Annotated in this window: 54 protein-coding genes and 2 pseudogenes (1 of these 56 cut by a window edge); 35 read left to right on the top strand and 21 right to left on the bottom strand. The window is 62.7% G+C overall.

Annotated elements, in window-relative coordinates; all coding sequences use genetic code 11:
• The 3 genes and pseudogenes from merA to OOT33_RS16885 form a co-directional block, all read left to right on the top strand.
• Window positions 1-1,139, top strand: partial view of a mercury(II) reductase gene (gene merA, locus OOT33_RS16875; RefSeq protein WP_004213247.1) — the 3' portion only. 280 nt of this gene lie to the left of the window's left edge; 1,139 of the gene's 1,419 nt are visible here — the last part of the coding sequence; the start codon falls outside the window, past its left edge; it ends in the stop codon at window positions 1,137-1,139.
• A gap of 91 nt (window positions 1,140-1,230) precedes the next feature.
• Complete coding sequence (locus OOT33_RS16880; RefSeq protein WP_307751066.1) at window positions 1,231-4,200, top strand: Tn3 family transposase; 2,970 nt, start codon at window positions 1,231-1,233, stop codon at window positions 4,198-4,200.
• Window positions 4,201-4,256: 56 nt separating this feature from the next.
• Window positions 4,257-4,655, top strand: a pseudogene (locus tag OOT33_RS16885) (Tn3 family transposase); the annotation flags it as partial.
• A 196-nt stretch (window positions 4,656-4,851) separates the two neighbouring features.
• On the opposite strand, the gene OOT33_RS16890 reads toward OOT33_RS16885, so the two are convergent.
• From OOT33_RS16890 to OOT33_RS16950, 13 genes are all read right to left on the bottom strand, one after another.
• Window positions 4,852-5,601, bottom strand: a complete 750-nt coding sequence (locus OOT33_RS16890) for an HAD-IIB family hydrolase (RefSeq protein WP_004212890.1) — start codon at window positions 5,599-5,601, stop codon at window positions 4,852-4,854.
• A complete protein-coding gene (locus OOT33_RS16895) occupies window positions 5,598-8,099 on the bottom strand; it encodes a heavy metal translocating P-type ATPase (protein WP_004212886.1) in 2,502 nt (833 codons plus the stop codon). Before OOT33_RS16895 ends, OOT33_RS16890 begins: the two co-directional genes overlap by 4 nt.
• Entirely contained in the window at window positions 8,096-8,704 is a 609-nt protein-coding gene (locus OOT33_RS16900; RefSeq protein WP_004212885.1) for a cation transporter, read from the bottom strand. Before OOT33_RS16900 ends, OOT33_RS16895 begins: the two co-directional genes overlap by 4 nt.
• Entirely contained in the window at window positions 8,701-9,387 is a 687-nt protein-coding gene (locus tag OOT33_RS16905; protein ID WP_004212882.1) for a ZIP family metal transporter, read from the bottom strand. The genes OOT33_RS16900 and OOT33_RS16905 overlap by 4 nt, the downstream gene beginning before the upstream one ends.
• 3 nt (window positions 9,388-9,390) lie before the next feature.
• Window positions 9,391-9,804 carry a hypothetical protein gene (locus OOT33_RS16910; RefSeq protein WP_004212881.1) on the bottom strand — a complete coding sequence of 138 codons (414 nt, stop codon included), beginning with the start codon at window positions 9,802-9,804 and terminating at the stop codon, window positions 9,391-9,393.
• A 47-nt stretch (window positions 9,805-9,851) separates the two neighbouring features.
• Window positions 9,852-10,229 (bottom strand): hypothetical protein, encoded by a 378-nt coding sequence (locus OOT33_RS16915; protein ID WP_009824022.1) that lies wholly within the window; start codon window positions 10,227-10,229, stop codon window positions 9,852-9,854.
• On the bottom strand, window positions 10,226-10,714 hold the full coding sequence (locus OOT33_RS16920) for an SRPBCC domain-containing protein (protein ID WP_013849881.1): 489 nt from the start codon (window positions 10,712-10,714) through the stop codon (window positions 10,226-10,228). Before OOT33_RS16920 ends, OOT33_RS16915 begins: the two co-directional genes overlap by 4 nt.
• A 53-nt stretch (window positions 10,715-10,767) precedes the next feature.
• The gene (locus tag OOT33_RS16925; protein WP_004212878.1) at window positions 10,768-14,013 is read right to left on the bottom strand and encodes an efflux RND transporter permease subunit; all 3,246 of its coding nucleotides are present in this window, start codon (window positions 14,011-14,013) and stop codon (window positions 10,768-10,770) included.
• Window positions 14,014-14,016: 3 nt separating this feature from the next.
• Window positions 14,017-15,195, bottom strand: a complete 1,179-nt coding sequence (locus tag OOT33_RS16930) for an efflux RND transporter periplasmic adaptor subunit (protein WP_004212877.1) — start codon at window positions 15,193-15,195, stop codon at window positions 14,017-14,019.
• Window positions 15,195-16,472: a TolC family protein gene (locus OOT33_RS16935; protein WP_037486870.1), complete on the bottom strand. Its 1,278-nt coding sequence runs from the start codon at window positions 16,470-16,472 to the stop codon at window positions 15,195-15,197. Before OOT33_RS16935 ends, OOT33_RS16930 begins: the two co-directional genes overlap by 1 nt.
• A gap of 60 nt (window positions 16,473-16,532) precedes the next feature.
• Complete coding sequence (locus tag OOT33_RS16940; protein WP_007406840.1) at window positions 16,533-16,829, bottom strand: hypothetical protein; 297 nt, start codon at window positions 16,827-16,829, stop codon at window positions 16,533-16,535.
• 73 nt (window positions 16,830-16,902) lie between these two features.
• Complete coding sequence (locus OOT33_RS16945; protein WP_004212871.1) at window positions 16,903-18,870, bottom strand: cytochrome c/FTR1 family iron permease; 1,968 nt, start codon at window positions 18,868-18,870, stop codon at window positions 16,903-16,905.
• Window positions 18,870-19,496, bottom strand: a complete 627-nt coding sequence (locus OOT33_RS16950; RefSeq protein ID WP_004212870.1) for a cation transporter — start codon at window positions 19,494-19,496, stop codon at window positions 18,870-18,872. The genes OOT33_RS16945 and OOT33_RS16950 overlap by 1 nt, the downstream gene beginning before the upstream one ends.
• A gap of 75 nt (window positions 19,497-19,571) precedes the next feature.
• Between OOT33_RS16950 and OOT33_RS16955 the strand changes: the two genes are divergently transcribed.
• A complete protein-coding gene (locus tag OOT33_RS16955; protein ID WP_007406847.1) occupies window positions 19,572-19,991 on the top strand; it encodes a helix-turn-helix domain-containing protein in 420 nt (139 codons plus the stop codon).
• Here OOT33_RS16955 and OOT33_RS16960 read toward each other — a convergent pair.
• Both OOT33_RS16960 and OOT33_RS16965 read right to left on the bottom strand, forming a co-directional pair.
• Window positions 19,985-21,187 (bottom strand): aspartyl protease family protein, encoded by a 1,203-nt coding sequence (locus tag OOT33_RS16960; RefSeq protein ID WP_013039112.1) that lies wholly within the window; start codon window positions 21,185-21,187, stop codon window positions 19,985-19,987. The two genes, OOT33_RS16955 and OOT33_RS16960, sit on opposite strands and share 7 nt — an antisense overlap.
• A 289-nt stretch (window positions 21,188-21,476) precedes the next feature.
• The gene (locus OOT33_RS16965; RefSeq protein ID WP_009824027.1) at window positions 21,477-22,049 is read right to left on the bottom strand and encodes a recombinase family protein; all 573 of its coding nucleotides are present in this window, start codon (window positions 22,047-22,049) and stop codon (window positions 21,477-21,479) included.
• A gap of 191 nt (window positions 22,050-22,240) precedes the next feature.
• Between OOT33_RS16965 and OOT33_RS16970 the strand changes: the two genes are divergently transcribed.
• A complete protein-coding gene (locus tag OOT33_RS16970) occupies window positions 22,241-23,641 on the top strand; it encodes a Mu transposase C-terminal domain-containing protein (protein WP_004212864.1) in 1,401 nt (466 codons plus the stop codon).
• Window positions 23,568-24,446 carry an AAA family ATPase gene (locus tag OOT33_RS16975; RefSeq protein WP_009824028.1) on the top strand — a complete coding sequence of 293 codons (879 nt, stop codon included), beginning with the start codon at window positions 23,568-23,570 and terminating at the stop codon, window positions 24,444-24,446. Before OOT33_RS16970 ends, OOT33_RS16975 begins: the two co-directional genes overlap by 74 nt.
• A 314-nt stretch (window positions 24,447-24,760) precedes the next feature.
• Here the strand turns inward: OOT33_RS16975 and OOT33_RS16980 are convergent, their stop codons facing one another.
• The gene (locus OOT33_RS16980; protein WP_046407195.1) at window positions 24,761-25,999 is read right to left on the bottom strand and encodes a site-specific integrase; all 1,239 of its coding nucleotides are present in this window, start codon (window positions 25,997-25,999) and stop codon (window positions 24,761-24,763) included.
• A gap of 149 nt (window positions 26,000-26,148) precedes the next feature.
• Between OOT33_RS16980 and OOT33_RS16985 the strand changes: the two genes are divergently transcribed.
• The 4 genes from OOT33_RS16985 to OOT33_RS17000 all read left to right on the top strand — a co-directional run bounded on the left by OOT33_RS16985 (window position 26,149) and on the right by OOT33_RS17000 (window position 31,069).
• Window positions 26,149-27,165, top strand: a complete 1,017-nt coding sequence (locus tag OOT33_RS16985; RefSeq protein ID WP_307751075.1) for a hypothetical protein — start codon at window positions 26,149-26,151, stop codon at window positions 27,163-27,165.
• Window positions 27,166-27,414: 249 nt separating this feature from the next.
• Window positions 27,415-28,608, top strand: coding sequence for an AAA family ATPase (locus tag OOT33_RS16990; RefSeq protein ID WP_307751076.1), 1,194 nt, complete (start codon window positions 27,415-27,417; stop codon window positions 28,606-28,608).
• Between the two features lie 75 nt (window positions 28,609-28,683).
• Window positions 28,684-29,763: a ParB/RepB/Spo0J family partition protein gene (locus OOT33_RS16995; protein WP_307751077.1), complete on the top strand. Its 1,080-nt coding sequence runs from the start codon at window positions 28,684-28,686 to the stop codon at window positions 29,761-29,763.
• Between the two features lie 49 nt (window positions 29,764-29,812).
• Entirely contained in the window at window positions 29,813-31,069 is a 1,257-nt protein-coding gene (locus tag OOT33_RS17000) for a replication initiator protein A (protein WP_307751079.1), read from the top strand.
• An 873-nt stretch (window positions 31,070-31,942) separates the two neighbouring features.
• Here OOT33_RS17000 and OOT33_RS17005 read toward each other — a convergent pair.
• A complete protein-coding gene (locus OOT33_RS17005; protein WP_307751080.1) occupies window positions 31,943-32,203 on the bottom strand; it encodes a hypothetical protein in 261 nt (86 codons plus the stop codon).
• A 93-nt stretch (window positions 32,204-32,296) separates the two neighbouring features.
• Between OOT33_RS17005 and OOT33_RS17010 the strand changes: the two genes are divergently transcribed.
• The 4 genes and pseudogenes from OOT33_RS17010 to OOT33_RS17025 all read left to right on the top strand — a co-directional run bounded on the left by OOT33_RS17010 (window position 32,297) and on the right by OOT33_RS17025 (window position 37,686).
• A complete protein-coding gene (locus OOT33_RS17010; RefSeq protein ID WP_307751081.1) occupies window positions 32,297-32,695 on the top strand; it encodes a toprim domain-containing protein in 399 nt (132 codons plus the stop codon).
• A gap of 68 nt (window positions 32,696-32,763) precedes the next feature.
• Window positions 32,764-36,974: pseudogene (locus OOT33_RS17015) on the top strand (strawberry notch-like NTP hydrolase domain-containing protein).
• Between the two features lie 82 nt (window positions 36,975-37,056).
• Complete coding sequence (locus OOT33_RS17020; RefSeq protein ID WP_307751082.1) at window positions 37,057-37,296, top strand: type II toxin-antitoxin system prevent-host-death family antitoxin; 240 nt, start codon at window positions 37,057-37,059, stop codon at window positions 37,294-37,296.
• 3 nt (window positions 37,297-37,299) lie between these two features.
• Window positions 37,300-37,686 carry a PIN domain-containing protein gene (locus tag OOT33_RS17025; RefSeq protein ID WP_307751083.1) on the top strand — a complete coding sequence of 129 codons (387 nt, stop codon included), beginning with the start codon at window positions 37,300-37,302 and terminating at the stop codon, window positions 37,684-37,686.
• 26 nt (window positions 37,687-37,712) lie between these two features.
• Here the strand turns inward: OOT33_RS17025 and OOT33_RS17030 are convergent, their stop codons facing one another.
• Window positions 37,713-38,171 carry an excisionase family DNA-binding protein gene (locus tag OOT33_RS17030; protein WP_307751084.1) on the bottom strand — a complete coding sequence of 153 codons (459 nt, stop codon included), beginning with the start codon at window positions 38,169-38,171 and terminating at the stop codon, window positions 37,713-37,715.
• Window positions 38,172-38,280: 109 nt separating this feature from the next.
• Here OOT33_RS17030 and OOT33_RS17035 point away from each other — a divergent pair, with 109 nt between their 5' ends.
• From OOT33_RS17035 to OOT33_RS17100, 14 genes are all read left to right on the top strand, one after another.
• Window positions 38,281-38,451 carry a DUF433 domain-containing protein gene (locus OOT33_RS17035; RefSeq protein WP_307751085.1) on the top strand — a complete coding sequence of 57 codons (171 nt, stop codon included), beginning with the start codon at window positions 38,281-38,283 and terminating at the stop codon, window positions 38,449-38,451.
• On the top strand, window positions 38,433-38,804 hold the full coding sequence (locus OOT33_RS17040; RefSeq protein ID WP_307751086.1) for a DUF5615 family PIN-like protein: 372 nt from the start codon (window positions 38,433-38,435) through the stop codon (window positions 38,802-38,804). The genes OOT33_RS17035 and OOT33_RS17040 overlap by 19 nt, the downstream gene beginning before the upstream one ends.
• 137 nt (window positions 38,805-38,941) lie before the next feature.
• Entirely contained in the window at window positions 38,942-39,247 is a 306-nt protein-coding gene (locus OOT33_RS17045) for a type II toxin-antitoxin system prevent-host-death family antitoxin (RefSeq protein ID WP_307751088.1), read from the top strand.
• Complete coding sequence (locus OOT33_RS17050; protein WP_307751090.1) at window positions 39,228-39,626, top strand: hypothetical protein; 399 nt, start codon at window positions 39,228-39,230, stop codon at window positions 39,624-39,626. Before OOT33_RS17045 ends, OOT33_RS17050 begins: the two co-directional genes overlap by 20 nt.
• Before the next feature lie 300 nt (window positions 39,627-39,926).
• Window positions 39,927-41,924, top strand: coding sequence for a ParB/RepB/Spo0J family partition protein (locus tag OOT33_RS17055; RefSeq protein WP_307751091.1), 1,998 nt, complete (start codon window positions 39,927-39,929; stop codon window positions 41,922-41,924).
• Window positions 41,925-41,998: 74 nt separating this feature from the next.
• The gene (locus OOT33_RS17060) at window positions 41,999-43,678 is read left to right on the top strand and encodes an ATP-binding protein (protein WP_307751092.1); all 1,680 of its coding nucleotides are present in this window, start codon (window positions 41,999-42,001) and stop codon (window positions 43,676-43,678) included.
• Entirely contained in the window at window positions 43,675-44,508 is an 834-nt protein-coding gene (locus OOT33_RS17065; RefSeq protein ID WP_307751093.1) for an ArdC-like ssDNA-binding domain-containing protein, read from the top strand. The genes OOT33_RS17060 and OOT33_RS17065 overlap by 4 nt, the downstream gene beginning before the upstream one ends.
• A gap of 116 nt (window positions 44,509-44,624) precedes the next feature.
• Window positions 44,625-45,857, top strand: coding sequence for a tyrosine-type recombinase/integrase (locus OOT33_RS17070; RefSeq protein WP_307749248.1), 1,233 nt, complete (start codon window positions 44,625-44,627; stop codon window positions 45,855-45,857).
• Window positions 45,854-47,218, top strand: coding sequence for a tyrosine-type recombinase/integrase (locus OOT33_RS17075; protein ID WP_307749247.1), 1,365 nt, complete (start codon window positions 45,854-45,856; stop codon window positions 47,216-47,218). The genes OOT33_RS17070 and OOT33_RS17075 overlap by 4 nt, the downstream gene beginning before the upstream one ends.
• Window positions 47,215-48,219: a tyrosine-type recombinase/integrase gene (locus tag OOT33_RS17080; RefSeq protein ID WP_307749246.1), complete on the top strand. Its 1,005-nt coding sequence runs from the start codon at window positions 47,215-47,217 to the stop codon at window positions 48,217-48,219. The genes OOT33_RS17075 and OOT33_RS17080 overlap by 4 nt, the downstream gene beginning before the upstream one ends.
• A 279-nt stretch (window positions 48,220-48,498) precedes the next feature.
• Window positions 48,499-49,155, top strand: a complete 657-nt coding sequence (locus tag OOT33_RS17085; protein WP_307751095.1) for a hypothetical protein — start codon at window positions 48,499-48,501, stop codon at window positions 49,153-49,155.
• 190 nt (window positions 49,156-49,345) lie between these two features.
• Complete coding sequence (locus OOT33_RS17090; RefSeq protein WP_307751097.1) at window positions 49,346-49,615, top strand: type II toxin-antitoxin system ParD family antitoxin; 270 nt, start codon at window positions 49,346-49,348, stop codon at window positions 49,613-49,615.
• The gene (locus OOT33_RS17095; RefSeq protein WP_307751099.1) at window positions 49,615-49,908 is read left to right on the top strand and encodes a type II toxin-antitoxin system RelE/ParE family toxin; all 294 of its coding nucleotides are present in this window, start codon (window positions 49,615-49,617) and stop codon (window positions 49,906-49,908) included. Before OOT33_RS17090 ends, OOT33_RS17095 begins: the two co-directional genes overlap by 1 nt.
• 251 nt (window positions 49,909-50,159) lie before the next feature.
• Window positions 50,160-50,396, top strand: coding sequence for a hypothetical protein (locus OOT33_RS17100; RefSeq protein WP_307751100.1), 237 nt, complete (start codon window positions 50,160-50,162; stop codon window positions 50,394-50,396).
• 22 nt (window positions 50,397-50,418) lie between these two features.
• On the opposite strand, the gene OOT33_RS17105 is transcribed toward OOT33_RS17100, so the two are convergent.
• Entirely contained in the window at window positions 50,419-50,907 is a 489-nt protein-coding gene (locus OOT33_RS17105) for a hypothetical protein (RefSeq protein WP_307751101.1), read from the bottom strand.
• 106 nt (window positions 50,908-51,013) lie between these two features.
• Here OOT33_RS17105 and OOT33_RS17110 point away from each other — a divergent pair, with 106 nt between their 5' ends.
• The 6 genes from OOT33_RS17110 to OOT33_RS17135 all read left to right on the top strand — a co-directional run bounded on the left by OOT33_RS17110 (window position 51,014) and on the right by OOT33_RS17135 (window position 54,160).
• Complete coding sequence (locus OOT33_RS17110; protein ID WP_307751102.1) at window positions 51,014-51,424, top strand: DUF3768 domain-containing protein; 411 nt, start codon at window positions 51,014-51,016, stop codon at window positions 51,422-51,424.
• A 4-nt stretch (window positions 51,425-51,428) separates the two neighbouring features.
• Window positions 51,429-51,764, top strand: coding sequence for a hypothetical protein (locus tag OOT33_RS17115; RefSeq protein ID WP_307751103.1), 336 nt, complete (start codon window positions 51,429-51,431; stop codon window positions 51,762-51,764).
• 16 nt (window positions 51,765-51,780) lie between these two features.
• Entirely contained in the window at window positions 51,781-52,455 is a 675-nt protein-coding gene (locus OOT33_RS17120; RefSeq protein WP_307751104.1) for a hypothetical protein, read from the top strand.
• A 139-nt stretch (window positions 52,456-52,594) separates the two neighbouring features.
• A complete protein-coding gene (locus OOT33_RS17125; protein WP_307751105.1) occupies window positions 52,595-53,125 on the top strand; it encodes a DUF736 family protein in 531 nt (176 codons plus the stop codon).
• Window positions 53,126-53,376: 251 nt separating this feature from the next.
• Entirely contained in the window at window positions 53,377-53,817 is a 441-nt protein-coding gene (locus tag OOT33_RS17130) for a hypothetical protein (protein WP_307751106.1), read from the top strand.
• A 10-nt stretch (window positions 53,818-53,827) separates the two neighbouring features.
• The gene (locus OOT33_RS17135) at window positions 53,828-54,160 is read left to right on the top strand and encodes a hypothetical protein (protein WP_307751107.1); all 333 of its coding nucleotides are present in this window, start codon (window positions 53,828-53,830) and stop codon (window positions 54,158-54,160) included.
• 102 nt (window positions 54,161-54,262) lie between these two features.
• Here the strand turns inward: OOT33_RS17135 and OOT33_RS17140 are convergent, their stop codons facing one another.
• Together OOT33_RS17140 and OOT33_RS17145 are read right to left on the bottom strand one after the other, a co-directional pair.
• A complete protein-coding gene (locus tag OOT33_RS17140) occupies window positions 54,263-55,489 on the bottom strand; it encodes a DUF1173 family protein (protein ID WP_307751108.1) in 1,227 nt (408 codons plus the stop codon).
• A 155-nt stretch (window positions 55,490-55,644) separates the two neighbouring features.
• A complete protein-coding gene (locus tag OOT33_RS17145; RefSeq protein WP_307751109.1) occupies window positions 55,645-55,833 on the bottom strand; it encodes a hypothetical protein in 189 nt (62 codons plus the stop codon).
• A 221-nt stretch (window positions 55,834-56,054) separates the two neighbouring features.
• On the opposite strand from OOT33_RS17145, the gene OOT33_RS17960 reads away from it, so the two are divergent.
• Window positions 56,055-56,363, top strand: a complete 309-nt coding sequence (locus OOT33_RS17960) for a hypothetical protein (RefSeq protein WP_373690597.1) — start codon at window positions 56,055-56,057, stop codon at window positions 56,361-56,363.
• The last annotated feature ends 149 nt before the right edge of the window (window positions 56,364-56,512 follow it).

The following is a 56,512-nucleotide window of genomic DNA, read 5'->3' on the forward strand; positions in this document are numbered from 1 at the left end:
CGTCGAAGGACGATCTTGTCACGACGCTGCGCCAAAAAAAATATGTCGATCTGCTGCCCGCCTATGACGGTGTGAGCTATATCGAGGGCAAGGCACGCTTTGCCGATGGTGCGCTGATTGTCGGCGATGCGCCCATGAAGGTCGGCAAGGTCATATTGGCGATGGGTGCGCACGCCGCCGTGCCGCCGATTCCGGGGATGGACAGCGTGCCCTACCTAACCAGCACATCGGCGCTGGCGCTGGATCGCTTGCCCAAATCGCTGCTGGTGATCGGTGGCGGGGTGATCGGGGTAGAACTGGGACAGATGTTTTCGCGTCTGGGCGTTGATGTCACCATCTGCTGCCGAAGCCGCCTGCTCCCCGAAATGGACCCGGAAGTGAGTGCCGCGCTGAAAAACTATTTGGAAGCCGAGGGCGTGCGGGTTTGCGCAGGTGTCGGCTATCAGCGTATCGCCCAAACACAGAGCGGGGTCGAATTGACCTGCGAGGGGCATTGTGACACCGTCGCGGCGGAACAGGTGCTCATCGCCACCGGACGCCGACCCAATAGCGACGGGCTTGGGCTGGAGGAGCGCGGCATAGTGCTTGCCCGTAATGGTGGAATCGTCGTCGATGACCACCTCGAAACGTCGGTTCCAGGCATTTACGCGGCGGGCGATGTAACGGGACGGGACCAGTTCGTCTACATGGCCGCCTATGGCGCAAAACTGGCCGCGCGCAACGCGGTGACGGGCAACCAATACCGCTACGACAATTCCTCCATGCCATCCGTCGTCTTCACCGACCCGCAAGTCGCCAGCGCCGGCCTCACTGAAACGACAGCACGGGCGCAAGGCCTGGACATCAAGGTTTCGCTGCTCCCGCTCGATGCTGTGCCAAGGGCACTGGCAGCGCGCGATACGCGGGGTCTCATCAAACTGATTGCCGACAAGGCGAACGACCGTTTGCTGGGCGGCCAGATCATGGCACCCGAAGGCGCGGATTCGATCCAGACACTGGTGCTGGCGATCAAACACGGCATGACCACCCTGGAATTGGGTGCAACGATATTTCCTTACCTGACCACTGTGGAAGGCCTCAAACTGGCGGCCCAAACGTTTGATAAGGATGTCGCCAAACTGTCTTGCTGCGCCGGGTGATTGCTCGGGGATCAACCGGCAACGAATGGCCTCCCTCCAGTGCAAGCCGCTTTGGTGTCAATTTTGTTATTCGCCTCAGCGGGAGAGCAAAATGGCACGACGCCGACTTCTGACCGGAGACGAGCGCCGGCGCCTGTTCGATCCTCCTGTCCAAGAAACCGCGATCATTGGGCATTATACCCTTTCTGCGGAAGATGTTGAATTGGTTGGGCGCCGCTATGGTCCAGCAAATCGCCTCGGTCTGGCTGCACAAATCGCTTTGATGCGACATCCCGGCTTTGGTCTGCAACCCGAGATCGGGCTTCCCGACGTCATTCTTCAGTACCTCGCGGCACAGTTATTCGTCGATCCTTCCTCCTTCTCTGCATATGGTCAGCGCGCGCAAACCCGTACCGATCATGCCGATCTCGTGGCGCGTTATCTTGGCATACGCCCGTTTCGACGCGGCGACCTGGCACTTGCCCTGAATCTTGCCGCGCAAGCCGCCGAGTATACAGACAGAGGTGAACCGATTGTTCGCGCCCTCATGGTTGGCCTGAAGGGTGAGCGGTTCATTCTTCCGTCAGGCGACACACTGGAACGCGCCGGTCTTGCTGGCCGGGCACGCGCACGCAAAGCTGCCGCAGCCGCAATCGTCGAAGGCCTCAGCTCTGCTGAACTGACACGGCTAGACGAACTCGTAATCAACAACCCGGATTTCGGCATGACACCGCTGGCGTGGTTGCGTAATTTCGAAGAAGCCCCGACTGCGGCCAATATCAATGGCTTGCTTGAGCGCCTGCGCTATGTTCGCGGCATAGGTATCCACCCGGTAGTTGGGGGCGCCATTCCGGAATTCCGCTTTGCCCAATTTGTCCGCGAGGGCGGCGTGGCACCGGCATTCCTGCTTTCGGATTACAGCGTCAATCGCAGGCGGGCGACGTTGACGGCCGCAGTGATCGACCTTGAGGCCAGACTTGCCGATGCCGCGATCCAAATGTTTGACCGACTTATCGGCGGCATGTTCACGCGCGCGCGGCGTGGGCGCGAGCGTCGCTACCAAGATAGTATTCAGTCGGTGGGGCAACTCATGCGGCTGTTTGGCGCCACGATTACAGCACTTGATGAGGCTGTCCAGAATGGCGGCGATCCGCTCGAATTGATTGACGAAGCGGTGGGCTGGCACCGGCTTGTTGCGGCAAAGGCCCAAGTAGATGCCCTTGCTGATCTTGCCGGCGAGGACGCACTGGTAACGGCAACCGAGCGTTACGCCACGCTACGGCGTTTCAGCCCGGCATTTCTGGACGCCTTCACCTTCAAGGCGTCTGGAACAGGGACGGCACTGATCAAAGCCATCGATGTCATTCGCGATGCGAACACACGAAAGTCGCGCGACCTTCCCGATGGCGTTCCACTGCCATTCCCCAATCGGCAGTGGAAGCGTCTCATCACCGAAAGCGGCCGTATCGACCGCCGACGTTATGAAATTGCGATCATGGCAACCTTGCGTGATCGTTTGCGCGCCGGTGATGTATGGATCGAGGGAACCCGCAACTATCAGCGCTTCGATGCCTATTTGCTGGGTCGGCGCGACGCCGCCAAAGTGGCGGATGTGCTTCCGTTCGATTCAAATGCTGCATCCTACCTCGCTGACCGGGCACGAAATCTTGACTGGCGGCTGCGCCGATTTGCCAAGCAGTTGAAAACAAACAAGCTTGAGGGAGTGTCGCTCGAACGAGACCGGCTCAAGCTTCAGCAAATGCCGCCTGTCACCCCACCGGAAGCTGAAGCCCTCGATCGCAAGCTCGATACCCTGCTTCCCCGCGTGCGCATCACCGAGCTGCTGCTTGAAGTCGCCGAACGCACTGGTTTTTTGAACGCATTCCGTGACCTGCGCTCAGGCAAGGAGCACGACAACCCCAGCACGGTACTCGCCGCAATTCTGGCTGATGGCACCAACCTCGGGCTGGAGCGGATGGCCAATGCCAGCGAAGGCGTCAGCTATGCCCAACTCGCATGGACCCACAACTGGTATCTTTCACCCGAGAACTATCAGGCCGCGCTGGCCATGATCATCTCAGCCCATCACGAATTACCCTTCGCGCGGCATTGGGGCGCTGGCACCAGTTCGTCGTCCGATGGCCAGTTCTTCCGGTCGGGGCGGAGCCGTTCAGGGGCGGCGGACGTCAATGCCAAATATGGCGCCGAACCTGGCGTGAAAATCTATTCTCACCTTTCCGATCACTTCGCATCATTCGGATCACGGATCATGTCCGCGACGGCAGGTGAAGCGCCTTACGTGCTCGACGGGCTTGTCCTGGGCGCCGGCAACCTTCCGTTGCATGAGCACTATACCGATACCGGCGGCGCCACCGATCATGTTTTCGCACTCTGCCACCTACTCGGGTTCCGCTTCGCGCCCCGGCTGCGCGATATTGGCGACCGCAAGCTGGGTTCGATCGCTGCGCCATCGACATACAAGGGCATCGAAAATCTGATGGGCCGCACCATCAAAACGGCAGCGATCGAGGCCGATTGGGATGACATCGTCAGGATTGTCGCCTCAATCAAGGATGGCACGGTGGCGCCGTCAGTAATCTTGCGAAAACTTGCCGCCTACAAACGCCAGAACAGGCTGGATTTTGCATTGGCTGAACTGGGCCGTATCGAGCGCACTTTGTTCACGCTCGATTGGCTTGAACAACCGGAACTGCGACGTGCCTGTCAGGCCGGTCTCAACAAAGGCGAGGCGAGGCACACGCTTGCCGCCGCCATCTATACCAACCGGCAGGGTCGGTTCACCGATCGCTCGCTGGAAAATCAGGAATTTCGCGCATCTGGGCTGAACCTGCTGATTGCGGCGATTTCCTACTGGAACACGGTCTATCTCGACCGGGCCGCCCAGCACCTCAACGCTGTCGGCACGACGTTCGATGCGGCACTGCTTGCGCGCCTTTCTCCGATGGGCTGGGCGCACATCAGTCTGACCGGCGATTACCTCTGGGAGCAGGCCAGGCGACTTCCAGCAGGTGAATTCCACCCACTCAACGAGCCAATGGCGCGGTTGAAGCGTGTAGCGTAGCCCATGTTCCGCTTATGTCCGAGAAATCGTTGTCTGGCGAACAAACCTTGAGGTGACGCCAGAATGAGCTGGCCCTCGCATTGCGAGAGGTGGGCCGCATCGAGCGAACCCTGTTCATGATCGACTGGATTCTTGATGCCGGCCTCCAGCGCCAGGCTCAGATCGGCCTCAACAAGGGTGAGGCCCACCACGCCCTAAAGCGCGCCATCAGCTTCCACCGCCGAGGTGAAATCCGGGATCGATCCGGCGAAGGCCAGCACTATCGCATCGCCGGAATGAACCTGCTCGCCGCCATCATCATATTCTGGAACACCATGAAGCTCGGCGAGGTCGTCAATACCCGGGCCGCCAGCGGTACCCATATCGCGCCTGATCTACTCGCCCACGTCTCGCCGTTGGGATGGGAACACATCAATCTAACCGGGGAATATCGCTGGCCCAAATCCTTAGCGTAGGATTCCGCCCCCTCCCGCAAACGCCCCCTACGATTGAGAAGCGCGGCGGAATCTCTTAGATTGATCGCTGGAGGCTTTGTTCGCGGAGACGCGCACATTGCCTTCTTTTCGTTTTAGGAAGCGCTGCCCTAAGCGACAGAAGCCAGAGCTTTGACAATGCGGCATTCCGTGATGGAGCCGACCATGTATCTTGATCCTATCGGTGCAGACACGCGATGATGGCGGTCACGACGGCGGTGGTTTCCGCGACGTCGCGCACCCTCACTGTGTCGAGGCCGATTTCAGCAGCGGGATAGTCATTCCCACCGGGGAATATCGCATCCCCAATGAACAGCATCCCGTCGAGCGGGACACCGCTCTCGGCACTCAGGCGCTTCAGGCCATAGCCCTTGTCGATCCCTGCTCTGGTCACGTCGATCGATGTCGTGCCACCGAGATTGATCGAGAGCTCCGGCAGCTTCGCGCGCAACGTGGCCTGCAACGCGGTCCTCTTCTTTCGGTCAGGATCCCACGCTTCCTTTTCCTTCAGCGGCGCTGCCTGCCCCAGGCCCGAAAAGGTGATCTGGCTGCCCCGGTCCTCGATCCGTTCGCCCCAGATACGTTCGTCGGCGAGACCGGCATCGGTCAGCGCCTGATCGAAGGCCGTGCGGATCTTCGCCTTCTCCGCGTCGTCGAACAGTTCGGCATAGACCGCGCGCCAAGCGCCATTGATGAACCGATAGAGTTTCGTGCCTGTGGTCGGCATCAACCAGAGACGGTCGAGCGCGACGCCGGCAGGAAGGCGCGAGGCGATCTGCTTTTCGAACTGCGGCCAGTCCCCGCCCGAGATCACCGCCACATCCGTGATGGCGAGCAATCGGGCGAGGATTGCGGCCATATCCTCCGATAACGGCCGCTTGCTCTCGGCAAGCGTGCCGTCGAGGTCGAAGGCGATCAGCCACTTCATGCCGCCTTCCCTGCCGGATCGCGGTAGGCGAGCAGCCTGAGCGCATTGATGACGACGAGCAGCGTCGATCCCTCATGAACCGCCACCGCTGGCCCAATGCCGAGGCCGAGGATGGTAGCAGGCACCAGGAAGGCGACGACACCCAGGCTGACGAAGACGTTCTGCCGGATGATTCCACGGGTATGGCGGCTAAGACCGACTGCGAATGGCAGGTGCGCCAGATCGTCGGCCATCAGCGCCACGTCGGCTGTCTCCAGCGCAACGTCCGACCCCGCCGCGCCCATCGCGATGCCGACCGTGGCGCTTGCCATCGCCGGCGCATCGTTCACGCCGTCGCCCACCATCGCGACCTTGTCTTCGCCGGCGAGCTTCTTGATCGCGGCAACCTTGTCTTCGGGCATGAGGTCGCCCCACGCTTCGTCGATCCCGACTTCGTCGGCGATCGCTTCGGCGACTTTCTGGTGATCGCCGGAGATCATTATCATCCGCGACACGCCCATCTCGTGCAGCCGACGCAACGCGGTCTTGGCAGCTTCGCGAGGCGTGTCCATCAGGCCGATCGCGCCCAGGTCGCGGTCCCCCTTGCGGACCACCATTGTCGTGCGGCCGTTCTCGCGCAGCTTCGCGATTGCGTCCTGCGCGCCCTGCCCCAGCGCCGGAATGCCCTCACTTCCGAACATCTCGGCCTTGCCGATCCACACCGTCTCGCCATCCACGCTCGCGGTGACGCCCCGACCGGTCAGGCTCTTGAGGTCGCCGGCAGTCGGCACGGCACGATCGTTCAGACGTTCGCGGCCGTCCTTGACGATCGCTTGGGCCAGGGGATGGTCGCTCAACGCTTCGACGGCGACAGCCAGCGCCAGCAACTCGCCTTCATCGGCGCCATCGACGGGCACGACATCAGTGATGCGCGGACGACCTTCGGTCAGCGTGCCCGTCTTGTCGAAAGCGATCGCTTTGAGCGACCCGAGGTTTTCGAGCGGTGCACCGCCCTTCACGAGCACGCCGCCCCGCGCTGCACGGGCAACGCCCGACAGGACCGCGCTCGGCGTTGCGATCGCGAGCGCGCACGGGCTTGCCGCCACCAGCACCGCCATCGCGCGATAGAAGCTGTCGCGGAACGGCTCGTCGACGACCACCCATGCGAACAGCAGGAGCACTGACAGGACCAGGACGGCGGGCACGAAGATCCGTTCGAACCGGTCGGTGAAGCGCTGCGTCGGCGACTTCTGCGTCTCCGCTTCGCTCACCATCTTCACGACCTTGGCAAGCGCGCTTTCATTGGAACGGCGTGTCACCTCGATCTCGATCGCGCCGCCGCCGTTGATCGTACCAGCAAAAACCCGGCTTTCCGCGTCGACTGCATCGGGCTTGGCGCGTGCCGCTGCGGCATCTGCGACCGGCACCTTGTCGACCGGGATGCTTTCACCCGTGACCGGGGCCTGGTTGATCGCGCTGGTGCCCTTGATGACGAAGCCGTCGGCAGGCAGGCGCTCGTTCGGGCGGACGATGGCAATGTCCCCGACGACCATCTGCTCGACCGGGATTTCGCTGGTCTGCCCGCCGCGTCGCACGGTCGCGGTTTCGGGCGCGAGCTTCGCCAGCGCCTCGATCGCCTTCTTGGCGCGGCCCATTGCATAATGCTCAAGCGCATGGCCGAGGCTGAACAGGAACAGCAGCAGCGCACCTTCGGCCCATGCGCCCAGCGCAGCGGCGCCGGCCGCAGCGACCAACATCAGCGTGTCGATCTCGAACTTCTTCATCCGGAGGTTGTCGATCGCCTCGCGCAGCGTGAAGAATCCGCCGAAGAAATAGGCTGCGATATAGCAGGCGGTCGGCAGCCATTCGGGCGCGCCAGCGACCAGCCTCTCGATCGCGTAGCCGATCCCCAGCAGCGCGCCACAGGCGAGCGCGAAGATCAGCTCGGTATTGGGGCCGAGAAATTCGGCGTGGCTATGGTCGTGGCCATCGCCGGGGCCGTGCTTCTCTTCGCCCGCGCCGTGGCCCCCGGGGCCGTGGTCGTGGCCGGCATGTTCATCGGCAGCGACCCGCTTGCCCACCCTCACCTTCAGCTTGCGAAGCGCAGCGCGCACCTCCTCTTCGGTGGTTTCGCGGCGATCATATTCGACCCGGACAGACCCGCTGGTGCTGGCGCTTGCCTGGACCACGCCGGGCAAGGCGCACAGCGCATCGCTGACCGTGCGCGCCCGACGTTCGTGGTTGATCCCCGTCACCTGCCAGATCGCATGGCCGTAGCGCTCGGTGATTTCGGCACCTGCGGCGCGCACCATTTCGCGCAACCGTGGCAGCGGCAGCTTGGCGGCATCGAAATGGATGCACAGCGCCGCTGGCGTGTTGCCGTCGAGACAGATCACATGCGCCCGCTCGACACCTTCGCGCTTTGACAGGGTTGATACGAGACGGTCCAGGCAGGCATCGGCCGCGTCAGGAAGGTCCGGCAACAACACTGGAATGTCGAGTTCGAGCTTGTCGTTCATGACGACCTCCTTTCGCTTTTCTTGGTTTCGGCGCGCGCGTCGCGCAGGATTTCGACACCGCCCTTGATGGCGATGATGGCGGTGGCGAAGCCGACCAGCAGGTCCGGCCAATTGGTACCCAACCACAGCACCAGCACGCCGGCGATCAGGATGCCGCCGTTGGAAATGAAGTCGTTGAAGCTGAAGGTGGTTGCGGCCCGGAGATTGACGTCCGGATCCTTGAGGCGCTGGAGCAGCCGCAGGCAGAGGTAATTCACGACGCCGGCGATCGCGGACATGACCATCATGGTAGGTCCGATGGGCTCGCTGCCCTGCACGTAGCGCCGTCCGACATCGATCAAGATGCCGCCCGCGAAGATCAGCAGCATGACGCCCGAAGCGACCGCGGCGCGTGTCTTCCATGTCTGGCCCCGGGTGAGCGCCACAAGGCTCAGCGCATACACAGCCGTATCGGACAGGTTGTCGACGCCGTTGGCGATCAGCGCGCTCGAGTCCGCGAAGAAGCCGGAAACGAAGAAGCCCGCAGCGATCGCCGCGTTCAGCAGCAGGACGATCCACAGTGTGCGGCGCTCCTGCCCGCCATTGTTGTCGTTGCCCGGGATCATCCCATCATCTCCTCAAGTGTCAGCAGGGCCAGGAAGCCGACGAAAAACATCGAGCTGATGAGCGGGGTGTCGGGTTTCTCGTGCGCCTCGACCAGCAACTCCTCCGTGACGAGGTAGAGCAGCGCCATCAGCCCGAAGCTGAGGAAGCCGGCGATCATCACCGGCGACAGCGCGGCGACCGGCACGGCAGCGAGCGCGCCGATCGGCAGCAGCAGGGCCAATGCCGAGACGATCACGATGATGCGCAAGCGCGAGCGATAGGTTTCCGCCAGCTCGTCGGTCAGCGTCAGTCCCAGAAATAACACTTCCAGAGTGAGCGCGATCGTCAGCAGGAGACCTGCCTTCTCGCCCGCCACGAAAGCGAGGCCGAGCACCAGGCCGTCGACCAGAATGTCGATGCCGATCGCGGCGAGTAGCGCCATCGGCCCCTTGAAGCGGGCCTCAAGAGCCTTGAGCCCCAGCATGGTCGCGACGCCCGCCGCCCCGCCGATCAACGTCGCGCTGGGCGATGCCTCATGCTTGACCTGCGGCAGGATTTCGGTCGCTGCCGCCGCGAACACGACGCCGGCAGCGAGATGCTGTAGGCCCGCCACGAGGCCAGGTTTCAACTTGGTGCGGCTCGCGACAATCGCGCCGAGCACGACCGCCAGCACAGGCGCAAGCGTATAGAGCAGTGCCTGCATTTCCTAGGACTCCTCCGGGGTTCGGTGGCAGACGCGGATCTTCCCGCGTCGCGTGAACGCGATCGATCCGCCCGCCACGACAGCCCGCGAATGGTCGCCGCGAAACTCGTCACCGGTTCGCTGCGCGCGCAGGATCTCGGTCCTGCCCTTCGGCAGCCAGGTGACGGCCATTTTCAAGCCGTCATCGATGAAGTCGACATCGGCGCGTGTGCCGTCGTCGCAGTACATGATGCGCTGCGCGATTAGTTTCGACGTCAGATGCTTTTCATGCGCCGGCTCGGTAGGCTGGGTCGGCGCTGGATTACACGCCCCTATAACCGCCCCGGAGACGAGAACGACGCCGAGGCGCGCGATCGCCAGACCGGCCCGATTCAGGCCGCACAAGGTTGTCACATTTGAAATCGACGTGTCAGACATCGGTCTCTTCCGACGAAGCGCCCTGTGGCGTTCGAAGGCAGGGCAGTTCATCGCGTGCCTTCCTGCTCGCAGATCCGGGTACGGCCATCGCCTTCCACGATGGTGAGCTGCGACCCCTTGAAGGTCGCGGTGGCTGTTTCGCCGACATATTGCAGGCCCTGCGCTGGCGCGGTCAGCATCATCGGCGGTCCCCCGTTGGAGCGCCGCAAATCGATCTGCAGGCCGTTGTCCTTGTAATCGACGAACAGCGGTTCCCCGTCGGAACAGCGATATCTATGCCGCCCCATTTCCCCGGTCGCCACGGCGCTGTCGGACGAATGGATCTGCTGCTCCGTTGGCGGGGCTGGCGGCTTTCTTTCCGAGCACGCCGCGAGCCCGACAACGAGGATGACGGCGGGCAGCACCCGCTTACAGTGCATCATCATCGCGCCTTCCTCCTGCAGCGGAAGGGGACGCGCTGACGATTGATAGCCCGGGCAGGCTGACCTACCCGCCAGCGGAGATAGGTTGCGAGGCGATCGTCAGATTCGACCATCAGGGATCGCAGGCGGCGCAACATCATCGCCGCGAACGGCAGGGAGAGCGCCCCGCGCAGCGTGCAGCTATGCGTTAGCCTGGTGCCGCCATCGTCCCCCGCCAGCTCGTACCGCTCTTCGAGCGTGAACAGATAGGGGATGCCGCAGGACCAAGCGAAGGCGTGCGGTTTATCGAATCGATCAATCCGTGCTGGCGTCCGAATTGGCCGGGTGATGCCCTGGATCGCAAAGGTGCATTCTGTGTCGCCGAGCCGGGACGGATCATCGAGAAATACGAGCGGACTCCACGCCCGGCGATGATCCGGATCGGTGAGTGCCGACCAGATGCGCAGTGGCCCGCCGTGAAGCATCGAGCTGGTTATGGTGCGAGGCATATCCCCATCTCCCAGAGATGGGCGGGGCGATCGCGGATCGCCCTGCCCATCCATCAGGCCAAGTTGTTCACGAAGGTCTGACCGTGGTCGTCCCCTTCATGCTCCTCATTGTAGTGCTCGGGTTTCTCGATCACTTTCTGCCCGAACCGGGCATAGAGTGTCGGCAGCACGAACAGCGTAAGAAGCGTCGCCGAGATCAGACCGCCGATGACGACCGTCGCCAAAGGCTTTTGAACCTCTGCGCCGGCGCCTTCGCCCAGCGCCATCGGCACGAAGCCGAGGCTGGCGACTAGCGCGGTCATGATGACGGGTCGCAGACGCTGCATCGCGCCAACATGCGCGGCTTCCTCGCGGCTCATCCCTGATCGGATCAGATCTTGGATCGAGCTGACCATGACGAGGCCGTTGAGGACCGCGATGCCCGAGAGGGCGATGAAGCCCACTGCCGCCGAGATCGAGAAGTCCATGCCCCGCAGGAACAGCAACAGGACGCCGCCCACCAGCGCGAAAGGCACGCCGGTGAACACGATCGCGGCGTCGCGGACCGATCCCAACGCCCCGTAGAGGAGCAGCAGGATCAAGATGAAGCAAGCCGGAATGACCAGCTTCAGCCGTTCGCTTGCCGATTGGAGGTTCTCGAACTGGCCGCCCCATTCGAGATAGGTGCCGGCAGGCAGCCGGAGTTGGCTGCCGATCGCCGCCTGCGCATCCGCCACGACGGATCCGACGTCGCGGCCACGCACGTTGGCTTGCACCACCACGCGCCGCTTGCCGTTCTCGCGGCTGATCTGGTTCGGACCATCGACCACCTTGATCTCGGCGACGCTGGACAGCGGTACATAGCCGCCGCCTGCCACCGGCACCTGCACCTGTTGGAGCAGGCCGATGTCGGCACGCTGCGCCTCCGACAGGCGGATCACCACGGGGAAGCGACGGTCGCCCTCGAAGATCTGGCCCGATGTTCGCCCGCCGATCGTCGCAGTCACGGTGTCCTGCACATCCTGAGCCGTAACGCCCAACCGCGCCATCGCGTCGCGGTTGACGCGAATGTCGAGCATGGGAAGACCGGTCGTCTGCTCCACCTTCACGTCCGCTGCGCCTTGCGTTCTGCGCAGCACCGCCGCGATTTGCTCGGCCGTCCGGTTCATCTGGTTGAAGTCGTCCCCGAACACCTTCACCGCGATGTCGCCGCGCACGCCGGCGATCAGCTCGTTGAAGCGCATCTGGATGGGCTGGGTGATCTCGTAGGCATTTCCCGGAATCTTCGCGAGATTACCCTCGATCCGGCTGACCAGCTCCTCCTTGGGAAGCTCAGGATCCGGCCAATCCTTGCGCGGCTTCAGGATGACGAACATGTCGGTCGCGTTCGGCGGCATCGGGTCGGCCGCCAGCTCGGCGGTGCCCGTCTTGGAATAGACGAATTGCACCTCCGGCTGCTTCGACATCATCCGCTCGATCGGCACCTGCATCGCCTGGCTCTGCTGGACCGACGTTGCCGGAATGCGGAGCGACTGGATCAGCAAATCGCCTTCGTCGAGCTGCGGCAGGAACACCGAGCCGAGCGTAGTGAAAGCAAGCGCCGCCACCACAAGGCTTCCCACACCCGCACCGATCGTCAGCGTCGGGCGCTTCATGGCCCGGTCGAGACCGGGTTCGTAGCGCTTCTTCAGCCACGTGATGATGCGGCCGTCCTTCTCCTCGACCTTCTTCGACAGCCAGATCGCAATCATCGCCGGCACGAAGGTGAGAGAGAGGATGAAGGCGAAGGCGAGCGCGATGATGACGGTCAGCGCCATCGGTCCGAACGTTTTACCCTCCACGCCGGTCAGCGTGAGCAGCGGTACGTAGACGAGGATGATGATTGCCTGCCCGTACACAGAGGGACGGATCATCTCACGCGCAGCGGCTGCCACGGTCGCGAGCCGTTCCTTGACGCTGAGCAATCGGCCTTCATGATGCTGTTGCTCGGCAAGCCGGCGCAGCGCGTTTTCGACAATGATGACGGCGCCGTCGACGATCAGACCGAAGTCCAAAGCCCCAAGGCTCATCAGATTGGCCGAGACCCCAGCGCGCAGCATACCAAAGCCTGTCAGCATCATGGTGATCGGGATGACCAACGCCGCGATCAGGGCCGCACGGAAGTTGCCGAGCAGCAGGAAGAGCACGACGATGACCAGCACCGCGCCTTCGGACAGGTTTTTCGCGACCGTCTTGATCGTCGAATTGACCAGCTCGGTGCGGTTCAGCACCGGCTGAATTACGACGTCAGGAGGCAGCGAAGCGTTGATCGTCTTCAGTTTCTCAGCGACCGCGGTCGACACGATGCGGCTGTTCTCGCCGATCCGCATGATCGCCGTGCCGACGACGACTTCGGTACCGTTCTCCGATGCCGAACCCATGCGGATCGCCTGACCCGTCTTCACAGTCGCAACTTGTTCGACCGTGATCGGCACGCCGTTACGTGTCGCGATCACGGTCCTGGCCAACTCGCTGGCATTGCGAACGAGCGCATCCGAGCGAACAGCCAGACCTTCGCCATTGCGATTGACGAAGCCACCGCCGACGCTGGTGTTATTGCGCTCCAGCGCATTTCCCAGGTCCGTCAGCGTGATGCCGAGCGAGGCCAGCTTCTGCACGTCGGGCACGACGAGGAACTGCTTGGCGTAACCGCCAATCGAGTCGACACCGGCGAGGCCCGGTGTGGTCTTCAGAAGCGGCGTCACGATCCAGTCCTGCGCGGTGCGCAGGTAGGTCGCCTTGTCCTCTTCGGTCGTCAGTCGCTCGCCCTCTGGCGTGATGTAGCTGCCATCGGGCTGTTGGCCCGGTTCACCGGGCTTGTGCTTGTCGTCCTCGCGATGATCGAGACGAACGGTGTACATGTACACCTCGCCCAGGCCTGTCGCGATCGGACCCATTTCAGGGTTCACGCCGTCGGGCAGATTCTCTTGCACGCCCCGCAGACGCTCGCCCACCTGCTGGCGGGCGAAATAGATGTCCGTCGCGTCCGAAAAGACCGCCGTGATCTGCGCGAAGCCGTTGCGGCTCAACGAGCGCGTATATTCCAGGCCGGGGGTGCCGGCGAGCGCGGTTTCGATTGGAAACGACACCTGCTTCTCGACCAGCTCGGGCGAGAGGGCAGGCGCGCGGACGTTGATCTGGACCTGATTGTTGGTGATGTCCGGCACCGCGTCGATCGGTAGCCGGTAGAGGGAAAAGGCGCCGATGGCGGCGACGATGACGGTGAGGAGCAGGACTAGCCAGCGCTTCTCGACCGCCCAGGTTACGATACGGGCGATCATGGCTTAATCCTCGTGGCTCGCTTCGCCCTTGCCGATCTCGGCCTTGAGCGTGAAACTTCCGGTGGTGGCGATCTGTTCGTTGCCGGTCAGGCCCGACCGGACGATCACCGTGTCGCCCGACGCATCGCCGAGCTGGACCGGGGTCGCCTTGAAGCCGGTGGGCGTGCGCACGAACACGACCGACTTGCCCTCGAAACTCTGGACCGCCGTCGTCGGCACGCGGACCGCCCCGCTCCCGCCGCTGCCCGTGAGCTGCACGGCTGCCGTCACAGGCTCGCCGACCCGCCATTCGCCACCGCGATTGTCGAGGGTGGCGAGCGCAGGCACGAGCCGCGTCTGCGGATCAAGCGCCGGCGACACGAAGGTCACGCGGGCGGTCGCCTGACGGCCTGCCGCCTTCACCAGCACCGTATTGCCGGGACGCACCCGGCCCGCATCCTCGGGCTTGAGATTAAGCGCGATCGACACCTGGCTCAGGTTGGCGATGCGATAGAGTTCGGCATCCGCCGCGACCGTTTGTCCCAGCGTCACGGGGCGCGCAATGATCTGGCCCGAGATCGGCGCGGCAATGCCGAGCCGGTTGAGCCCGCCGCCGCCGACACCCGCCGCCGAAACCATGCTCTGCGCCTGCGTCAGGGCGATCCGCGCCTCCGTCGCCGCTGTGCGGGCGGCGATCAGATCCTGTTCAGGGGAGACTCTCTGCGCGAACAGCCGCTGTTCGCGCGCGAGGTTCGAATTAGCGAGCTGAAGCCGCGCCCGCGCCGCCTCGACCTCGCCCTTGATCTGCGCCGCCTCGCGGCTTTCGATGACCGCAATGGTCTGGCCGCGTCCGACCGATTGGCCGAGGTTACGGGTGAGCGCGACCACGCGTCCCGCAATTGCGGCCGAGACGACCTGCGTTCCCTGTGGGTCGCCCTCGATGATCGCGGGCAGCTCGATCGTCCCGGCCCCGCCGATGATCGGCCGTCCGACCTGGACGCCCGCTGTGGCGATCTGGTCGGCACCCAATGTGACGACGCCTTCACCGGCATGACCGCCTTCAGCACCGCCCTTTTCCGTGCCCGCTGCCGTCTCATTGGCAGCTGCGCCTTCGGCAGTTGCCTCGTTTCCGCCATCCTTGCCGCCGCAGGCAGCCAAGAGCAGGGCGAGCGACGCCGCGCCCGCGAGATAAAAGCTCTTCATCACTGATTCCCCCCATTGGGCGCACGAGCGGTCAGTCGCTCCACTTGCGCGCGGGCATTCTGGTAATTGGCAAGCGCGTCGATCGCGGCGACCCGCGTTTCGGCGAGCGTGCGTTCAGCATCGAGCAATTCGAGCTGGCCGAACTTGCCCTCGCGATAGCCGATCCGCGCGATGCGGGCGGCCTCCTGTGCAGCCGCCAGCGCCGGCCCCGACGCCGCACGAGCCGTCGTTGCGGCATTGGCCGCCTGCGCCTGCGCGTCCGTGATCGCCTGTTCGATGTCGAGCGCGGTCACGCGGCGCTGCGCATCCGCCTGGGTCCGCTGCGCGGTCGCCTGCGCAATCGCGGCGCGACCATTGTTGAACACCGGGATCGGGATCGACACGCTGAACACCGCCGCCATGTCGTTGGTCGCTTCCAGGCGGCGGATCGACGGCCCGACGTTCAGGTCAGGCACGCGATTGGCGCGCGCGAGCCGCACGCCGGCTTCGGCAATGGAGAAATCCGCGTTGGCTGCCGCCAGCGCGAGTGTGCCGGTCGTGTTGACCGGTGCCAACGGCCCATAGACGTTCACATCGGGAAGGCGATCGAGCAGCGTGTCATCGAGCAGGCCGTCGATCGGCCGTCCGATCCGACGCGCCAGATTGGCGCGGGCCGCCTCGGCCAAGCGAAGCTGCCGCTCCACATTGGCGTCGGCATTGATACGCGCGACATCCGCGCGCTGTTGCTCGAGTGGCGATGCCCGCCCTGCCTGCACGCGAACGCTCGCGGCCCGCAGCGCATCGCTGGCGATCCGGGCCTGATCGCGGGCTGTCATTACCCGGCGATCGGCCGCGACCGCTTCGACATAGAGCTGCGTTACCTGAAGCCGGACATCCGCCGCGATGATCGCGGCCTGGATCTCGGCCCGGGACAATTGCGCATTGGCGACCGCGACGCGGGCGCCGCGCTTGCCGCCTAGCTCGATCGGGATCGCAAAGCCGACCGTGGTTTCCGCGCTGCGGCCCCCCCGATACGGCCCGGAGCCGATGACATTCTCGACTTGGCCTTGAACCACCGGATTGGGCCGCAAGCCGGCGACTGTGCGACCTGCACGGGCCGCGTCGATTCCAGCTGTCGCCGCTTCCGCAGCAGGGGCCGAACCGCCCGCTGCACTGACCGCTTGGTCAAGCGTGTAGACCGGCGCATCCTGCGCAACAGGCGCGGACGGTCCGACCTGCGCCTGCGCCATCGTGGCGCAAGACGCTGCGGCCAGCATGGCCGCGAGGATACGATTCATGAAAATAGGACTCCTGACGATGATCGACAGGGGCGCGCCAACGCACGCCCAAATCGGACGTCAGGCTTGGGGGGGCCTCAAATGGACCATGCCGGTGCGGCCGTCGAGCGACGCAGAGGCGGAGATTGTCGGCTTGGGCACTGTGAGGACGGGGGTATATTCCATCGTCGTGCGCGCAGGCGCGCCGACGTCGTGTCCGTGACAATAATTGTGATGATGCGGGACATTCTTGTCCGAGTCCGATGGCACCTGATCGATGTCACCGGCGGTATGGACCGTGAACTCAACGCCCGCGATGCTTCCCCCCGCCAGATCGGCGGCATGGGCCATGCCGGAGAAGCTGGTCAGGACCAGCATCAGGCATGTCAGGAAAGGCAAAAAGGCTCGCACTAGCTTGCCTCTATCACGGAAGGGTTTTCATGTCATTGCACTAATTCGAACCAAGGGTCACTGAGCCGGAACCCGAGCGGGATCGGTCGCGCCCGTTCCAGGCGAACCCGACCGCAATGGCGACCGCCATCAGGAGTTGCGCCAGCACCGATTGCCAAGTGGGAAACACGCCGAGCATCGACAGCCGTGGCACGTCCGCGAGCGGTGCGATGTTGATAAGGCCGGCTTCCTGGAGCGCGGCGACGCCTTTACCCGCCAGCACGACGGTCAGGACCGCCATGAGCCAGGAGCTATAGCGGAAGAACTGCGCGATCGGCAGCTTGCGACTGTAGCGAAGCATGGCCCAAGCGATCAGGCTGAGCAGTCCAATCGCCGACCCGGCCCCCGCGAGAAGCATCCCGTTGTCACCTTGCGCCGAAAGCGCGGCATAGAACAGGATCGTCTCGAAGACCTCGCGATAAACTACGACGAACGCCAGCCCGAACAGGAACCAGCCCGACCCGCCCGAGAGCGCCCGCGACATCTTCTCGCGAATATAGCGCTGCCACTGATCGGCCTGCGCCTTGCCGTGCATCCAAATCCCGACCGAGAGCAGCACGACCGCGGCGAACAGCGAGCCAAACCCTTCCGTCAGCTCCCGGCTCGCACCGCTGATCCCGATCGCATAGGTGGCGACCGCCCAGGTGATCCCGCCCGCGATGATCGCGCTGACCCAGCCGCCATGCACGTACCGCAGCGCCTCGCCGCGCTCGGCTTTACGCAGGAACGCGATCATGGCGACAACGATGAGCAGGGCTTCGAGCCCTTCACGCAGCAGGATCGTGAACGCGCCCAGGAACGTGGACGCTTCGGTGGCGGCATCAGGCGCGAGCGCCGCTTCCGCATCGTCGAAAAGGCCGCCCAGTACTGCGACCTTCTCCGCGAGATCATCGGGCGACGCGCCCCGGTCGATCGAGGCGCGGAACTCCCCCATCGCGCCCTCGATTCGACCCATCAGCGTCGCGTCGCGCGCGGTGAGTGTTGGCTCGATCGGCTCGAACCCATCGAGATAGGCCGACAGCGCCAGCTCTTTCGCCATGCGCGCATCGCCGCGCCGCGCAGCCGCCACGCTTTCGGCGAGTTTGGCGCGGGCGACCGCGAGCGAGCCGGGAGCCTGTTGTATCACCTGTTCGGGATGACGACGCAGGAACGCGAGCACTGGGTCAGCCTTGGCGTCGCCGATCGCCGCGCCGAGCGCGGCCGGGGTGAGCGCGACCAGGGTTTTCAGGTCCGGAATGCGCCGGCGAAGGGTCGGGTCGGATTTCCAAAGCCGCTCGCCTTCGCGCGCCTGCGCATCCGTGAAGGCGAAGCTCCCGGCTCGGAATGCTAACGCCCAGCGCTGATCGTTGGGCAGATCGGCGAAGCTCTGCATCGCGGTCCCGTCGATGCCTTGCGTCACCACCTGATAGAGCGCGAACACGCTGCGCTGGCGCGCGCGCTCGGCATCGGTGAAAGCAATCGGGGGCGTAGCGAGCTTGGCGGCGTCAGGGCCACGGCCGTTGCCCGTCATCCCGTGGCAGGACGCGCAGGATTGTCGGAACAGTGCATCGCTGGAGACGAGGTTCGGAGCCTTATCGGGCGCGAGCGGCACCGGGTAGGCGCGCAACAGATCGGCCGCGAGCCCGTGCGCCAATGTTGCCACCTGTTCAGTCGGTCCCTTTTCCGCGATCACCGCCTGGAGGTTGGCAGCCCGCTGGATGAGGGCTTGACGCTCCGGCTTCGCCGGCAGGCCCTGAAGCCGTGTCGAGACCGACGCGGCGAACTCCGTCATCTCGGCATATTCCGACGTGCTCTTGATCCGACCGTTGGCGACCGCGCCGCCATAATCGACGGCCATATAGTCGAGCAGCCGCCATGCGGTTTGCACGTCGCCGGGTTCGGCGATTGCCGCAGCAGGGATCAGCAGCGCCGCGAGCGCGGAGAGCAGCCGCAACGAGAGCATTGCCCGGATCAACGCGAGCAGACGCACTACCGCTCTCCCAATTCGCGCCGAGCGCCAGTGACGATTTCATAAGCGGAGTGGAGGAACAGGAGGGCGATGAGGCCGGCGACGGCGAGGTCCGGCCAGGCGCTTCCTGTCCACGCCACCAGACCGGCCGCGGCGATCACCGCCACGTTGGCGAGCGCGTCGTTGCGGCTGAACAGCCAGATCGCGCGAACATTGGCGTCCCCTTCCCGGAAACGCGCAAGCACCAAGGCGGACACGACATTGATCGCGAGCGCGACAACGCCGATTGTGCCCATCAGTTCGGCATCGGGCGCGGTTGCGTTCAGGGCGCGCCAAATCGCGAAACCGATTACGCCCACGCCAAGCGCACCGAGAAACAACCCCTGCGTCAGCGCGACCTTTGCCCTCGCCCGTGCGGACCAGGCAAGCGCGAGAAGACCGATAAGGCTGATCGACCCGTCCCCGAGAAAATCGAGGGAATCCGCTTTCAGCGCTTGGCTATCGGCGATGAACCCGCCGAACAGCTCGGCGACTCCGAAGCCGAGGTTGAGCACCACGACGGTCAGCAGCGCACGGCGATAGGCCGGATCGGTTTGCGCGCGCGCGGGCTCCCCGTGGCACCCGCAGCTTTCGGTAGAAGCATTCATGCGGCCTTCCTTACCACCTCCAGTCGCTGTAGAAGCAAGCGAAATGTGCGACACGTTCGCATAAGCAAGGATGGCATGATGAAGCCGGTGATGATTGGGCAGCTCGCCAGCGAGACCTCGACGAAGGTGACGACGATCCGCTTTTATGAGTCGATCGGGTTGCTCCGATCCGCCCCTCGCACGGCGTCGGGTCGCAGAACCTACGATGCCAGTGACATTGAGCGTTTGCACTTCATCCGCAACGGTCGCCGGCTTGGCTTCTCCGTCGACGAGATCCGTTCGTTGATGGGGCTGGCGCAGAACCCGGACCAGGATTGTGGTGCCGCCTCAGCTATCGCTGCTCAGCACCTCAAGGATGTGGAGGAGAGACTGGCGCAACTCGCGGTGTTGCGGGATGAGTTGGCAATGCTCAGCCAGAGCTGCACCAAGGCGCGCATGGCCGATTGTCGGATCATGAAGGCGATCGGCAAAGGCCACCCTCAAGCCGATCAATAATAATCGGCCAGCCTGAGCTCGCGCACATCACCCGAGGCCATCGTCAGCTTTACGAGGGTGCCAGCAGGCCGGGAGCGCACTTGCCAGAGCTCCCCACGCGTATAGTTCGCATCGATCGAATGGCCGTTCACCGCCACGATCCGGTCGCCGACCGCCCAGCCAGCCTTTTCCGCGGGACTGTTCGCCGCCACATGAACAACGGTGAGCGCCGTTGGTGAGGCTGCGAGGCCAAGGCCGCTACGGTCCTTCAGCATCGGCAGGCGACGACGAGGACCGAGTGGCCGGAGCCACACGAATCCGGCGGTCACGTCGAACACCACGTCGAATTGAGCGATCAGCGGTAGGCCGACATTGCCAACCGTGCTGGTGGAGAGCCAAGCTCTCATCCCGAGTGTGGGGACGTTCGAGACGCCAAGCCCTTCGATGTTGATGTTCTGGATCGTGAAAGCATCGTTGATACGCACACCATCGACGCCGCCGATCGCCGCGGTCGAGACGAGCTTCCCGTTCAACAGCCCTTGATCGCGGGCATAGGCCGACGAGAGCATCAGCGCGGCCGAGCTGCCAAGATCGATCATCAAGGGCACGGGAGGCAAACCCGAGACGGAAGCTCGAATGAACAGCTCCTGCTTGGCACCGCGCCCGAGCGCGACAGCGCGCCAGTCGGGACCGGCGAGAAACGTGCCTGACTTGACGACCGCCATACGCCTTTTCGCGAAATCGAGCGCGATGCAGCTACCCGTGAACATATCGGCACCGAGGAGGATATCGATCGGTCGTCCGAAGGCCGCCGACACTGAACTCAGATCACCAACGACGGCAAAGGGTAAGCGACGGGTTTCGCGGGCGAGCTGTACGTCGATGTCGCGGACCAGCAGCACCGGGGCCTTGGCGCTCAGCCCGCTAATCATGCGCCGCTCACCATCGTTCAAGCCGAGCTTCGCCGCGAGCGCCGTGCTCATGATCGACGCGCCGCTGCCACTGTCGAGCACCGCCCGCACCGGCACTCCGCGCACTTGTGCCGAAACAAGGAGGGTATCACCCGTGCCGACTTCCAGCGGCTCCCATTCGAGGTGAGCCGCACCGAAGTTCCACGAGCCCGCAGACCGGGAAGTCTGTCGCGCGAGCGTTGGAGAACCGAGCACCAAGCCGGTTCCACAGGCCACCAGCCGCGCCACTAATGAGCGTCGAGACATACCGATTGCTTCAACACGGGCCGTCAAAAAGCCACCTCCAGCCCCCCGTCCGCAGGAGAGCAAATTGCGGTTACATGCTCCAGCCACTGGAGGAGCAAGTGCTTTTGGTGCGCCCGAAAATCCTCAGAAGCGCTTGGAGAACTTTAGATGAAGGATGGTGCAGACCGCTTAGATGCCTTCCCGATAACGAACGGTTCCGGGGGACGCTGGGCCGATCGGGACCGCGAACGGTGTAAACGCTCGCGCTAAGTGGCGGCATTCTGATCGCGCTATTTGTCGGCGAGCGTCGCTACGCGGCTACCGGCTTGGTCTCGGCCGATCGCACATAGGCGTAGAGTTTTGGCTTGGAGATGCCGAGCATCGAGCAAATCTTGGCGATCGGCATCGTGTTCTCGTGGTAGAGCCTGACGGGCAGGTCGCGCTTGTCCTTGCCGAGTGCGGCCGGCCGGCCACCCTTCTTGCCGCGAGCGCGGGCTGCGGTGAGACCGGCCTGGGTCCGCTCGCGGATCAGGTTGCGCTCGAACTCCGCCAATGCCCCGAACAGGTGGAAGGTAAGCTTGCCCGACGTGGTGGTCGTGTCGATCGCCTCGTGCAGGCTCAGCAGCCCGACCTTTTCCTCGTCGAGGTAGGTCATCCATCCGATCAGATCACGGAGCGAGCGGCCGAGCCTGTCGAGGCGCCAGACCACCAGTGTGTCGCCGGCGCGAAGCAGCTCCTTCACCTTTTCCAATCCAGGGCGAGCGGCAGTCGCCCCGGAGGCCTTGTCGGTGATGACCTTCTCGCAGCCGGCAGCCTTCAGCGCATCACGCTGGAGGTCCAGGTTCTGCTCGGCGGTCGATACGCGGGCGTAACCGATTTTCATGCGTAGGGCCGGTGGCGCCCCGATCGGGCGCGGTTTGGGAAGAAAGTCGTCATCGGCAGGTCTATGTTGCCCTAGTTTTCTTTACCGGGTAGATTTACGTCGAACAGGCCGGTTTGGCAACGCGAGCGGACTCGCATGGCGATGGGCAGGCAAATCTCCGTTTTCCTTACCTGCGACACGGACCGTCGGCGGTGACGCATCCGGCGCTTGTCCCGCCGCTGGCGATCGAGCGCTACCGCGTCCTTGAACCGCACCTCGCCGATGGCATCCCGCTCGCGGACCTCGCCCGCACCGGCACGCTGAGCGAGCGGACGTTGCAGCGCTGGCTCGGGCGCTACCGTGCCGAAGGACTTGCCGGTCTCGCGCGTCTGCCGCGCAACGATCGGGGCAGGCTGCACCTGCCGGAACATCTGGTCGAACTGACCCGCACTCTCGCCACCAAGCGCCCGCGACCCCCGGTCGCCGCCATTCACCGAAAGGTGCAGGAACTCGCCATCGCGCATGGACACCGAACCCCCAGCTATGCGGCCGTCGCGCGTGTCGTCAGGGCGATACCGGCAAGCCAGATCGCCGCAGCCTCCGATCCGGCCGTCTACCGCGACCAGCACGAGCTAGTGCATCGGCGCGAAGCCGCGACCTCGAACGAGATGTGGCAGGCCGATCATACCGTTCTCGACATTCTCGTGCTCGATGATGCCGGAACCCCGGTGCGTCCTTGGCTGACCGTCATCGTTGACGATCACAGCCGAGCCATCGCCGGTTACTTCCTCAGCCTCGATGCCCCCAGTGCCCTCAACACGGCGCTCGCCTTGCGGCAGGCGATCTGGCGCAAGCCCAATCCCGAATGGATCGTCAGCGGCATTCCCGAACAGCTTTACGTCGACAACGGCTCGGATTTCATCTCCGAGCATATCGAGCAGGCGTGCATCGCCCTCAAAATCCGCCTCATCCATTCGCTGCCGGGGCGTCCTCGCGGGCGCGGCAAGATCGAGCGGCTGTTCCGCACCATCAACGACATGTTCCTGCCCGACCTGCCCGGCCACCTGATCGCGGGCAAGCCGCTGTCGGCGCCAGTGCTCACGCTCGACGAGCTGCGCGCCCGCTTCGAGGCGTTCGTGTGCGGCGTCTATCATCGTCGCCCGCATGGCAGCACCGGCGAACCGCCGATCACGCGCTGGCAGAAGGGCGGGTTCCTGCCCGCAATGCCCGACAGCCTTGAACAGCTCGACATGCTGCTCGTGCACGTGCCCAAGCCCCGTAAAGTGCTGCGCGACGGCATCCGTCTGATGGGCAGGCGCTATGTCGAACCCACGCTCGCGGCCTTCGTCGGCGAGCAGGTCGAGGCGGTCTATGACCCCCGCGACCTGACCGAGATCCACGTCTACCACCAGGGCCGGTTCGTCTGCCGTGCGCTCAGCTCCGAGCACGCTGGGCACCCGTCGTTGCGCGCGATCCAGCGCGCCCGGCGCGGCGCGAAGGAGCGCGACAAGCAGGTGCCTGCCCCCACGGAGACCTTCGATGGCGACCAAGAGGATACGGCTTCCCGGCCCACCACCTACCGAGGGCTCCGGCTCTACGCCGCTGACGATTGAGTTCCTGGTCGAGCAGCCGTTCCTGGCGACCCGCGAACATGCCCGGTTCGTCGAGTTTGCCGAAGCCTGCGCGCACTACCGCTATATCGGCGTGTGTCATGGCCGGCCGGGCGTCGGAAAGACGCGATCGGCGCGCGAGTTTTCCAGCTTCCCCGACCTGGGGGAATATGCCGCGCTCCGTCCCATTGCCGCGCTCCTTGGCGAAAAGGTCGCTCGCTGCCGCGCCGTCTTCTACACCGTGTCGGTCAGCAACACGCCCAAGACGATCGACGCGGTGTTGGGCCTCAACCTCATTAAGCTGGGCTATGCCCGGCTGACGGTCGCGGGCGGCTCGCAGGACGAAATCACCCATGACGCCGCCCGCATCGCCTGCCCCCTCGTCATCGTCGACGAGGCCGACCGCCTGACCATAAAGTCGCTCGAACATCTCCGCGACATGGCCGATCGCCACGGCTTCGGGCTGATCCTGATGGGTATGCCGGGCTTGGAGAAGCGCCTCGCCCGCTATGCCCAGCTCTACTCGCGGATCGGCTTCGTCCACGAGTTCAAACCGCTTACCGAGACCGAAATGCGGCTGCTGCTCGCGACCCACGCCGGCGATTTCGGGATCAGCTTCGACCCGGCCCAACTCGACGCGATCGAAGCGCAGGCAGCCGTGATCCGCATCACGCGCGGCAACTTCCGGCTCATGGAGCGCCTGTTCGCGCAGATGCGGCGGATCATGACCCTCAACCGCGTCGAGGAGGTCACCGCTGACATCGTTCAGGCCGCGCGCGATTGCCTCGTCATCGGACCCGGCAACTGACAAATAGCGCGATCAGAACGCCGCCATTTAGCGCGAGCGTTTACACAGGATAAGATCCATACCGTTTCCGGAACCACTTTCTTGTTTCCTCTTCGAAATTGGACTGTGCTGATGAGTTTGAGCGATGGTGGCTTCGCTCATACACTACGCGCTACCAGGCCCCTGCCCGTTTCTTAGGCTTAACGTTGTAGCTCAAGACCCCGGGGGCTCAGCCTCCCTTCTCCGGTTCTTGCCGCTGCGCAAATCCCTCGATCTACCTGCCGCCGTCGTGTGGTCGCACGGCATCATCCAAAGACCTATTTAGGCCGTCATGACTAGCCAATCTTCGCCATAAGGCGCCCCGCCGCCCCCTGCTCTGCCGCGAGATTGCGATTATAAGCGAGCGGCATCCGCGGCGACTTCCACCGCAGCGCGTCCATGATGCCGGCCAAATCCTCCCCGCTGGCGAACAGGTCCTGATTGAGCCCGATCCGCGTCGAGTGCGCACTGATCCCCTTCAGCAACCGCGCCAGATCGTCCGCCGTCAAATCGGGCAGCGCGCCACGGTCGAACGCGCGGCCGATGATCGACCGAAAGATTGGTCCGATCGAGCCCGGGTGCAGCGCCACGGTGCCGATGTCATATTCGACGCGCGCCTTCACCGCCGGCTTGGACAGCGTCTTGCGCAGATCCCACGTCTCCCGGCCCGAGATGCTGTCGATCGGCCGACCGCGCACGGCTGCCCGCGCCTTGTAGCGCCGCACCTGCACCCGCCGGAACAGCGGCCCTGTCGTGATCCCCGCCGCTTCGGTCCACGCCGCGATCGCCGCGACGGTGCGCGGGCTGAGGTAGGCGGTCGCCCCGTCCCCGTCTTGATCGCCCTTATGACGCAGAATCTGCAGCAGCCGCGCTTCGGGATCGATCGCCTCCTCAATATGCTCAATGGCGACCGCCACCAGTTCGGAGGCGCGCAGCCCGGTGTCATAAGCGGCCGATAGCAGCGCCCGATCACGCAGCCCCGGCAGATCCTCGCCACAACTCTCGAGCAGCGCGCGGATGTTGAGCCCCCGCGCCTTGTCGCGCTCGACGTCGCGCACCGGGCCCTTGAACCGCAGCGGCCGCGCCTGCTTCTGCGCAGCCCCCTTCTCGCGGCGCACCGTCTGGAGCCGCAGCTTCACCAGCGGCGCCGGCGTCGGATCCTTGAGCTCGAGCAGCTGGTGGATCTTGGCGATCGACGCCTTGTAGCGGGATAGCGAGGCCGGCCGGCTCCCCTTCCCGGCCCGCGCGTCGAGATAATCGGCCACGGTCTCGGGCGTGGCCGGCAGCGCGATCCGGTTGTTGCGCCTACACCACGCATCGAACGCCTCGACGTCGGACTTGAGCGCACGGATGCTATGGGGCGATGAAGCGGCCTGATAGGCGGCGATCAGGCCCTCGTTGACGGTGATGCGCTCGCCGGCGCGCATCTGCACGATCGTCCACGCAAGGTCGGCCGGCGCCCTGACGGCCGGCAGGACAGCCTCAGGCGGCGCTACGGGGATTTCTGGCCCTTCCCGGGCGGTTTCGGTGCTCACGACGCGCCTCGCTCCTCAGCCGCGCTTGTAGCCCACCTTATAAAGAACGGTCAAATCTGCTTATGTGATAAGTGCAATTATCACATGTCGATATTTATAGACATCCATCATGCTAGACTGCTGATAGCCTTTCAGTCTATAAATGGGTGATGCGACGCCCCTTTCCTGACCTCTCAGCACCTTTATGGTCCGGTGCGCTGGCTTTGCAGCTCGAGCGCGCCTCCCACGCTATCGCTACGCTAAATGCGCGGATTTCCATCAGCCCCGTCGCCGAAACCTGGCGGCACCGCGCTCCCTGGAGCGGCATGGCGACCGCGCTCCAGTTCGAAGGCGCCGAAATCGACGAAAAGGATATTTTTTGCCTCGATACGGGGCATATCCTGCCCGGCCGCCCTCCCCCGCCCTCGCGGATCTGGGACCAGCAGCTCCTCGACACGTGGCGCAAGTCGCTCATCGCCCCACGCACCCTGCACTGGCGTGAGGACCTGCCGTTCCGCTTCGACGCGCCCGACGACTGGGACGAGCGCCCTGCCCTGCTGCGCGCTCTGGAGCTCACCGCGCGTCATGCCCGCGCAATTCCTGGCCCTGCCGCCTGGCTCGCCCTGCCCCGCCTGCTGTTCGCACTCGGTCTCACCCAGACTCCCCTCGCCTGCCTTGTCACCGGCGACAAGATGCTGCGCCTGTCGCCCGCGGGAAGCGTCGACGCCCTCCCCCGCATGATGAAGCGGCTCGAGCGGGCTGCCGTCGAGGGTCTCGATCGCCTCAAAACCAGCGAGGCGCTGCGCCAGCGGACGCAGGCGGTCCTCGCGGCCGAGACACGTCCCGGCATGCTGCGCGAGGCTGTGGCGTTACTGAGCCGCGGCATGGCCGGCCCCAGGGAAGTTACTGCGGCACTGGGACTGTCGATCTCCGGGGCAGGGAAACTTCTGGCCCGTACCGAGGGCCTGGGCCTCGCGGTCGAGATCACCGGTCGACGGGCCTGGCGTGCCTATATGCCCCATGATCTCGCGTTGGCGTTCGATTATGCGCGGCGACCGGTCGGGCGACCGCCCTCCCCTGCCCACTCGCTGCCGGCCCGACTCGATCCGGTCCTCGCCGCATTCGATGCCGAAATGGCGGCGGTCACGGCGCGCCTGGAGGCGCTCGGAATCGCGCATGACGCGTGAGCTTGGTTAAAGCATTGATATCAAGCATGAAATGAAAAGCGCCCGCAAAGACCCTCTACAGCGCCAAAATGGGACTTTGGGTAGCGGGAGGTATCAAAATCCGGTCTTCGCGCTGTACGGGCTTCTCAGGGCAAAATTGAAGGTAAGCGGTTATGTTGAGGTCATAATCGGCCTACAACTCCCTCTCGACTGAACATTTCTGCTGCGCTATAGTCACGAAATCGTTCAACCTGTCACCCCGGGGTCGCTATGAATTCAGAAGTCACCCGCATAGCTGAAATGGCTGAAGCTGGCGAGAAGATGATCGAACGGCTTCGCCGACAAGCATTTCTTCCCGAGAGTCGCAAAGAGCTGTCAGTTCGCTATGGTATTGCCGAAGCGGCGGCATTGCTAGACTGCTCGACCAATCGTATCCGAATGGCCGAAGATGACGGGCGCCTTCCCCCTCCCCCACCCACAGAAAACGGTCGTCGGCCTGGCTACTCCATTGATGCTTTGCTCCATATGCGCGAGGTTCTCGGCGCTTCCCCAGCCCGTTCGCCTCTCGACAATCCTGCGATAGTCGCGGTGCAAAATTTCAAAGGTGGCGTCGGCAAATCGACCGTTACGACGCATCTCGCGCACTACTTCGGCGTTCAGGGCTACCGTGTTCTGGTCGTCGATTGCGATAGCCAAGCCACGACGACGACGCTCTTCGGTTTCAATCCACACTTCAACATTACGCGCGCACAGACGCTCTATCCCTACCTCTCGATTGACCCTACCCAAACTGACCTGCTTTATGCAGTTCAAAAGACACCTTGGCCGAATGTTGATCTAATTCCGTCAAATCTAGAGTTGTTCGATGTCGAATACGAGCTGGCGGCATCTGGAGCAGACGGTGGCTCTGTCCTCGCATCGCGCTTTCGCAAGCTCAAACGTGGCCTGCAGGATCTCGCGCGTGATTACGATGTCGTGATTCTTGATCCACCTCCCGCACTCGGAACGATCAGCCTAGCAGTCATGCAAGCGGCCAACGCCTTGCTAGTCCCTATGGCCGCCACAACGCCCGACTTTTGCTCGACAGTCCAGTTTCTTTCGATGATGGACCAGATCACCTCGCAACTTGCAGACGCAGGCATTGAAGTAGCATACGACTTCATCCGCCTCATCTGTTCAAAGTTCGATTCAAACGATCCAAGTCACGCCATGGTCCGGCAGATCATGGAGCAGACCTTTGGCCCGGCATTACTGCCTGTTCCGATCCTGGAAAGCGCCGAAATCAGTCACGCGGCCCTTCGCATGATGACGGTTTACGAGCTTGAACGGCCGATCGGCACACCGCGGACACACAAGCGATGCCGCGCCAATCTCGATGAGGCGATGGCTCAGGTCGAGGCATTGGTTCGCCGTGGATGGGGCATAGCCGCACCAGCGTCAGCGCAGGAGGTGGTCAATGCTTAGCGGAGTGACATGTCCTGCGATTGACGGCCAAACTGTCTCGATCTTTCAGGAACGCACTCATGGAGGAGCACGCTGATGGCACGAAAGCAAAGTGACTACTTGGCTGGACTTCTGGCCGACGAAACGCCAGCGAGTGCGGACGACACCCCTGCCCTTCCGCTTAGAGAGGATGAATTTCCGTCCAGATCTACTCAGCCCCGACCAGCGAACCGGGCTGGATTGAGCTTGCTTGGGCGCGAAAGTGCTCTTGCGCGCGTTGCGTCAGGCGAGGTCAAGCAGGTCACGCAACTCCAGCTCGATCCGTGTCGGGTTCGTCTATGGGCGGGCAATGCCCGTATGCAGACTCGCTTGTCAGAGGCCACTGTTCGGGATCTGATTGACTCTATCGTGGCAGAAGGTGGCCAGAAGGTACCGGTTGTGGTCCGCCACGTATCCGACGACCCTGTGCACGACTACGAAGTTATCGTCGGCACGCGCCGCCATTTTGCTATCAGTTGGCTACGCGCGAACAGCTATCCGGACATGAAGCTTCTCGCGCAAGTCGCCGACTTGGATGACGAGGCCGCATTCCGCCTAGCCGACGTTGAGAACCGTGCACGTAAGGACGTCTCGGATATCGAACGTGCCCGCAACTATGCGGCTGCGCTCGAGGCCCATTACGGCGGCAAGGCCATTCGAATGGCCGAGCGATTGAAGGTATCTAAGGGCTGGCTATCCAAGATGCTGAAGGCTGCCGCCATTCCTGACGACGTACTGGCGGCCTTCGCCAATCTCGGCGAACTCCCTTTGAACCCCGCCTATGCTCTGGCCACCGCGCTCGATGATCCAGCCAGGGCAGAAGCAATTCGCGAGGAAGCCTCAGTCATAGTCAACGAGAATGAGGGCGCCCAGTCTGACGACTCCCCTCCCATGCCCGGCAGTGCAGTTCTCAAGCGGCTTATGTCGGCAACGACAGCGAGGCTGAACGCGACCAAGACATTCGACATGCAAGTTCAGGGGCGATTTGGAAGGCCAATTCTAACACTAAAGACGGTTACACGGCAGGGAGTAACGCTTCACCTGCCCACCGGCGCAGGCGCAGACGATAAGCAGCTACAGGAAGCACTTCAGGCGATTCTCGATATGCTGCGCGAAAATGGGGTTTCGCTGACTTGACCCCCCTGCCCCGACCTTCTTCAAAAAGTTTCCTTGAGGAAACTTTGCTATGAGCATGTCGACCGAAGGTCCGGTTGGTAAGGCCAATCGCCGCGCCATCAACGAGCAGTTTGACCTCTTCCTGCCTTACATCGTCGATCTCCCGCTGCGCGACCAGCGAGAGATGATGGAGCGTCCATTCTTCAGTCTGGCGAAAACCAAACGGACAAAGCCCATCGAGTACTCCTCTCCCGACGGTAAACTCTGGGTTAATGTCTCTGCTAACCCTAGCTACGGCATGGCGACTATATGGGACGCCGACATCCTCATTTATTGCGCATCAATGCTCGCGGACATTCAACGGCGTGGGATCAATGATGTCCCACGCACATTGCACATCATGCCCTACGATCTCCTGAGAGCAATTGGTCGGCCTACAACGGGCCGTGCATATGAACTGCTGGGACAAGCACTCGACCGACTTGTCGCAACTACTGTAAAGACAAATATCCGAGCAGAGAACCGACGCGAGGCGACGTTCAGTTGGCTCGATGGTTGGACGCAGCTTGTTGATGAGCGCACCGAGCGATCGCGTGGTATGACCCTGGAGCTTTCAAACTGGTTTTGGGAAGGCGTCCTGATGAAAGGCGGCGTTCTCTCCATTGATCGGGCCTATTTCGACATTACCGGTGGCCGGGAGCGCTGGCTCTACAAGGTCGCACGAAAGCATGCTGGCGGGGCAGGGGAAGGGGGCTTTGCGATCTCAATGCCCACGCTCTTCGATAAGAGCGGCGCCGAAGGCGAATACCGTCGGTTCAAATTCGAGATACTCAAACTAGTCGAGCGGAATTGTCTACCCGGATATGACTTGATCTTGGAGCAAGCTCAAAATGGCGGGGAGCCGGCCATTCGCATGCGGCGCAACGACGCCAAACCAGAAGCTGCAACCGGACAACCTGCCTCACAGGCAACGGTGCCTAGACCAGCAGAAGTTTCCTCCGGGAAACTTCCCGAACGAATGATGCCGACGATGGCCAAGTCGGCGATTGAGACACTGCCCAATGAACCCCTGCTCGATGCAAGCGCATTGATTCGGAAATCCGTCGCTGGCATAGCCGACGCCACAAACCGCGGCTTCATGACTGATGAGACAATCACACTGCTTCGGAACGAATGTCCCGGTTGGGATCTGTATGCTCTGCATACCGACTTTGAATCTTGGGTTGCAGGTTCTGCTGAGCGCACTCCTGCCAATTGGCAACGCGCCTTCATTGGTTGGGTGCGCCGCCACCATGAGAAACATAAGCACGAATTGAAAGGCTTTTGAGCCTCAGGGGCACGCTCACTCACTTATCAGTTCTTCAGACCGATATTTATTGCCGTGCATCAAAATCCAAGGTCATCTCAAGTAGCCCGTTCCCATTGTGTCGTGCCTAACTGACTAAGTGTCGGCCGTTCGGAACTCTTGAAGGCATTTTGAAGGAATTCGACTCTCGCCTGCGCGAAAGTGATTCAATCTATCTCCCATTACAGGGATGTTTACCGCCTAATCGACACATTCGGAACAGTGGGTATGCGATCATCGATCTTTCAAGAACGAAATGCCGACACTACGGGAACGCGAGCTACGGCATATCGGGAACGATCCATCGTCCTTTCAGGAACTGCTATCCGCTCGCGACTCATGGATTTACTTAGGATTCAAGGCAGCCAGGGCGTCCTTAACTATCTAACATATTTATGAAACCCTCTAACGTCTCTGGAAGTTTCAATTCTGTTTTGATGAAAAGAAAGGCAGTCATCGTTCTCCGTGTTATTATATGTTCTGAAGCCTCCCAAACGAGAGTGCGATTATCTCTATGACCAATAACCAAGCGCCAAAACGCTATATTCTTTTTATATATCAAATAGTTATAATATTTCCGGCAACGCAAAATCGTCACCCTATCATATACCTCGTAAATTCTTGCTCAGAGTTGGGAATAAAAAGATCCTAGTTCACGGACTTTCAGACATATTCGATGATTTTGGAGCTCTCTGCCTCGCACAAATCCGCCATCGCGTTAATTGGAGCAGGCGAGGAAGAGGAGGGGGGTGGGCAAAGTCAGCCATGTCTCTCGTCCGCAACAAACCCACGCCAGAACTCCGGTTCCTTGTTCACCAGCTTGGAGGTCGTTGGTCGGGAAATACTGCATTGTGTCTATGCCCCGCTCACGACGACCGGACACCATCTTTGTCGATCCGGCAGGGCGATCGCGGAATATTGGTGACCTGCCATGCCGGTTGCGATGCGCGTGATGTCTTGCGCGAACTCTCCTGCATTGCGCGCATTCCGAAATTCGATCCATTGGCTATCCAAAGGACCCCAGATCGAACCGCAACGCCCCATCTCGATCTGTGGCGTCAGGCTCGAGCGATCGAGAACACGCTCGCCGAACGCTACGTTCGTGAAACCCGCCAAATCTCTACTCCGCTAAAGGACATTCGATTCCACGCCAAATGCCCAAGAGGGCAGGGACCATTTACCCGATTCGAACCCGCACTCATCGTCGCCATGCGCCGCGCCGGCGAGCTCGCTGCCATCCAGCGGATCTTTCTCGATCCAGCTACAGCCAACTACACCGCCAAGCTTTGCCTCGGCTCCGCGATCGGCGCCGCCTGGACCAATGGATCGCCAGCGCGGACAGTCGGCATTTGCGAAGGGTTTGAGACAGCCGCAGCCTACACGTCACTGACCGGTATCCAGGCATGGGCCACCATGGGGGCCAAGCGCTTCCACCAGGTCGATATCCCCACGTCGGTAGAAACCGTGATCCTGCTCGCCGACAACGACCCTGAAGGGCGGCGCGCGCAGGCACGTGCCCTTGAAACCTATGCTCGCCCGGGTCTTGCCATCGAAACCGAATGGCCGCCGGGGCACATGAACGACTGGGCGCAGCTCCTGAAGCGGTGAGGGGAGGGGGGACAGGTGGGGCATGCCGCCGATCGGCAGCAGACCCCAGCAACCCACCGGAGACCTCCATGACCACCACGCTCGCCTGCAGCAGCGCCATTCTTGGCGCGGCGCGTACACTTGCCGCCAAACTTCTCCTCTCAATCCCGATTGACCGTCCCGCGCTCACAGAGGCCATGAGCGAAAGCGCGGGCGGCTCGGACGCCGCCGGAGTCTGGCAGCAGCGCGACAGCTTCGAGGCTCTGGAAGTGGCGCTTGCCATGGCCATTCCCGAACTGATCGGCCGAATGGACGCTGGTTCTGCGATCGTGACGCTCGAAGCGTTGGCCAAGGATCTACCCACTCACACAGTGCGCAGCGAAGGCCAGGTCGCGTTCCAGCAGTTCTCAACGCCGCCCGCATTGGCCTATCTCGCCGTCCATCTGGCCCGGATCACCAGCGAGGACGTCTTCCTAGAGCCGAGCGCGGGCACCGGCATTATCACCTCACTTGCCAATCGGGCAGCCAAGGCATGTCTGCTCAACGAACTCGAACCAGCGCGCGCGGAGCTGCTCGAGGGATTGTTTCCGGGCTCGCCGGTGTTCCGGCACGACGGTGCCAAGATCGCGGCGATGCTCTCCGGAACGGCGCGGCCGAGCGTGATCGTGATGAACCCGCCTTTCTCCGTCTCGCAATCGCGGGGCGAGGACCAGAATACTGCGGCAAGACACCTGCGCCCTGCGCTCGATCACCTGCTGCCAGGAGGGAGGGTGGTCGCGATCATGCCCGACTGGTTTTCCGCATCAGCGCGCGGCGCTGAGATATTCCGCCGGACTCTGGAAGGCGCCCGCGTCGTCCTGTCGCTACGGCTCGATAAGGGTGGGTACGCCAAGCACGGGACAGGCATCGCTGTTCGCGTGTTGGTGATCGACAAGGTTGCGGGCGAAATCGGCGTCGCGACGATCAATCGCCCATCGGTGAGTGAGCTATTCGACGCGATTACGGCGGTTCCGCCCCGCGCAACTCTTCGCAAGCCTGGTACGCCACCTACTCCACGGCTAAAGCTCAGCATGTTCCGGGCGGTGAAAAGCGGTCCAGCGCGGCCCGTCATTGTCCGGGCGCCCCAGACCAACCACGTGCGGCCCGTCGCCTACCAGGTGCTCGACGAACCCGCGGCCATGGGAGAGCAGCGCGGGGTCTACGCCGATTACCGTCCCTCGCGGGTGGTGATCCCCGAAGCCGGCGAGCATCCAACCCAACTCGTCGAATCCGCCGCGATGGCCTCGATCGCCGCGCCGCGGCCGAACTATGTACCGTGCCTGCCCGAGCGGACGGTTACCGCGCGGCTACTGTCGGCGGCCCAGCTCGAAACCGACATCTACGCGGGCGAAGCTTGGTCGCGCGATCTCCATGGCCGCTTCATCCACCCCGCCGGCGAGGTGGCGCTCAAGGAAGACGCTGACGGTGAGCATTATCGCACCGGGTTCTTCCTCGGCGACGGGACCGGGGCGGGGAAGGGGAGGCAGGCCGCAGCCTGCATTCTCGACCAGTGGCTCAAGGGCAACCGCCGCCACATCTGGATCTCAAAGAATGCGCCGCTCCTCGAAGACGCACAGCGTGACTGGACCGCGATCGGCGGCCTGCCCTCGGATATCCTCGATCTTGCGCGCTGGAAGATCGGCGAGGAAATCACCGCCCCCGAAGGCATATTGTTTGTGCCCTATGGCACGCTGCGATCGTCGCGGGTGGAGGACACCCGGCTCGAGCAGATCGTGCGCTGGGCAGGACTCGACTTCGAAGGCGTCATCGTCTTCGACGAGGCCCATGAAATGGGTGGTGTCGCCGGTGGGGAAGGGGCGCTTGGGCAAAAGCAAGGTTCGCTCCAGGGGATCGCCGGGGTGCTGCTGCAGAACACGCTGCCGCGCGCCCGGGTGCTCTATGCCTCGGCCACCGGCGCGTCGGACGTCAACAACCTCGCCTATGCCGTCCGGCTTGGCCTGTGGGGGCCGGGGACCGCCTTTGCCAACCGAGAGCAGTTCATCTCCGAGATCCGCGACGGTGGCATCGCCGCGATGGAACTGGTTGCCCGCGACTTGAAGGCCTCGGGGCTATACCTGGCCCGCGCCCTGAGCTTCGCCGGGATCGAATACGATATCCTGCGCCATGACCTGACGCCTGAGCAGATCGCGATCTACGACAAATATGCGGACTGCTGGGTCATCATCCATCGCAACCTCGAAACAGCGCTCGAACTCACCGGCATCGTCGATGGTCTCGAGAACAAGACGCTCAACAGCGGCGCCAAGGCCGCGGCGCGCAGCCGGTTCGAGGGCACCAAGCAACGCTTCTTTTCCCAGGTCCTGCTCTCGCTGAAGCTGCCTTCGATCTACCCCGCGATCGACCAGCACCTGGCTGACGGGGAAAGCGTCGTCGTCCAGCTCGTCAGTACCGCGGAATCGATCCTCCATCGCCGCCTCAATGAGCTCGACCCCGAGGAGCGAGAGGCGCTTGACCTCGATTTGTCGCCGCGCGAGGCGATAGCCGACTATCTCACCCGGGCCTTCCCGACCCGGCAGATGGAAGAATACACCGATGATCTCGGAGACGTTCGCTCGCGGCCGATGTGGGACGAGGCAGGCAATCCGGTCATCAATCCGCAGGCCGAGGCGGCCCGCGACGAATTGATCGAATATATCTGCGCCATGCCGCCGATCCCGACCGCGCTCGATGCGTTGCTTGAGCATTACGGCGTCACCGCCGTTGCCGAGGTCACCGGGCGCAGCAAGCGCCTGGTCCGCGATGGTTCGGGTCAGCAGCGCCTCGAAAGCCGCTCACCGCGCACCAACCTTGCCGAGACCACCGCCTTCATGACTGGCGCGAAGCGCATCCTGGTGTTCTCTGACGCCGGCGGCACGGGCCGCAGCTATCACGCCAGCCTCGATGCGACGAACCAGCAGCGCCGGGTGCATTTCCTGCTTGAACCGGGTTGGCGGGCTGACCGGGCGATCCAGGGGCTGGGGCGCACCCACCGCACGCACCAGGCCTGCCCGCCACTGTTCCGACCCGTCACCACCGACTGCAAGGGCGAGGCCCGTTTCACCAGCACGATCGCGCGGCGGTTGGATGCGCTTGGGGCGCTGACCCGCGGCCAGCGCCAGACCGGTGGGCAGGGGATGTTCGACGCCGCCGACAATCTCGAGAGCGCTTACGCCAAGCACGCGCTGCACGACTGGTACGGGCTGCTCGCGACCGGAAAGCTCAAGAGCACCTCGCTTGCCGAGTTCCAGCTGATGAGCGGGCTTGAGCTCACCGACCAGGACGGGGTGCTGCGCGAGGACCTGCCGCCGATCCAGCGCTGGCTCAATCGAATCCTCGCCATGAAGATCGCGGTGCAGAATGCGATCTTTGACGAATTCCTGACCCTCGTCGAAACCCGCGTCTCGGCGGCCAAGGAAGCCGGCACCTTCGATATCGGCGTCGAGACGATCGCGGTCGAGGCCTGCGAGGTGCTGTCGGACACGGTGATCCGCACCGATCCAGTGACGGGCGCGACTTCACACCTCCTCGAACTCTCGCTGACCCAGCGCCGCAAAGTCCTGAGCCTCGAGCGGGTGCTGACGATGGCGGCATACGAGGACAAGCCGCTCTTCTTGCGCAACGACAAGTCCGGGAAGGTTGCGCTCGCCATTCCTGCACCGTCTCACATGGACGAGGAGGGTAATACCATCCGTCGCTTCGAACTCGTCCGCCCCTTGCGCAGCGAATATATCCTGGCGTCGCGGCTCGACGAGTCGGCCTGGGGCCCGGTTTCCAAGTCTGAGTTCAGCGCGCTCTGGGAGGCCGAGTATGCCGCCGATGAGAGCCAGCTCGTCACCGAGACCAACTATCTTGCCACCGGGCTTCTGCTGCCGATCTGGGGGGCACTCCCCAAGGAAGACTTGACGGTCAACCGTATCGTCGACAGGTCCGGCGCTTCCTGGCTGGGTCGGCACGTCCATGATCTCTATGTCGACGCCACCCTCGAAAAACTGGGAGTGGCGCGCACGGTGCAGACCGATCCTGCAAAGATCACGGCCGCGATCCTGGGGGGGGGACCTGGAAGGCGCCGCATCCGCTCAATTTCACGATCCGCACCTCCCGCGTGAACGGTTCTCGAAGGGTCGAGATCGTGGGTGCGGAACCCTCGCGCATTCCGGAGCTCAAGTCGAAGGGCTGCTTCACCGAGATCATCGCCTACAAGACGCGTGTGTTCGTGCCGTTCGACCGGGTTGAGGACTTTCTGGTAAACTGGGTGAGCTGAGAAGGCTCCCTTCATTAGGGGGCTTGCATACCGTGGAGATTAAGATAAACTTAGTCTATTCAACTTAGCTAAGTAGCAAGCGATGGAAACAGTCAACATCCACGAGGCAAAGACGCATCTTTCACGGCTACTTGAGCGCGTGGCGAATGGAACCGCTGTAGTGATCGCTCGGGCCGGCAAGCCGATCGCGAAGGTTGTGCCGTTCGGTGCACCGGTCCCAACAAAGATGAAGCGTTTGGGTTTCCTCAAGGGTGAGATGCGCGTACCGGACGACTTTGATCGGATGGGCGCGGGCGATATCGAGTCGATGTTCGAAGGTTGAGCGATGAAGTTCCTGCTCGACACACATGTTCTCCTATGGGCTGCCGGATTTCCGGAAAGGCTCACGCCCGCGGCCCGCAAACTCATCAATGATGAAGCGAACGAACTCGTATTTAGCGCGGCCAGTCTCTGGGAAATCGCAATCAAGAATGCGCTTGGGCGTGAAGACTTCGCAGTCGATGCGCGGGTTTTACGCCGGGCGTTGATCGACAACGGCTACCTTGAACTCGCCGTCACCAGCGAACATGCCGTCGCAATTTCTCAGTTGCCGCCGATCCACAAAGATCCATTCGACCGAATGCTGATCGCGCAGTCGATTGAGGAAGGCATCACTTTGCTGACCGCCGACAAGACCGTTTGCCAGTACCCTGGACCGATTCGCGAGGTCTGACACCCAGTCACCACAACCAACCTTGATCAGTATAAGTCCGCGCCGTCCGCGATCAGCTCGTCCATTGCCTTCGAGCGAGTCTTGTCTCGTGCAGACTTGTACGCGAACACGTCCTCGGCCTGGAGCCGCCGATGCCGTCCCACCATGCTGTGCGGTATGTCTCCTTTCTCGATCAGCCTGATCAGGTAGGGGCGGGACATGTTGAGCAGGTCCGCTGCCTGCTGCGTTGTCAGCATCTGCTGGATCGGCACGAGCGTGACGGCATCCCCACTTCCAATGTGACGCAGCAGCTCCAGGAACAGATCCGACATCGCCGGTGTCAGGGTGATTTCAACCGGCTTTCTGGTCTTGGGATCCGGTATATGCAGCTTGGCTTCGCCGGCCTTCTGTGAGGCCAGGATACGCCGAAGCTGGTTGGCGATCTGGCGATCGTCGGCAGAGGGCAGCCTGTTGCCAAAAGGCAAGGCGTTGGCTGGCAGTGTCATCGTTTCTCTCCGCTGATGGATATATCCCTTAGCACATATTCGCAATAAACGCAACCTCGCTATGCATCCGTGTTCTGTGTGGATCGGTGTCCATGAGGCATAAAACGGGATGACGGTCTATTCGGTTCTGGGCCGCCTTGATGGAGGCGACAGCATTGATGACATCCTCGCCGATAATCCGCACCTGACCCGCGCGGCCCTCGAAACCGCGGCGCTATACGCGCGGACCCACCCGATGATGGGAAGGCCGGGCGGACGGCCATGGGCCAAAGCCGCTTGAAGCTATTAATTGACGAATGTCTCTCGCCGCAGCTGGCGGCGAGCATGACGCGATTCATCCGCGCGACATGGGCCCGCCTTGGCGAACCCGATCATGTCGTTCTCGCCCGTTGCCTTGCCGAGGATCGGGTGATCGTCACCGAGAACGCGGTCGATTTTCGGAAATTGGTCGCCCGCCAGGAAATCCACCCTGGTCTGATCGTCTTGCCGAGTGTTGCGCGCGAACGCTCGCTTGCTTTGCTACTTGCGGCGATCGCCCATTTGAAAACCCTGGGCACGCCGGGTGACGTGATCGTCAATCATGTCCTTGAAGTTGGCGTAGCGGGCCAACTCGCTATGTTTCCGCCGCCCTGAGCCGCAATTTACCATCACCGCAGTTTGATGGACCTTGCGATGTTATACCGTGGTCAATCGGCGTCGATTTGCAATCGGAAGTTGCAAAAATGGCCATATTTGCTATATTGCCCATAATGCCATTGAGGAGTAACGCCATGGCCCAGGCCAAGCAAATTGAGCGCAAGCGTGTGCCACTTACCAAATTCCACAATGCCACCGGCGAATATCTCGACATGGCGTTGCATATGCCGATCATTCTGACCAACCACGGCCGCAAGCGGCACATCGTCGCCGACAGCGCTTATTTCGAACGAATCGAGGCACTCGCCCGGGGCAATGTCCTCAAGGCCATGGACATCGAGGTCGCATCGAGCTTCGATATGCCTGACGAGTTGCGCCGACAGATCCTCGCCACCCAGCCCAGCGACGAGGAAATTGCCAGTGGCAAGTGGAACGATTGACGATCTGCGCATCGGGCAAGTCCTGCGCTACGTCTACCTGTTCCGCGAAGAAGCTGCTGCCGGTCGCGACGAAGGCGTCAAGGAACGTTTCGTCATCGTTCTGCACGTCGACCCTGCGCGTGGCCGCGTCTATGTCCTGCCGGTGACCACCAAGGGTGATGGCAAGCCTGGCGCGATCCCGCTCCCTGCCGAAGTCGCTGCGGCCGCTGGACTCGATCCGACCTCCTCGGTGCTGGTTTCCGAATATAACCATTTTCAATGGATGGGTTTTGACATTCGTCCAGTTGGCGAAGGTTTCATCGCCGGTCGTTTGCCGCCTGGCTTCACCGCAAAGATTCGCGCGGCTGCCGTTGGGGCGGTGCCGATCAACCGCGACTGACCAAAAGAATAGAAAGCCGGCTCGCGTCTACCGAGCCCAATAAGCGGCCAATGTGGTTGGCATCAGCAGCGCGAATATCTTCGCAAGGCCCTCGATGCCCAGCAAAAGCGGTAGAGCCACAAACGTAGGCTGTCGCGTCAGCGTGCCGGACGTTCACTGAGGCCAAGCGGCGAGGATCGACCGCTTCATTTTGCCCGTGAGGCATAAAACCGTCTTTATGCCTCACGCCACGACAACCGCTCCCGTGCAGTCGTGCCAGCGCCGGGAATATCCTGAAATTGTGAGGGGAGGGGGGCTGGAGTGGTTGAGCCGAAGGGCTCGGCCATTCCGGCTTTCAGGAGCACTCCCATGAACACACTCGAAATGATCTCTTTGGTCAAGTTGCGCTTGTCCGAAGCCAATGTCCGCAAGAACGACAGCAACCTCTTCATCGAAGAGCTTGCCGCCAACATCGAGGCCAAGGGCCTCCTCCAGAACCTGATCGTCGTACCCGCCAAGAAACGGGGCATGTTCGATGTGACCGCAGGCGGTCGCCGCCTGCGCGCGCTCAACTTTCTCCTGGAAGAGGGCAAGTTGCCCAAGGATCATCCGGTCGCCTGCCGCGTGCTCGACATCGATGCCGCCGAGCAGTCCGAACTGTCGCTGATTGAGAATGTTATCCGGCTCGACATGACGCCGACCGATGAAATCCGCGCCTACAAGCACTTCGTCAATGAAGGCAGCGATCTGGACGCGATCGCCAAACGCTTTGGCCGCACCCGCCGCTTTATCGAAGGCCGCCTGCGTCTTGCCGACCTTGCCGATCCGATCTTCGCCGCGCTCGAGGAGGGCAAGATCACCCTCGACGTCGCCAAGGCCTATGCCACCACCCCCAACCACGATCGGCAGATGATGGTCTGGAATGAGCTGTCGGACAGCTGGCAGGGCAACAACCCGGATTCCATCCGCCGCATGGTCACGCACAGCGCGATCCGCTCATCGTCACCAATGGCGAAACTCGCGAGCGAAGCGGACTACCTCGCGGCCGGCGGCAAGATCGAGCGGGATCTCTTCACCGAAGACGGCGGTGAGACCTGGATCGATGCTGAAATCGCCCAGCGCATCGCCGGCGAGAAGCTGCAGGCTTTCGCAACCCAGATCGCCGAAACCTCCGGCTATGCCTGGGTCCGGCCCGTTCTCGAGACCCGGATTCCCTACAGTGCGACCGAGGACCTTCATCAGGTCCACCTCGAACCGGCACCGCTCAGCGAAGAGGAACAGGCCGAAGCCGACCAGCTCCTTGAGACGATCTCGGCGCTCGAAGCGGAAAGCGAAGGGCTCGATGAGGACGACGAGGTTGCGGCCGCCGACTTCCAGACCCGCTGGGACGCCGCATCAAATGCGTACGACGCCCTCCATGACAAGCCGCTTGAGCGCCGCAAGGCGCGCGGCAGCGATGCCCCGGACGGTGCCAGCGGGACAAGGGAGGGCGGCGCGCCATTGTCAGCGCCCAAGCCGCTGTCGCAAAAGCTGGTCGAGGAACTCGCCGTCCAGCGCCGCGATATCCTCGCGGTCAATCTCGCGTCGAATCCGGCGATCGCGCTCGACTATCTGATCTTCGCCATTGCCGACACCCGTTCCCACTACAGCGCCCAGGGTCTTGGCACCTCGATCCGGGCATCCTCGCCCTCGCTCTATCTCGCAACCTATCCCGAATCCCCGGCGCATACGCTGATGGCCGACATGCGCGAAAATCTCGATCTTTCCTGGACCGAACATGACCGCACCATCGACCGATTTGCGGCGTTCAGCGCGCTCGACGACGATGCCAAGGCAAGCTGGCTTGCCTGGTGTGTGGCGAAGACGCTCGAGGCCAGTATGGGCGTGCCCAAGAAGCCCGGTCAGGCCGGTCCCGAGCCGATTGACATGCACGATCACCTGGGCGCACTCATGGACATCAGCGTGGCGGGGCACTGGCGCCCGACCTCGGCCAACTATTTCGACAGGGTGAGCAAGCAGACCCTGCTCGCGCACGTCACCGAGGTAGGCGGGCCGACCATGGCGGCAAGCTTCATGGGCTCGAAGAAGGGCGACCTCTCGGCTTCTTGCGAAAAGCTGTTCGCCGGCGAAACCATCGTCGCACCCGAGGTCAAGCAGGCCGCGCTCGCCTGGGTGCCCGAAGCCATGCGGTTCCGGGTACTCGCAGCCAGTGAACCGGAAGCCGGGGACGTGGGCGAGCCGGAACTCGAGCCCGATGCAGACGAGCTGGACCCCGCCGAAGAGCAAGGCGCCGAGCACGACGACACCGTCGACGCCTGATCCAAAACCAGTGCAACGCAGTCGCGGTCCGAGAGGTCCGCGGCTACGCGGCCGTGCTCCCAGGGATAACTGTCATGACCATATTGACCAAATTGCGCGCCCAGGTTTCTCCGCAAGCAATCTCCAAGGTGACCCGGATCTTCAACGGCACCCTCGACGACATCTTCAACGAACTCTTCCAGAACGCCCGGCGTGCCGGCGCCACGCGCGTCGTTGTCACCGCCGAACATGGCCCGGATACCTGCCTGATCACCGTCAGCGACGACGGTGACGGCATTGCCGATCCCGCCGACCTGGTCTCATTGGGCCAATCGGACTGGTCCGATGAGTGCCGCGCCCGCGAGGATCCTGCGGGCATGGGCTTCTTCAGTCTGGCTGGCCTAGACACCATCGTGAGTTCAAGCAGCGCGGCGGGCGCCTTCACGCTTGCGATCGCGGGCGATGCCTGGACGGGTGAGGCCGATATCGATCTGCTCCCGTGGGAGGGGCCGATGGGCACGCGGATCGCCTTTTCGTTCGTCGCCCAGCCCGACGGCAAACTCGAGCGCACGATCGCAACCGCGGCGCGCCATTTCCCGCTACCGGTCATCTACAACGGCAAGCCGCTCGAGCGCGCCGATTTCCTGGCTGGGGCGGAACAGATCGTCGAGCGCGGAGGATACCGCATCGGCGTCTTTCGCGACATCAACCTCGATCATGTCGATCGCATCAATTTCCACGGCCTCACCATCCGCCACAAGCTGCCGTCGATCAAGGAAGTCCACCACACGCTCTGGAGCGTCAAAGTCGACATCGTGGATGCGCCCGAACTGGTCCTTGTCCTTCCTGCGCGCAAGGAAATCTTCCGCAATGACGCACTTGAGACGCTCGTCGACCTGTGCCGCGAGGCCATCTTCGAGACGATCAGGCTGCAACCCCTTCATCGTCTCTCATTCGATGACTGGCTTTTGGCGCAAAGCTGCGATCCCGACTTTCCCGAGGCCGCGCGCGAACTGCCGCCCTGGGTCGCCTATTGTGCCCGTGACCAATATCGTGAGGTACCCAAATATACTGCGGTTACCGGCAAGGCAGCGATCTTCACCGAAGAGGATGCCTGCGGTTCCATCACCTTCGCGCGCTTACTCGCCTGTTCGCGAGGCGACACGGCCGATCTCGAACCACACCAACTTTCCGGTCCACTGCCACTAACCTTCTTCAGCCCGGTGCGCCAGTTCGCGGGTTACCCCTGGTATGATGCGCTGCCGACCTATCATTCCACAGAAAATGTCATGCTCGATGCAGAAGATGCTCCCGTTGACGATCAAGCCGGCCTTGCCACGATAAGACCAGACCGGATCATACTGGGTTTCGAAGATCAGAGCGGTGCAAAGCTCAACCTGGATACCGACTTCTGGATTGCGGAGGACGACAGCTGCTGGTCCGATCCCGACAATGCGCGCATCGCGCTCACGCGCGGATCGAAGCTCGATCCCTCCGATCTTACCGAGCTCATCATCGACGCGATCTTCTGTCCTTCGGACGATTCCGACGCCGACAGTTATGACACCCAGGAGACCCGCTTCCGCCACGACGCGGCGGTCCAGGCGCACACCATCCTCGAAGGTGAGGATGCGGCGATCCTCGCTGGAATCCGCATGGCCTTTGCCGACCGGATCGCCTGGCGCGTGCCGCACGGGCGAACGCTTCGGCTTTCATGGACCGATGGAAAAGGGGAGCTCGAACTGCTTGGCGCTTCAGGGGGGTCTGCAGCATGACCCGCCATCCCCGACCTGACGTCGCCCAGACGATCACCGATCTCATCCTCAGCAAGATCGAGACCGGCACTGCGCCCTGGCTCAAACCCTGGTCGGCGCTAAGCCAGCGCCCGCTGCGTCATAATGGCGTTCCTTACGCGGGAATCAACGTCTTTTTCCTTTGGGCGGTTGCCGAGAGCCGCGGGTTCTCCAGTCCCTATTGGATGACCTACCGCCAGTCAGCCGAGCTTGGCGGCCAGGTGCGCAAGGGCGAAAGCGGCTCGTTCAGCGTCTTCTATTCGACCGCGCACAAGACCGACACCGATCGGCAGACCGGTGAAACCAGCGAAAAAACGATCCGTTTCATGAAATGGAACCATGTGTTCTGCGCCGACCAGATCGACGGTCTTCCGGCCCATTATCACCCGGCACCGCCCGATCCTGCGGCCATCGGCGCCCTCTCGGCGAGAGCACAAGCCTTTCTGGATGCGGTGCCGATCAAGGTCATCCATGGCGGCGACAGCGCTTACTATTCGCCGCTCGTCGATACGGTCTGCCTGCCGCATCCGTGGGCTTTCCATTCGATCGAAGCCTATTTCTCCACAAGGGCCCATGAGATTTCACACGGCACTGGTCATGTGTCGCGGCTCAACCGCCAGTTCGGCAAGCGCTTCGGCGACGATGCCTATGCGTTCGAGGAACTGGTCGCCGGCCTCGCGCAGTCGATTCTCTGCGCCGAATATGGCCTGCCCAACGAATTGCACGACAGCCATGCCGCCTATGTCGGGCATTGGCTCGCCTTATGGCGAGGTGAGCATAACGCCAGTAATCGCGAGGTGTCGATAATGTGAAGGAACGCAGTTTCAGTGTCTGAAATGCGCAGAATTGCGACGTTATCTGACGGGCTTTGCTCCGCATTATTTCTCGACGAACCTCTGCGGTCGTTTGACCAGCAGAGGAGCCGTCAATGCCGAATACCGATTGCGAACTGATCTCCGAACTCAGATCCGTACTGACCAGCCAACGATACAGCCCGGTGGTGGCCGGGAACTACTGCGCCTATGCGCGCGGGTTCCTCGACTATCTTGCCCGGCGCAGCATCCCGATCGCGGAGGTGACCGAGGCGCAGGTGGGGTACTATTTGCACCATGCGATCACGATGTTCCGCAAACGTCATGGCCGACCACCAGGGCCGTGTTGGCACTCCATTCCGCGTTCTGGAATCCACGCCCTACTGCGGCTTGCACAGGGCCGTTGGCCACCCGCGCCCAAAGCGACATGTGCTGCTGACACGCTGCGCTTTACGATTTGCGACGAATACGAGATCTGGCTGCGCGAGGAGCGGGGCCTTGCGGAGCGCAGCATCTACGCATTGATGTGGGAAGGTCGGAACTTCCTGACCTGGCAGCTTGATCGATGCGGCGTCGACAGCCTGGTGGAAATGAGCGTCGGCGACATCGACCGTTACATGGATATGCGCAGCCCGCACCAAACGCGCAAATCGGTGAAGGACGTGGCGGAGCGTCTTCGCTCGCTGTTGCGTTATCTGCACCGTACGCGCCGCACCGCAATCGACTTGTCGCCGCACGTCATCGCCCCGCTATTGTATGCCTATGAAGGGGTGCCCTCGATCCTGGAGCGCGATCAGATCGCCGCCGTTCTGGAAACCGCGAGCAAAGACACAACGCCTATCGGGCTCAGAGATCAGGCGATCCTGCAACTGCTGGCGACTTATGGTCTGAGGTCCGGCGAAATCCGCAATCTGAAGATCGAGGATATTGACTGGCGGACGGAATCGATCCGCATCCTCCACACCAAGACCCGTGCCTGTTCCTATCTGCCGTTGATGGCTCCGGTGGGCGAAGCCATCCTCAGCTATCTGCGCTCGGGACGACCGCAGACCGACGCCCGCGAAGTGTTCGTGCGGACCCGTGCACCCTATGGAAGGCTCCGGGTGCTGCATAGTGCCGTCTTCCGGCGAATCCGGGATGCCGGGGTCAAGCCACCGGGGAAGTGTGGGCCACACATCTTCAGACATGCCCGCGCGGTCGAGATGCTGCGCGCCTCGGTCCCGCAAAAGGTGATCGGCGATATGCTGGGTCATCGTTCGACGGAATCTACCGCTCCGTATCTCAAGCTGGCAACCGAAGACCTGCGGGCCATCGCGCTCGACGTTCCGGGATCGGAGGTGCTGTCATGACGCCATGGCCCGATCCCGAACGACTGTTGATCGCGCGCTATCTCGCGGACCTTGGCCTGCGCAGCAAGAACAGCCGCACCTATTACAAACAGGTGCTCTACAGCTTCCAGGACGTCGCCGCGCGCCACACCGAACTCGGCCAAGATGTGCTGGTAGCCTGGTTGCGGGCGTGGTCCGACCGTTGGACAGCGACGACGCTGCTCCACCGCACCCGCATTATCGACCGGTTCCTCGATCACCTTGTGCAAACCGGGGCGATCCACCGCAATCCCGTCGTCGTCCTGCGCAAGGAGTGCAACGTCAAGCAGTGCATGCCGGTCTGGCGCGCTCTGGCTTCACGCGATCCAGAACAAGCCCTTGCCGAACTGCATCAGCCCAAACCGTTCGGCAGCGTGCTGGGCGCGATCATGGCCGAGCACGTTACGCTGATGCGCAACAGGGGGTACAAATATACCACGCAGCCTGTGTGGCTTTTGCGGTTCGACCGGTTCCTACAGCTGAACCCGGCGCTGCAGGATGAACCGATCGGGGTGATGCTCGAACACTGGGCGGCGGCGAAGGCCACGCGCAATCATCCTGCCGAATGCGAAAAGCTGAAGCGCGTCCTTGCGAAGATACTCCGCCACCGGGATCCGTCGATCCCACCGCGCCGACCGGACCCACGTCCGGGGAAGGAAGTGGCCAAACAATGGCGCAAACCTCATATCTATACGCCCGCCGACGTGCAGCATATGCTCGACATTGCTCGCTCTTACCCCTCTCCGCGAGCGTCGCTTCGCCCGTTGAGTGTCTACACGATGCTTCTGCTCGCCTATTGCGCGGGCCTGCGGCGCAGCGAGGTTGCCCGCCTTGATCTGGGGGATGTTGATCTTCAGGGCGGCACGATCACTATACGGCAGACCAAGTTCTACAAGACAAGGATACTGCCGCTGCCCGACACTGTGATGGCCGAACTTCGGGCGTACATCGATGTGCGGCGTCGCGCGGGTGCCCCGCAGGATCCGAGGTCAGGTCTGTTCTGGCACGAGCAGCGGAGCGGCCGCTATACGAAGCAAGCCGTCGCCTGGCTGCTCGTTGACGTCATACGCCGTGCCGGGCTGAAGCCACCGCAGGGGCGAACGGGACCGCGTTTGCACGACCTGCGCCACTCGATGGTCGTGAACCGGATCCTCGAATGGTACAGGACGGGCATCAACCCGCAGGACCGTCTGCCATTCCTCGCGACCTACCTCGGCCACCGGGATATCAACTCTACGCTGGTCTACATCACGGTCACCCAGGATCTGCTGCATTACGCAAACGAGCGGTTCCGCATGGTGGGCGCACCTTGCCTCAGCATGGAGCGGGAGGTGCAGACATGAGCAAGGCCAACCCGTTCCCGGTACTGATGCGCGCGTTCTTCTACGAATGGCTGGTCGAGCAGCGCAACGCATCCATCCATACAGTCCGATCATACCGCGATACCTGGCGGCTGTTCTTGCGGTTCGTCGCACAGCGGGCTGGAAGGAAGGTGGCTATGATTACGATGACTGATCTGGCCGCAAGCGAGGTCTCCGCGTTCCTCAGTTACGCTGAACATGAGCGCGGCGGCACGATCGGCACGCGCAACTGCAGGCTTGCCGCAATCCGCAGCTTCTTCCACTTCGTGGCGACCAGGGATCCTGCATCGATCGCGCAATGCGTCGAAATCCTCAACATACCCGTCAAGCGCACGCCGGTATCGGAGCCCTGCTATCTGGATCCGGCGGAAGTGACGGCAATTCTTGCCCAGCCTGACCGTTCGACGCTCGAAGGCATGCGCGATCATGTGCTGCTCTCGTTCCTCTACAACAGCGGCGCACGAATACAGGAAGCGCTCGACTTGTGCCCCGAAGCAATCCGGTTCGAAAGTCCGAGCTGCGTGCGCTTGACCGGCAAGGGACGGAAGGAACGCATCTGCCCGCTCTGGCCTGAAACAGCCTTGCTGCTGAAGAAGCTGCTCGAACGGCAACCACGGGCGCCTGACCAACGGCTGTTCGTTAACCGCTATGGCGAACCGCTCAGCGCGTCGGGCGTCCGATTCAAGCTTGCCGCCTACGTAAAGGCGGCGACCGAAGCCACACCAACGCTGCGTACCAAGCACGTGACGCCGCACGCCTTCCGGCACGCCACCGCCGTGCACCTCATATCTGCGGGCGTCGATGTTACAGTCATCCGCAGTTGGCTCGGCCACGTGAGCCTCGACACGACCAACCACTATGCCAGGGCCAATCTTGAAACGAAGCGAAAGGCCCTGGAACAGGTCGCCGTTCCGACAACACCCGGCGGTCAGCCTTCGTGGAAGCGCGATACAAGCGTGCTCGCCTGGCTCGACACGCTTTGAAATAATGTGAAGGAACGTTGGCAGGAAACCCCAGAACTCGGCCAATCTGGCCGCGTTCCTTCACATTATCGACACCTCGCGATTAGCCAGGATCCTCAAGGCCGACAAGACCGCGATCCTCCACGCCGCCGCCAGGGCCAAGCAGGCAGTGAAGTGGCTGCGCCAGTTCGATCCGGCGCTGGCCGAACCGCTGCGCGACGCCGCCTGAGTAAACGAGACCCGGTGAGGGGAGGGGGTTGAGGGCTTCGTGCTTTCACTATGGCACGGGAGCTTTTGCCAATGACCTATGATCTCGCCTTCCGCTTCCGCCGCGCGCTTCAGCCCGATGGGCTCGCGACCATACCGACCGCCACCCAGGCGGTCGTCGATGCGCTGCAGGACGCGCGCAATGCCGGCATCGATCCAGAACGCGATCCGGCGATCCTGCTCCTGGCTCGGCATCTGGGGCGCATCGCTATGGGTCAGGCATGCGACGCGACATTTCCGGAGGATCGCGAATTGCGTTTACAATGCTTTGCGCGCATTGACGAGCTCCGCGGCAAGCCAGCGCTTATCGCCCTTGCTCGGCGGGGCGTTGCCTATGATCTGGAAGCCAAGCGCGCCTTCCACCGCGAATCTCGCGCGGCACTGCAAATGGCTGCACGGCAGCTCGGGTTCCTACCCGACGACTATGACCTTCGCAACACCATGGCTGGACCCGCCGTCTCAGGGGAGATCACCCTACATGCCGATACACTTTACATTCAGGTGTCGATCTCGGTGATGGGGCAGGGCCGCGAGGTGCTGTTTCGCCAATGTCGCGGACGGCGGGATTATGTTGGAGACCGGAACCAGTTTTGCGACATCGCGGTGCTCGCCGACCCTGTCAAATTCGCGGCGCGCGTGCGCCGGGATACCGGGCTCGCGTTCGAACCCCGTCAGGCCGAACTCGTATAGGAGACGCCCCATGGGATGGCTCTTCATGATCTGCGACGGCATGGCGCTCGGGTCTATCCCGACAATCAATGCATTTGGCGCCGTGCTGGATTTGGCAACCTCGCATCCGCGCCACGGGTAGTTTCCATAGATCCTAGTCTTGCGCTTCTATATCATAAAGTGATATACTCTTCCTTAAAGGAGTTTGACCATGCCTTCCAGTTTCACCTTGGGCACTCACTTCGAAGGTTTCATCAAGCAGCAAGTGCATAGCGGTCGTTATGCATCAGCCAGTGAGGTCGTCCGCGACAGCCTCCGCCTGCTCGAGGAGCAAGATGCTGTGCGTCAGGCGCGGCTTGATGCGCTCCGCGCAGAGATCGAACATGGTGTCGCCAGTGGACCGGGCATCCCCGCCGACCAGGCTTTCGCGAACGCGCGCCGGCGGATTGCCGAGCTAGCCGCCGATGCAACAGATAAGTGATGCGGCTTGAGTTTTCGCCAGCGGCGGACGCCGATCTGGTCGAGATCGCCAGCTTCATTGCGCGCGATAATATCCCACGGGCCAGCACTTTCGTCGATGAACTTCAAGCGTCTTGCGCTATGCTCATCGATTATCCCCATACCGGTGTGTCCCGTTCCGACATTCGCCCCGGACTACGATCCAAGCCGTACGGAAGCTATGTGATCTTCTATAATGTTTTGGAGCGGGTCATCCGTATCGAGCGTATTTTGCACGGCGCGCGCGACATCGGCGCTGTCTTTCCGCCGGACTAACCAATATCCTTGCGTTTGAGTAAGGATGCCGAAGGGCGTTCCGATATGCTTGGCCCAGGGTGGGATCGCACCGGGTCGTCGGAATTTGCCTGCCCAATTCTGCCCGGGGCGGAATGGTGCACCTGCATAACTTGATCCACTTGACCAACCTTGCCGCATGACGGCGTCCTGGCGTCCGGCACGACCATCACAACCAACATCCATCATCAATCGTTGCGGTCTTTGACCGACCGGATTCCGGAGCCCTGTCGATGTTCCATTGCTCACTACCAGAGCCATCCGCAAAGCGCGCCAGACTATGCAGCATCGAGAACGCCAACCGGGTTGCGGGCCGAGTTGCCGAGCGCATGGCCACCGATACGGCCGTCATCACAACCGGCAATCCCCTGCAGCCGTTCCGTGTGGTGCTTGCGAGCGCTGCGCCGCCGGCCCGCACGGTTACCCGCGTCGTCATCGCCGGAAACGATGACGAACCCGGTGCTGCCTAAACGGCAAGGTACCCGATGACTGTCATTCCGGACAGGGGCCGCGTCCGACGAACCAGGACTGCCCAAGTTCAAAATCGGGATCGGTCGACACCAGTGGTCCATCGGGTGCCTCGGCAACATACGGCGAGATGAGGTCCTTGCGGCGCACCCGCGAGCGGCTGAGCCAGGCTGTGGTGCGACCGCGGGCCTTCAGCAGGCTGAGCAGCCAGTCCATCGCCTCGGCCATTTCGACGACGCCGCGCCCGGCGAGGCAGTAGTAGATCGCCCGCTGAAAATCGTCGCACGCATTGCTGAGGATCGCTGCAAGCTTGGCACGGCCACCCGGCGCATTTTCATGAACCAGTGACACTGCCTCGCGCAGTTCCCGGACCGAAAGATAGGCATCGTCGACTTCGACGCCGATGCACAGCGCCGCAATCGCTCGCCGCGCCGGCAACAGGCCCAGATCGCACGAGGCATCGCGCAGAGCAATGTCGAGATCGAAACGGTCGATATGGGCGGCGATGGGCATGGCTAAGTCCTTTCCAAAAAGAACGTAGCGTGAACGCTCTGACCCCGTCAACCACGAGGGAGGGGAGAGGGTGTGCGTTTGGCGATCAACTCAACGGGAGAAATCCATGACCCAAGTTGCCCAAGCGGCTCCGGCGGAAGCCGCCGACTGCACCTCCGAAATCGCGGCGCTGAACGATGCCGCGAGGGCAGGGACACTGTCGACGTCGCGCACTGTAATCACCCGCACGCTCTGCGATCTGATCGCCGGGCCGTCCGAGGATCCCGCTGTCCGCCAGACCCGGCTGTTCGAGGGACAGTGCGCCCTTCGCCGCCTCATCAACGAGACCCCGATTGATCCCGGCAATGATCCCTATGGCGAACGGGATTTCGGCGTCGTCCAGTTCCTCGGTCGCAAGCTCTTCTGGAAGGTCGACGCCTATGAAAACGACGGCACCTTCTCCTGGGGTGCCAGCAATCCCGCTGATGCCGCGACAAGCTACCGCATCGTCACCATCATGCTCGCGACCGATTACTGAGCCGATGTCACGCTACTCCTTGAAGCCGCTGCCTGAGCATGCCGACCTCTTCGAGGTGGCGCTGGGCTGGGACGCAGGGTTTGGCACCTACTTCCTGACGCTGTTCGGCGCGCCCGACCAGGACCGCGAAACCGATATTCGGCTCTGGCGCGGCACGCGTCCTCGCGAGATCGCCACGGCCGCTGCGCTCATAGCACTGGCGACACCCTATGCCGAACTCCCTGACGATCTCGCCCGGCGGCTTGAAATCGACCGCTTGGCGCGCCCCATAAATCCTGATCGTCCGGCGAGCGGCCTGCTGCAACAGCTGCTCGCCCGTCCCTTCGGCCCATCCTCCTGACTGGAAGGCAAACCCCATGTCCAACTGTTACACCCATTGCTGCTTTGGCATGACCCTGACGCCCGCCGAGGCGGCACTGCTGCGCGAAGCGATTACACTTACCGACTTCCTTGGGGACGAGCCGGATGAAGCCGAGGTGATCGAACACTGGCAGGGCCTGTCCGAAGACTTCCGGGCGCTGTTCGCGCCCGTCGATGACAATTCCGTGTCAGGATTCCTCAAGCTCTTTCCCGACAGCGATTTTCCGACGTTCGGCACCGATTTCGCTTTCGACGAGCGTGACGATGGCACGATCCTGGTCATTGCGAGAGCCGAGCAATTCGAGCCTGACGCGGTCGCCTCGCTGCTCCACCGCATTGTTACCGTCTCACTGCCGATCGTCGCGACGTGGTCTTTTGATTGTGACCGTCATGAAGTCGATGCTTTTGGCGGCGGGGCCTTTCGGATCGATACGGATGGCATTCACTGGCTCTCGACCAGCGAAGCCTTCGACAGGGAGCGTTTTGCCTCTCGGCTCGTCCTTACCACCCGCAATGATGAAGAAGGCCTGCTGTTCTGGAACAACGAATACGGCTTCGGCGCGCTTGAGGACGCGGACATTTACACCGAGGCCGAGGCAGACGAGCTCGGCACGGTGATCGCCGATGAAGAGCCCGAGTGGATCGCGTTGCCCCGTCGGTTGCTCGGCTGACCGCTACCCCAAAACTCCCAAGGCGGGCCTGCGGGCAGAGCCCGCAGCAACCGGCCTTCCGGCTGGGAGGGAAGGGGGGTGGGAAGGGGTGATCGGACAAGGGGTTCGGTCGCACTCATCCTCACGAAGGGAATGTCTCATGAATATCGGTGAAATCAAGAAGAACGCCAGCGGCCAGCTGATCGGCTCGGTCGAAACGCTCACCATGACCCGGACGATCGGGCTTCGCCCGCTCAGCTCCACCAATCCGCGCGCACCCAGGTTCGAAATCGTCGCGCTCAACGATCAGCGCCGCTGGGTGGCGGTCGGTGCCCTGTTCGAACTCGCGTCCAATGCGACCGGCGAGATTTTCTACCAGGGCAAGATCGACGACCCCTCGATGTCGCAGCCGCTCTACATCGCAGTGTTCCCGCGCGAGGACGGCACGATGGCGGTCGCTTGGCAGCGCCCGCGCCGTCGCGACAATCGCCTCGGCGCCAGCGAATATGGCGATGGTGACATGTTCGGTTCCGAGGAAGGGACTGAGCGCTCCACTGGCCAATCCGCCGCGCAAGCGGGTGATGGCCTAGGCGACAGCACGGCCGAGCCTCCGGCCCGCCGCGGACGCGCGCAGGCCAAGGATGCCGGTTCTGACAGTGAGGGCGCGATCCCGCCGCTCGTCGACGCCTGAGGCTTAAACGCTTCGGCTAACAGGCATGGGGGCCTGCGTCAGCGGGTCCCCATGCGCATGATCTCATCTTCACAACCTTGGCCGCGCCTCCCCCCGACGCGGCCCGAGGCGGAGCGCCGGCATTCCCCCCGCCCAGGCGTTCCGCTTCATTTTTTGCCTGCCAGGCTTCGGAGGCACACACGGTTTTTGCGAAGCTTTCAGGAGGGGAGGGGGCTCGCCCTCGATGCCAACAGTAGCGAAAGGACAGCATCATGGGCGACCGCGCACCCGTTCACATCACCATTGGCGGCAAGATGCTGCGCGATTGTCTTGCCGAGTTCGCCCGCCACGCGGCGGATTATGACCTCCGGATCGATTGGGACGCCGAGCCCTTCGATCCCGAAGCGATCACTGAAGGCGAACCGCTCGAGCTTTACGGCACCGAACTCAATGGCGGTCTCATCGACGAGATCGATACTTTCTGCGTCCGCCACGGTCTGCCGTTCCGCCGCTGGTCGGGCGGATGCCCCGGCGCATTCCATCCCGAGATCATACTCTTCGAAGGCGAGGGTCCGATCCGCGCATATATGGCGAGCGAGGATGAACAGCTGCTGTTCTCGCCAGCCAAGATCAAGGTCTTCACGAGGCTGCGCGACCTCAAGCGCGCAATTGCTCGCACAGAGCTGACCATGCCGCCTTTTGTACTCATCTGAGAGATCATCCATGGCCGACCCTGTTTGCCCTGCGGCTGTGCGCCGCGCCGCGGCTCTTGCCCGCTTTCCGCTGTCACGGGTGAGCGAGGCGTTCCACGACGACATGCTCACCGTCCTTCCGCCCGAATATATACGCGACATCGCCGGGTTCCTGGTCTCTGAAGCGGTCTGCGAAGACGTCCATGCCCAGTTCGTTGCGTGTGCGGGGCGATTCTATGGCGCCTATGTCGCGGTCAATGACCCGGCGACATGGATCACCTGGGCGCGCATCGCGAAATTCGATGCGGCTCATCCGAGCGCGTCCGAGCTGATCTGGTATCCCGGCCCGGACTGCGCCGCCTGAATGCGGGAACGGGGTTGTGAGCGGAGTTCCAAGCACGAGACCGCTCCTGACCCCGATCACCCCCGTCGACGAGACCGCAGCCGGGCGACGGCCAGAGCTGATTCAGGCGGCCGCCTGCGCACCGCCGCGTCGCATTCCGCTGGCGCTGCCGGGCAGTGGCTCACCTTCCTTCCAGAGGCGGTGCACGACGCCCTGGCCTGCAAGCAGGGCTTCGAGCGATCCGGTCACCTCGTTGTCACGGTCGTGGATGTGGATCGCGCATGCCTCCTCGCCGGTGTCCTTGAGCACCAGACTGGCGATTGGCGTGTCGGTATCGAGATTGACGCGCAGACCCTTTACGAACCGGCGTTTTTCGGTGACCGCTTTACCGATCAGGTAGCGCTCGTCGCTGCTCTCATAGGGGAGCCACTCAGGCGTCACCGGCATAAGCGCGACCTCGATCAGATCGAACGTGCCTTCGCGCCGGCGCGAGAACGATCCGGCGAGCACCAGATGGCCTTTTCCATCTCCCTGGCCGCCCTGAGCCTGCCATAAGGCGAGTTCGCCCGCGAACCGCGTATGGAAGCGCCGCGCCATGTCCGGGTCCATCACGAAGGGCATGTCACCGACGTGGCGCAATACAATCCTCTCCGCACCATGTGCACTGACGATCTCCTTGACCTCGCCCACCACCACCATCATCTCGTCGCGCGAGCGGTATACGCGCGCAAGACCGGTGCGACGACGCGCCCGGATGTCTTCCTTCTCTTCGAGCCTGAAGCTCTCCGGCACGAACAGCAGGTCGGCCAGTCCCTCCTGCTTCGCGCGGCACGTGGCCGCTGCTTCCATCAGCGCCCGGCGCACCACGAACCAGCTGCGCTTGCTCGCCATTTTGGGGTGCCAGTGCGTCAGCTCCGCCCGGTCCCACAGCACATGCAGCAACCCCCGCATCGACAGCTTCTGGCCCGTGGTCTTCACCGAAGGCTTGTCGTTGGTGAGCGCCGATGGCGCGAGACGCGCAGCCCCACGCGAGAGCGGAAAGCCGAGCTTCAGGCTTGTTTCGCCGCCCGTCTCGTCATCGATAACCGCACTCCCGCGCACCTGCCCCATGCCGGTCAGGAAGTCAGGAGCCTCATAATGGTCGCAAGCCGTCGCATGACGTGCGCCCGATCCCGGCCAGCGTGCGAGGACGTAACGATTATGGCGGTGTGAGATATAAAGCGGCAGATCAGTCGTCTTGCGGCATTCGCAAATAACCGGGCTCTTCTGTGCATAGGCCTGCGCCAAGAGCTGCTGAAGTTCTTCGCCTTCGGACACGCTGCGGCCGAATATACGGTATCGCTGTGCCATTGGTGTCCTTCCAATTTCTCGCGATCGACGCCGTCCTATCGATCTGTTGTGCTTCTACTTCAGGTTTGTCATGCGCCGCGCAAGGGGCACGTCACGGTCATTCTATGCCAGCCGCCGGGCGGCGGCAAGCGTGCTGGCGCGCCTCTTGCGGCTCCTCAACTGCCCTCCGCCTGACGCTGCTCAAGATGCTCGGCCGCGCCTTCGGCGAGGCCGAGGCACAACGCTGCTTCCTCGCGGGTCAGCACGATCATCTCGCTGCCATGATCCGCGAGCTTGCCGCGCAAGATCTTGGCCATCGCGCGCGCGACCTCGAGCGCAGTGGGCATTTCCAGTCGATCGTCCATGACTGAAGATCCTTTCCCGGGACAGCCCTGCCTGCGGCAGTGGACCCGCGTGATGTGATCTGTTGACGCTTGATACCGCACTTGTTCGGCATTGGCGAGGTGATGAAGGGGAGGGGCACCCCGGCGCCCGCGCCCCGCGCGGGCTTGGGGCGACCCGCTCTACTCGCTAGTGCGCCCGGCGACGCTGGCGCGTCGCCGCTCACCCAAGCTCGCCGGCATGAATGCCGGCCCTTCGGGTGACGATCGGGGCCAGCAGCCGAGCGCCAGCGCGCTTGGCGAGCGAGGAAGGTGGCGCTAAACTTCGTGTCATGCCCATCGTCCTTGCTGCCGCCGTCTTTTGCCTGTCGCCCTCCGTCCATGACGGCGACACCATCCGCTGCGACCGCGAGCGCGTGCAGATCGCCAACATCGACGCGCCGGAGCTCCCCAACAGCCCGAAATGCCAGGACCGTCGCCGGTCCTACGCTCAGGTAGCGATTTTGCCGCCGCCGAGGCCTCGCGCGCCCCTGGCGCTGATCGGCCTTCCATAGTGCCGGAAGCCTACCGCTCGAAGCCATGCCCATGCTCGTACTGCGATACGGGCCTCGGCCTGTGCGGGCACAGGCGAAATGCGCGGGACCGGGTAGCCTGTTCTGACCGCGGCAGTAGACAGCCCTGATGGGCGGTAAAGGTCATGCGT

This window comes from Sphingobium sp. DEHP117, from assembly GCF_030867385.1.
In the GTDB taxonomy this organism is placed as follows: Bacteria; Pseudomonadota; Alphaproteobacteria; order Sphingomonadales; family Sphingomonadaceae; genus Sphingobium.

Excerpts from the sequence above, each read along its gene's own strand:
- OOT33_RS16880 (WP_307751066.1), top strand. The coding sequence starts at position 1,231 with ATGGCACGACGCCGACTTCTGACCGGAGACGAGCGCCGGCGCCTGTTC.
- OOT33_RS16890 (WP_004212890.1), bottom strand. The coding sequence starts at position 5,601 with ATGAAGTGGCTGATCGCCTTCGACCTCGACGGCACGCTTGCCGAGAGC.
- OOT33_RS16895 (WP_004212886.1), bottom strand. The coding sequence starts at position 8,099 with ATGAACGACAAGCTCGAACTCGACATTCCAGTGTTGTTGCCGGACCTT.
- OOT33_RS16900 (WP_004212885.1), bottom strand. The coding sequence starts at position 8,704 with ATGATCCCGGGCAACGACAACAATGGCGGGCAGGAGCGCCGCACACTG.
- OOT33_RS16905 (WP_004212882.1), bottom strand. The coding sequence starts at position 9,387 with ATGCAGGCACTGCTCTATACGCTTGCGCCTGTGCTGGCGGTCGTGCTC.
- OOT33_RS16910 (WP_004212881.1), bottom strand. The coding sequence starts at position 9,804 with ATGTCTGACACGTCGATTTCAAATGTGACAACCTTGTGCGGCCTGAAT.
- OOT33_RS16915 (WP_009824022.1), bottom strand. The coding sequence starts at position 10,229 with ATGATGATGCACTGTAAGCGGGTGCTGCCCGCCGTCATCCTCGTTGTC.
- OOT33_RS16920 (WP_013849881.1), bottom strand. The coding sequence starts at position 10,714 with ATGCCTCGCACCATAACCAGCTCGATGCTTCACGGCGGGCCACTGCGC.
- OOT33_RS16925 (WP_004212878.1), bottom strand. The coding sequence starts at position 14,013 with ATGATCGCCCGTATCGTAACCTGGGCGGTCGAGAAGCGCTGGCTAGTC.
- OOT33_RS16930 (WP_004212877.1), bottom strand. The coding sequence starts at position 15,195 with ATGAAGAGCTTTTATCTCGCGGGCGCGGCGTCGCTCGCCCTGCTCTTG.
- OOT33_RS16935 (WP_037486870.1), bottom strand. The coding sequence starts at position 16,472 with ATGAATCGTATCCTCGCGGCCATGCTGGCCGCAGCGTCTTGCGCCACG.
- OOT33_RS16940 (WP_007406840.1), bottom strand. The coding sequence starts at position 16,829 with ATGCTGGTCCTGACCAGCTTCTCCGGCATGGCCCATGCCGCCGATCTG.
- OOT33_RS16950 (WP_004212870.1), bottom strand. The coding sequence starts at position 19,496 with ATGAATGCTTCTACCGAAAGCTGCGGGTGCCACGGGGAGCCCGCGCGC.
- OOT33_RS16955 (WP_007406847.1), top strand. The coding sequence starts at position 19,572 with ATGATGAAGCCGGTGATGATTGGGCAGCTCGCCAGCGAGACCTCGACG.
- OOT33_RS16960 (WP_013039112.1), bottom strand. The coding sequence starts at position 21,187 with ATGTCTCGACGCTCATTAGTGGCGCGGCTGGTGGCCTGTGGAACCGGC.
- OOT33_RS16965 (WP_009824027.1), bottom strand. The coding sequence starts at position 22,049 with ATGAAAATCGGTTACGCCCGCGTATCGACCGCCGAGCAGAACCTGGAC.
- OOT33_RS16975 (WP_009824028.1), top strand. The coding sequence starts at position 23,568 with ATGGCGACCAAGAGGATACGGCTTCCCGGCCCACCACCTACCGAGGGC.
- OOT33_RS16985 (WP_307751075.1), top strand. The coding sequence starts at position 26,149 with ATGCGACGCCCCTTTCCTGACCTCTCAGCACCTTTATGGTCCGGTGCG.
- OOT33_RS16990 (WP_307751076.1), top strand. The coding sequence starts at position 27,415 with ATGAATTCAGAAGTCACCCGCATAGCTGAAATGGCTGAAGCTGGCGAG.
- OOT33_RS16995 (WP_307751077.1), top strand. The coding sequence starts at position 28,684 with ATGGCACGAAAGCAAAGTGACTACTTGGCTGGACTTCTGGCCGACGAA.
- OOT33_RS17000 (WP_307751079.1), top strand. The coding sequence starts at position 29,813 with ATGAGCATGTCGACCGAAGGTCCGGTTGGTAAGGCCAATCGCCGCGCC.
- OOT33_RS17010 (WP_307751081.1), top strand. The coding sequence starts at position 32,297 with ATGCGCCGCGCCGGCGAGCTCGCTGCCATCCAGCGGATCTTTCTCGAT.
- OOT33_RS17020 (WP_307751082.1), top strand. The coding sequence starts at position 37,057 with ATGGAAACAGTCAACATCCACGAGGCAAAGACGCATCTTTCACGGCTA.
- OOT33_RS17025 (WP_307751083.1), top strand. The coding sequence starts at position 37,300 with ATGAAGTTCCTGCTCGACACACATGTTCTCCTATGGGCTGCCGGATTT.
- OOT33_RS17030 (WP_307751084.1), bottom strand. The coding sequence starts at position 38,171 with ATGACACTGCCAGCCAACGCCTTGCCTTTTGGCAACAGGCTGCCCTCT.
- OOT33_RS17035 (WP_307751085.1), top strand. The coding sequence starts at position 38,281 with ATGACGGTCTATTCGGTTCTGGGCCGCCTTGATGGAGGCGACAGCATT.
- OOT33_RS17040 (WP_307751086.1), top strand. The coding sequence starts at position 38,433 with ATGGGCCAAAGCCGCTTGAAGCTATTAATTGACGAATGTCTCTCGCCG.
- OOT33_RS17045 (WP_307751088.1), top strand. The coding sequence starts at position 38,942 with ATGGCCCAGGCCAAGCAAATTGAGCGCAAGCGTGTGCCACTTACCAAA.
- OOT33_RS17060 (WP_307751092.1), top strand. The coding sequence starts at position 41,999 with ATGACCATATTGACCAAATTGCGCGCCCAGGTTTCTCCGCAAGCAATC.
- OOT33_RS17065 (WP_307751093.1), top strand. The coding sequence starts at position 43,675 with ATGACCCGCCATCCCCGACCTGACGTCGCCCAGACGATCACCGATCTC.
- OOT33_RS17070 (WP_307749248.1), top strand. The coding sequence starts at position 44,625 with ATGCCGAATACCGATTGCGAACTGATCTCCGAACTCAGATCCGTACTG.
- OOT33_RS17075 (WP_307749247.1), top strand. The coding sequence starts at position 45,854 with ATGACGCCATGGCCCGATCCCGAACGACTGTTGATCGCGCGCTATCTC.
- OOT33_RS17080 (WP_307749246.1), top strand. The coding sequence starts at position 47,215 with ATGAGCAAGGCCAACCCGTTCCCGGTACTGATGCGCGCGTTCTTCTAC.
- OOT33_RS17085 (WP_307751095.1), top strand. The coding sequence starts at position 48,499 with ATGACCTATGATCTCGCCTTCCGCTTCCGCCGCGCGCTTCAGCCCGAT.
- OOT33_RS17090 (WP_307751097.1), top strand. The coding sequence starts at position 49,346 with ATGCCTTCCAGTTTCACCTTGGGCACTCACTTCGAAGGTTTCATCAAG.
- OOT33_RS17095 (WP_307751099.1), top strand. The coding sequence starts at position 49,615 with ATGCGGCTTGAGTTTTCGCCAGCGGCGGACGCCGATCTGGTCGAGATC.
- OOT33_RS17100 (WP_307751100.1), top strand. The coding sequence starts at position 50,160 with ATGTTCCATTGCTCACTACCAGAGCCATCCGCAAAGCGCGCCAGACTA.
- OOT33_RS17105 (WP_307751101.1), bottom strand. The coding sequence starts at position 50,907 with ATGCCCATCGCCGCCCATATCGACCGTTTCGATCTCGACATTGCTCTG.
- OOT33_RS17110 (WP_307751102.1), top strand. The coding sequence starts at position 51,014 with ATGACCCAAGTTGCCCAAGCGGCTCCGGCGGAAGCCGCCGACTGCACC.
- OOT33_RS17115 (WP_307751103.1), top strand. The coding sequence starts at position 51,429 with ATGTCACGCTACTCCTTGAAGCCGCTGCCTGAGCATGCCGACCTCTTC.
- OOT33_RS17120 (WP_307751104.1), top strand. The coding sequence starts at position 51,781 with ATGTCCAACTGTTACACCCATTGCTGCTTTGGCATGACCCTGACGCCC.
- OOT33_RS17125 (WP_307751105.1), top strand. The coding sequence starts at position 52,595 with ATGAATATCGGTGAAATCAAGAAGAACGCCAGCGGCCAGCTGATCGGC.
- OOT33_RS17130 (WP_307751106.1), top strand. The coding sequence starts at position 53,377 with ATGGGCGACCGCGCACCCGTTCACATCACCATTGGCGGCAAGATGCTG.
- OOT33_RS17135 (WP_307751107.1), top strand. The coding sequence starts at position 53,828 with ATGGCCGACCCTGTTTGCCCTGCGGCTGTGCGCCGCGCCGCGGCTCTT.
- OOT33_RS17140 (WP_307751108.1), bottom strand. The coding sequence starts at position 55,489 with ATGGCACAGCGATACCGTATATTCGGCCGCAGCGTGTCCGAAGGCGAA.
- OOT33_RS17145 (WP_307751109.1), bottom strand. The coding sequence starts at position 55,833 with ATGGACGATCGACTGGAAATGCCCACTGCGCTCGAGGTCGCGCGCGCG.
- OOT33_RS17960 (WP_373690597.1), top strand. The coding sequence starts at position 56,055 with ATGCCGGCCCTTCGGGTGACGATCGGGGCCAGCAGCCGAGCGCCAGCG.